Source organism: Nocardioides sp. QY071, from assembly GCF_029961765.1.
In the GTDB taxonomy this organism is placed as follows: domain Bacteria; phylum Actinomycetota; class Actinomycetes; order Propionibacteriales; family Nocardioidaceae; genus Nocardioides.
The window spans coordinates 1,809,507-1,866,576 of record NZ_CP124681.1; the positions used below are offsets into that span (position 1 = coordinate 1,809,507).

General features: G+C 71.9%; 51 protein-coding genes and 1 tRNA gene (2 of these 52 only partly in view). 36 read left to right on the top strand and 16 right to left on the bottom strand.

The features are described from left to right. The 10 genes from QI633_RS08725 to QI633_RS08770 form a co-directional block, all read left to right on the top strand. Positions 1-1,005: the 3' portion of an acyl-CoA dehydrogenase family protein gene (locus QI633_RS08725; protein WP_282428707.1), read on the top strand. It extends 126 nt beyond the left edge of the window; 1,005 of the gene's 1,131 nt are visible here — the last part of the coding sequence; its start codon lies off the left edge, out of view; the stop codon is at positions 1,003-1,005. 14 nt (positions 1,006-1,019) lie between these two features. Beyond that, positions 1,020-2,156, top strand: coding sequence for a steroid 3-ketoacyl-CoA thiolase (locus QI633_RS08730; RefSeq protein WP_282428708.1), 1,137 nt, complete (start codon positions 1,020-1,022; stop codon positions 2,154-2,156). Position 2,157: 1 nt separating this feature from the next. Then, positions 2,158-2,778 (top strand): PaaI family thioesterase, encoded by a 621-nt coding sequence (locus QI633_RS08735; RefSeq protein WP_141799524.1) that lies wholly within the window; start codon positions 2,158-2,160, stop codon positions 2,776-2,778. Next, a complete protein-coding gene (locus QI633_RS08740; protein WP_141799523.1) occupies positions 2,763-3,587 on the top strand; it encodes a glucose 1-dehydrogenase in 825 nt (274 codons plus the stop codon). Before QI633_RS08735 ends, QI633_RS08740 begins: the two co-directional genes overlap by 16 nt. 29 nt (positions 3,588-3,616) lie before the next feature. Then, positions 3,617-5,245 carry a class I adenylate-forming enzyme family protein gene (locus tag QI633_RS08745; RefSeq protein ID WP_141799522.1) on the top strand — a complete coding sequence of 543 codons (1,629 nt, stop codon included), beginning with the start codon at positions 3,617-3,619 and terminating at the stop codon, positions 5,243-5,245. 34 nt (positions 5,246-5,279) lie between these two features. Beyond that, a complete protein-coding gene (locus QI633_RS08750) occupies positions 5,280-6,878 on the top strand; it encodes an ABC transporter substrate-binding protein (RefSeq protein WP_141799521.1) in 1,599 nt (532 codons plus the stop codon). Further along, positions 6,866-8,266 carry an MFS transporter gene (locus QI633_RS08755; protein WP_282428709.1) on the top strand — a complete coding sequence of 467 codons (1,401 nt, stop codon included), beginning with the start codon at positions 6,866-6,868 and terminating at the stop codon, positions 8,264-8,266. Before QI633_RS08750 ends, QI633_RS08755 begins: the two co-directional genes overlap by 13 nt. Positions 8,267-8,369: 103 nt before the next feature. Next, positions 8,370-10,019 carry an AMP-binding protein gene (locus QI633_RS08760; RefSeq protein ID WP_282428710.1) on the top strand — a complete coding sequence of 550 codons (1,650 nt, stop codon included), beginning with the start codon at positions 8,370-8,372 and terminating at the stop codon, positions 10,017-10,019. Positions 10,020-10,380: 361 nt separating this feature from the next. Further along, positions 10,381-12,000, top strand: coding sequence for an ABC transporter substrate-binding protein (locus QI633_RS08765; protein WP_141799518.1), 1,620 nt, complete (start codon positions 10,381-10,383; stop codon positions 11,998-12,000). Between the two features lie 92 nt (positions 12,001-12,092). Beyond that, positions 12,093-12,500 carry a nuclear transport factor 2 family protein gene (locus tag QI633_RS08770; RefSeq protein ID WP_282428711.1) on the top strand — a complete coding sequence of 136 codons (408 nt, stop codon included), beginning with the start codon at positions 12,093-12,095 and terminating at the stop codon, positions 12,498-12,500. Positions 12,501-12,503: 3 nt separating this feature from the next. Here QI633_RS08770 and QI633_RS08775 read toward each other — a convergent pair whose 3' ends face one another. Then, the gene (locus QI633_RS08775) at positions 12,504-13,409 is read right to left on the bottom strand and encodes a LysR family transcriptional regulator (RefSeq protein WP_282428712.1); all 906 of its coding nucleotides are present in this window, start codon (positions 13,407-13,409) and stop codon (positions 12,504-12,506) included. Positions 13,410-13,473: 64 nt separating this feature from the next. Between QI633_RS08775 and QI633_RS08780 the strand changes: the two genes are divergently transcribed. Further along, positions 13,474-14,463, top strand: coding sequence for an EamA family transporter (locus tag QI633_RS08780; protein WP_282428713.1), 990 nt, complete (start codon positions 13,474-13,476; stop codon positions 14,461-14,463). Here QI633_RS08780 and QI633_RS08785 read toward each other — a convergent pair. Together QI633_RS08785 and glgB are read right to left on the bottom strand one after the other, a co-directional pair. Then, positions 14,387-15,169 carry an NUDIX hydrolase gene (locus tag QI633_RS08785; RefSeq protein WP_260806085.1) on the bottom strand — a complete coding sequence of 261 codons (783 nt, stop codon included), beginning with the start codon at positions 15,167-15,169 and terminating at the stop codon, positions 14,387-14,389. The genes QI633_RS08780 and QI633_RS08785 overlap by 77 nt on opposite strands. Positions 15,170-15,173: 4 nt before the next feature. Continuing rightward, entirely contained in the window at positions 15,174-17,099 is a 1,926-nt protein-coding gene (glgB, locus tag QI633_RS08790) for a 1,4-alpha-glucan branching protein GlgB (protein WP_141799514.1), read from the bottom strand. Between the two features lie 35 nt (positions 17,100-17,134). On the opposite strand from glgB, the gene QI633_RS08795 reads away from it, so the two are divergent. Then, positions 17,135-18,388 carry a multidrug effflux MFS transporter gene (locus tag QI633_RS08795; protein WP_282428714.1) on the top strand — a complete coding sequence of 418 codons (1,254 nt, stop codon included), beginning with the start codon at positions 17,135-17,137 and terminating at the stop codon, positions 18,386-18,388. 38 nt (positions 18,389-18,426) lie between these two features. Here the strand turns inward: QI633_RS08795 and QI633_RS08800 are convergent, their stop codons facing one another. From QI633_RS08800 to QI633_RS08815, 4 genes are all read right to left on the bottom strand, one after another. After that, a complete protein-coding gene (locus QI633_RS08800; protein ID WP_282426486.1) occupies positions 18,427-19,731 on the bottom strand; it encodes an ISL3 family transposase in 1,305 nt (434 codons plus the stop codon). A 220-nt stretch (positions 19,732-19,951) separates the two neighbouring features. Then, positions 19,952-20,230, bottom strand: a complete 279-nt coding sequence (locus tag QI633_RS08805; RefSeq protein ID WP_282428715.1) for a hypothetical protein — start codon at positions 20,228-20,230, stop codon at positions 19,952-19,954. After that, on the bottom strand, positions 20,230-20,742 hold the full coding sequence (locus tag QI633_RS08810) for a pyridoxamine 5'-phosphate oxidase family protein (RefSeq protein ID WP_282428716.1): 513 nt from the start codon (positions 20,740-20,742) through the stop codon (positions 20,230-20,232). The genes QI633_RS08805 and QI633_RS08810 overlap by 1 nt, the downstream gene beginning before the upstream one ends. Before the next feature lie 9 nt (positions 20,743-20,751). Then, the gene (locus QI633_RS08815) at positions 20,752-22,338 is read right to left on the bottom strand and encodes a SigE family RNA polymerase sigma factor (protein ID WP_282428717.1); all 1,587 of its coding nucleotides are present in this window, start codon (positions 22,336-22,338) and stop codon (positions 20,752-20,754) included. A gap of 110 nt (positions 22,339-22,448) precedes the next feature. Here QI633_RS08815 and QI633_RS08820 point away from each other — a divergent pair, with 110 nt between their 5' ends. After that, entirely contained in the window at positions 22,449-23,222 is a 774-nt protein-coding gene (locus QI633_RS08820) for an N-acetylmuramoyl-L-alanine amidase (RefSeq protein ID WP_282428718.1), read from the top strand. 46 nt (positions 23,223-23,268) lie between these two features. Here QI633_RS08820 and QI633_RS08825 read toward each other — a convergent pair whose 3' ends face one another. Genes QI633_RS08825 through glp form a run of 4 tightly spaced genes read right to left on the bottom strand, consistent with a single transcriptional unit; the run spans position 23,269 to position 29,597 of the window. Further along, positions 23,269-24,600 (bottom strand): hypothetical protein, encoded by a 1,332-nt coding sequence (locus tag QI633_RS08825; protein WP_282428719.1) that lies wholly within the window; start codon positions 24,598-24,600, stop codon positions 23,269-23,271. Continuing rightward, on the bottom strand, positions 24,597-26,294 hold the full coding sequence (treS, locus tag QI633_RS08830) for a maltose alpha-D-glucosyltransferase (protein WP_141799507.1): 1,698 nt from the start codon (positions 26,292-26,294) through the stop codon (positions 24,597-24,599). Before treS ends, QI633_RS08825 begins: the two co-directional genes overlap by 4 nt. Next, on the bottom strand, positions 26,291-28,309 hold the full coding sequence (locus tag QI633_RS08835; protein ID WP_141799506.1) for an alpha-1,4-glucan--maltose-1-phosphate maltosyltransferase: 2,019 nt from the start codon (positions 28,307-28,309) through the stop codon (positions 26,291-26,293). The genes treS and QI633_RS08835 overlap by 4 nt, the downstream gene beginning before the upstream one ends. A 46-nt stretch (positions 28,310-28,355) precedes the next feature. Then, positions 28,356-29,597, bottom strand: a complete 1,242-nt coding sequence (gene glp, locus QI633_RS08840; RefSeq protein ID WP_282428720.1) for a gephyrin-like molybdotransferase Glp — start codon at positions 29,595-29,597, stop codon at positions 28,356-28,358. Positions 29,598-29,892: 295 nt separating this feature from the next. Here glp and glgP point away from each other — a divergent pair, with 295 nt between their 5' ends. Next, positions 29,893-32,478 (top strand): alpha-glucan family phosphorylase, encoded by a 2,586-nt coding sequence (gene glgP / locus QI633_RS08845; RefSeq protein WP_282428721.1) that lies wholly within the window; start codon positions 29,893-29,895, stop codon positions 32,476-32,478. Positions 32,479-32,490: 12 nt separating this feature from the next. On the opposite strand, the gene QI633_RS08850 is transcribed toward glgP, so the two are convergent. Both QI633_RS08850 and glgX read right to left on the bottom strand, forming a co-directional pair. Next, positions 32,491-33,990 carry a S28 family serine protease gene (locus QI633_RS08850; protein ID WP_282428722.1) on the bottom strand — a complete coding sequence of 500 codons (1,500 nt, stop codon included), beginning with the start codon at positions 33,988-33,990 and terminating at the stop codon, positions 32,491-32,493. Between the two features lie 63 nt (positions 33,991-34,053). Further along, on the bottom strand, positions 34,054-36,141 hold the full coding sequence (glgX, locus tag QI633_RS08855; RefSeq protein WP_282428723.1) for a glycogen debranching protein GlgX: 2,088 nt from the start codon (positions 36,139-36,141) through the stop codon (positions 34,054-34,056). Positions 36,142-36,278: 137 nt separating this feature from the next. On the opposite strand from glgX, the gene QI633_RS08860 reads away from it, so the two are divergent. The 15 genes from QI633_RS08860 (at position 36,279) to QI633_RS08930 (ending at position 48,912) form a co-directional block, all read left to right on the top strand. After that, on the top strand, positions 36,279-37,064 hold the full coding sequence (locus QI633_RS08860; protein ID WP_141799501.1) for an enoyl-CoA hydratase-related protein: 786 nt from the start codon (positions 36,279-36,281) through the stop codon (positions 37,062-37,064). Positions 37,065-37,069: 5 nt separating this feature from the next. Then, positions 37,070-37,459: a hypothetical protein gene (locus QI633_RS08865; RefSeq protein ID WP_260806084.1), complete on the top strand. Its 390-nt coding sequence runs from the start codon at positions 37,070-37,072 to the stop codon at positions 37,457-37,459. Between the two features lie 164 nt (positions 37,460-37,623). Next, the gene (locus QI633_RS08870; protein WP_141799500.1) at positions 37,624-38,424 is read left to right on the top strand and encodes an electron transfer flavoprotein subunit beta/FixA family protein; all 801 of its coding nucleotides are present in this window, start codon (positions 37,624-37,626) and stop codon (positions 38,422-38,424) included. A 25-nt stretch (positions 38,425-38,449) separates the two neighbouring features. Beyond that, positions 38,450-39,412 (top strand): electron transfer flavoprotein subunit alpha/FixB family protein, encoded by a 963-nt coding sequence (locus tag QI633_RS08875; protein WP_282428724.1) that lies wholly within the window; start codon positions 38,450-38,452, stop codon positions 39,410-39,412. Between the two features lie 108 nt (positions 39,413-39,520). After that, positions 39,521-40,744 (top strand): phospholipase D-like domain-containing protein, encoded by a 1,224-nt coding sequence (locus tag QI633_RS08880; protein ID WP_141799498.1) that lies wholly within the window; start codon positions 39,521-39,523, stop codon positions 40,742-40,744. Positions 40,745-40,764: 20 nt separating this feature from the next. Continuing rightward, on the top strand, positions 40,765-42,015 hold the full coding sequence (locus QI633_RS08885; RefSeq protein ID WP_282428725.1) for a glutamate-5-semialdehyde dehydrogenase: 1,251 nt from the start codon (positions 40,765-40,767) through the stop codon (positions 42,013-42,015). Positions 42,016-42,916: 901 nt separating this feature from the next. Continuing rightward, positions 42,917-43,579, top strand: a complete 663-nt coding sequence (locus QI633_RS08890) for a CDP-alcohol phosphatidyltransferase family protein (RefSeq protein ID WP_282428726.1) — start codon at positions 42,917-42,919, stop codon at positions 43,577-43,579. Beyond that, on the top strand, positions 43,576-44,037 hold the full coding sequence (locus tag QI633_RS08895; RefSeq protein WP_141799495.1) for a VTT domain-containing protein: 462 nt from the start codon (positions 43,576-43,578) through the stop codon (positions 44,035-44,037). Before QI633_RS08890 ends, QI633_RS08895 begins: the two co-directional genes overlap by 4 nt. Before the next feature lie 86 nt (positions 44,038-44,123). Next, on the top strand, positions 44,124-44,288 hold the full coding sequence (locus tag QI633_RS08900) for a hypothetical protein (RefSeq protein ID WP_174245230.1): 165 nt from the start codon (positions 44,124-44,126) through the stop codon (positions 44,286-44,288). Between the two features lie 25 nt (positions 44,289-44,313). Next, positions 44,314-44,943 (top strand): nicotinate-nucleotide adenylyltransferase, encoded by a 630-nt coding sequence (gene nadD, locus QI633_RS08905; protein ID WP_260806083.1) that lies wholly within the window; start codon positions 44,314-44,316, stop codon positions 44,941-44,943. Beyond that, positions 44,940-45,317: a ribosome silencing factor gene (rsfS, locus tag QI633_RS08910; RefSeq protein ID WP_141799494.1), complete on the top strand. Its 378-nt coding sequence runs from the start codon at positions 44,940-44,942 to the stop codon at positions 45,315-45,317. Before nadD ends, rsfS begins: the two co-directional genes overlap by 4 nt. After that, a complete protein-coding gene (locus QI633_RS08915) occupies positions 45,314-45,922 on the top strand; it encodes a histidine phosphatase family protein (protein ID WP_160158288.1) in 609 nt (202 codons plus the stop codon). The genes rsfS and QI633_RS08915 overlap by 4 nt, the downstream gene beginning before the upstream one ends. 136 nt (positions 45,923-46,058) lie before the next feature. Next, positions 46,059-46,131: transfer RNA gene (locus tag QI633_RS08920), tRNA-Ala, on the top strand. Positions 46,132-46,245: 114 nt separating this feature from the next. After that, complete coding sequence (locus QI633_RS08925) at positions 46,246-47,463, top strand: exonuclease domain-containing protein (protein ID WP_282428727.1); 1,218 nt, start codon at positions 46,246-46,248, stop codon at positions 47,461-47,463. Positions 47,464-47,523: 60 nt separating this feature from the next. Continuing rightward, a complete protein-coding gene (locus tag QI633_RS08930) occupies positions 47,524-48,912 on the top strand; it encodes an FAD-dependent oxidoreductase (RefSeq protein ID WP_282428728.1) in 1,389 nt (462 codons plus the stop codon). Here QI633_RS08930 and QI633_RS08935 read toward each other — a convergent pair. After that, entirely contained in the window at positions 48,899-49,495 is a 597-nt protein-coding gene (locus tag QI633_RS08935; RefSeq protein ID WP_222117867.1) for a 1-acyl-sn-glycerol-3-phosphate acyltransferase, read from the bottom strand. The two genes, QI633_RS08930 and QI633_RS08935, sit on opposite strands and share 14 nt — an antisense overlap. 88 nt (positions 49,496-49,583) lie before the next feature. Between QI633_RS08935 and QI633_RS08940 the strand changes: the two genes are divergently transcribed. Next, complete coding sequence (locus tag QI633_RS08940; RefSeq protein WP_282428729.1) at positions 49,584-50,099, top strand: flavin reductase family protein; 516 nt, start codon at positions 49,584-49,586, stop codon at positions 50,097-50,099. A gap of 70 nt (positions 50,100-50,169) precedes the next feature. On the opposite strand, the gene QI633_RS08945 is transcribed toward QI633_RS08940, so the two are convergent. After that, positions 50,170-50,406, bottom strand: coding sequence for a hypothetical protein (locus QI633_RS08945; protein ID WP_141799482.1), 237 nt, complete (start codon positions 50,404-50,406; stop codon positions 50,170-50,172). 90 nt (positions 50,407-50,496) lie between these two features. Between QI633_RS08945 and QI633_RS08950 the strand changes: the two genes are divergently transcribed. The 6 genes from QI633_RS08950 (at position 50,497) to QI633_RS08975 (ending at position 56,505) form a co-directional block, all read left to right on the top strand. Beyond that, a complete protein-coding gene (locus tag QI633_RS08950) occupies positions 50,497-50,922 on the top strand; it encodes a Fur family transcriptional regulator (RefSeq protein ID WP_141799481.1) in 426 nt (141 codons plus the stop codon). 18 nt (positions 50,923-50,940) lie between these two features. After that, complete coding sequence (gene katG / locus QI633_RS08955; RefSeq protein ID WP_282428730.1) at positions 50,941-53,148, top strand: catalase/peroxidase HPI; 2,208 nt, start codon at positions 50,941-50,943, stop codon at positions 53,146-53,148. A 161-nt stretch (positions 53,149-53,309) separates the two neighbouring features. Continuing rightward, a complete protein-coding gene (locus QI633_RS08960; RefSeq protein WP_141799479.1) occupies positions 53,310-53,621 on the top strand; it encodes a GNAT family N-acetyltransferase in 312 nt (103 codons plus the stop codon). Next, entirely contained in the window at positions 53,618-54,082 is a 465-nt protein-coding gene (locus QI633_RS08965) for a carboxymuconolactone decarboxylase family protein (protein ID WP_282428731.1), read from the top strand. The genes QI633_RS08960 and QI633_RS08965 overlap by 4 nt, the downstream gene beginning before the upstream one ends. A gap of 150 nt (positions 54,083-54,232) precedes the next feature. Then, positions 54,233-55,972 carry an alkaline phosphatase gene (locus QI633_RS08970; protein WP_141799477.1) on the top strand — a complete coding sequence of 580 codons (1,740 nt, stop codon included), beginning with the start codon at positions 54,233-54,235 and terminating at the stop codon, positions 55,970-55,972. Between the two features lie 2 nt (positions 55,973-55,974). After that, complete coding sequence (locus tag QI633_RS08975; protein WP_282428732.1) at positions 55,975-56,505, top strand: hypothetical protein; 531 nt, start codon at positions 55,975-55,977, stop codon at positions 56,503-56,505. A 165-nt stretch (positions 56,506-56,670) separates the two neighbouring features. On the opposite strand, the gene QI633_RS08980 is transcribed toward QI633_RS08975, so the two are convergent. Further along, a protein-coding gene (locus tag QI633_RS08980) for a 3-oxoacyl-ACP reductase family protein (RefSeq protein WP_282428733.1) crosses the window boundary here: on the bottom strand, positions 56,671-57,070 show its 3' portion. The gene runs 362 nt beyond the window's last position; only the last 400 of its 762 coding nucleotides appear in the window; its start codon lies beyond the right edge, outside the window — the gene reads right to left on this strand; its stop codon occupies positions 56,671-56,673.

The following is a 57,070-nucleotide window of genomic DNA, read 5'->3' on the forward strand; positions in this document are numbered from 1 at the left end:
CTGTGGGAGACCCTCGCCTCCTCCGGCCTGATCGGCATCGCCGTCCCCGAGGACAAGGGCGGCGCCGGGCTCGGCGTGGGCGGCCTGGTCGCCCTCCTCGAGCAGCAGGGCCGCCACGTCGCACCCGTGCCGCTGTGGTCGGTCGTCGCCGGCGCGGCGCTGCCGCTCGCGGAGTTCGGCTCGGCCGCGCAGGTCGAGAGATGGCTCGGACCGGTCGTCGAGGGCACCCTGATCGTGACCGGCGCCTTCGACGCCGCACCCGGCCAGGTCGCCCGGCTCACCGGGCTCCGGGTCGACGGCGGGCTGCGGGTCACCGGCGAGCTGCCGCAGGTGCCGGCCGCGCCGGTGGCGGCGGCGGTCGTCGTACCGGTGGCCCTGGAGGACGGCGGCCTGCGGGTCGCGATCGTCCCCGTCGACCGGGACGGCGTCACCGTGGTCCCGGTCGCGGCCACCAGCAACGAGAGCGCGGGCGCGGTCGCCTTCGAGGACGTCGTCCTCACCGAGGACGACCTGCTGCCCGCCGACGGCGCGCGCGTCGTGGACTGGACCCGGCGCCGGCTGCGCATCGCGCTCGCCGCGGTCGCGCTCGGCGTGTGCGAGGAGGACCTGCGGATCACCGCCGCCTACACCTCCGAGCGCGTGCAGTTCGGCCGGCCGCTCTCGACCAACCAGGCCGTCGCCGTCCGGGCGACCGACGCCTACCTCGACACCGAGGCGATCCGGCTGACCACGCAGAAGGCCGCCTGGTTGCTGGACAACGGTGACGAGGAGGCCGCCGAGTCGGCCAGCCTGGTCGCCAAGTGGTGGGCCTCGGTCGGCGGGCTGCGCGTCGTCCACGCCGGGCAGCACCTGCACGGCGGCATCGGCGCCGACATCGACTACCCGGTCCACCGCTACTTCCTGTGGGGCCGCCAGGTCGCCTTCTCGCTCGGCAGCGGTGACGCCGTCGCCGCCGAGCTCGGCGACGCCCTGCCCACCGCCCCGCGCATCGGCGCGCCGGCCTGACGAGGAGAAGAACCATGTCCCGACCCGTCATCGTCGACGCGATCCGCACGCCCTACGGCCGCCGCGGCGGCGCGCTCTCCGGCCTGCACGCCGTCGACCTGCTCGGCCGCGCCCAGCGCGGGATCCTCGAGCGCACCGGCGTCGACCCCGCCAGCATCGGCGAGGTCGTCGGCGGCTGCGTCACCCAGGCCGGCGAGCAGTCCGGCAACGTCGTGCGCTTCGCCTGGCTGCACCAGGGCTTCCCCGACGACATCGGCTCGACCACCATCGACGCCCAGTGCGGCTCGGCCCAGCAGGCCGTCCACCTGGTCGCCGCCCAGGTTGCGGCCGGGTACGTCGACGCCGGCATCGCCTGCGGTGTCGAGGCCATGTCGCGGGTGCCCCTGCTGGCGAACCTCGGCGACGGCACCGTCGGCCGGCCGCGCCCGGACGACTGGAGCGTCGACCTGCCGGCACAGTACGAGGCCGCCGACCGCATCGCCGAGCGCCGCGGCCTGACCCGTGCCGACCTCGACGCCTTCGGCCTCCGGTCGCAGCAGCGGGCCCGCGCCGCGTGGGACGAAGGACGGTTCGACCGTCAGGTGATCGAGGTGAAGCTGCCCGACGGCACCGTCGTCGCCCGCGACGAGGGCCTGCGGGAGACCAGCCTGGAGGCGCTCGCCGGGCTCAAGCCGATCCGGGAGGGCGGGCTGCACACCGCGGGTACCGCCTCGCAGATCTCCGACGGCGCCACCGCGGCGCTGGTCATGTCGGAGGACCGGGCGCGCGCCGAGGGCCTGCGCCCACGCGGGCGGATCGTCGCCCAGACCCTGCTGGGCGCCGAGCCGCAGTACCTGCTCGACGGACCGGTCCGGGCGGGGGAGCGGCTCCTGGAGCGCACCGGCATGACGATCGGCGACATCGACCTGTTCGAGGTCAACGAGGCCTTCGCCTCGGTGCCGATGTCCTTCGCCCGGGTCCACGACGTCGACGAGGACCGGCTCAACGTCAACGGCGGCGCGATCGCGCTGGGCCACCCGGTCGGCTCGACCGGCGTCCGCCTGATCGCCTCCGTGCTCGACGAGCTCGAGCGCCGCGACCAGCAGCTCGCGATGGTCGCGATCTGCGCCGGCGGTGCCCAGGTCACCGGCGCGATCGTCGAGCGGGTCTGACGTGCTGGCGGACAAGGTCGCGGAGCCGGTCGCCGAGGAGGTCGCCGCGCTGGCGGCCGCCACTCGGCGGCTCATGCTGGCCGCGGCGACCACGGACGTCGACCTCGAGGAGCTGCGCGCCGCCCGCACCCGGATGGACGAGCTCGCCGAGACGCTCGGGCGGCGTACCCGCCCGCGGGCGCTGCGTGCCTCCTTCGCCGACCCCGCCCGGGCCCGCGAGGTCGGTCCGGACCTGGCCTGGCCGGTGTTCCGGTTCAACCCGCAGGCGCTGCCGCTCGCGATCCGGTTCGACGGCGACGCGGCGTACGCCACCACGGTGCCGAACGCGCTCTACGAGGGGCCGCCCGAGTCGGTGCACGGTGGCTACCTCGCGCACCTGATGGACTGCATGCTCGGCACGCTGGTCCAGGCGACCGGGCGCCGCTCGGTCACCGGCACCCTCGACCTGCGCTACCACGCACGCACCCCACTGGACGTCCCCCTCGAGCTGGGTGCCCGCATCGTGGCGACCACCGGTCGCAAGACCACCGCCGAGGCGTGGGTCGAGGTCGACGGTGCGCGCACGGTCGAGGCACGCGGACTGTTCATCGAGCTGCAGGAGGTCCCATGGGCTACGAGCTGACCGGCCTGGCCGGCAAGGTCGCCGTCGTCACCGGCGCCGGGCGGATGCGCTCCATCGGCCGGTCGCTGGCCGTCGAGCTCGCCCGGGCCGGCTGTGACGTCGTGGTCACCGGCTCCGGCCGGCGTCCCGAGGACCGGCCCGCCGACGAGATCGCCGCCGGCTGGAACGACATCGAGTCGGTGGCCGAGGAGGTGCGCGCGCTGGGCCGCCGGGCGCTCCCGGTCGTGTGCGACGTCGCCGACCCCGACGCCGTACGACGGCTGCTTGAGGTCACGCTCGCCGAGCTCGGACGCGTGGACGTCGTGGTCAACAACGCCGCCGCGTCGCGGGGCGAGGACCGGGTCCCGCTGACCGAGCTGTCCGTCGAGGCGTTCGACCGGGTGATCGCGGTCAACCTGCGCGGCACCTTCCTGATGACCCAGGTCTTCGGCCGGCAGCTGGTCGCGCAGGGCGAGGGCGGCAGCATCGTCAACATCTCCTCGATCGGCGGGAAGCTCAGCGGCGCGGGCACCGGCGCCTACTCCGCCTCCAAGGCGGGCGTGCAGTCGCTGACCTCGTCGGCCGCCAAGGAGCTCGGCAGGCACGCCATCCGGGTCAACGCGCTGTGTCCCGGGGTGACCGAGACCGGCCGGATCGGTGACCGGGACCCCGAGTCGTGGCAGGCCTACGTGCGCGCCAACCTCCCGCTCGGCAGGACCGGCGAGCCGGCCGAGGTCGCCGCGGCCGCGGTGTTCCTCGCCAGCGACCAGGCCGCCTGGGTCACGGGGCAGGCGTGGAACATCGACGGCGGGCAGCTGACCATCCGGTGAGCGCAGTAGTGGACGAGGAGAGCAAGAGGATGACCACGCGTGAGGAGGCCGTCGCGCGACTGACCGCGCCCGGCGCGCCGTACGAGATCCGGGTGGAGGACGTGCGCGGCGAGGACCTCGAGGTCTACGCCCACCGGCAGCACTCGCTGCGTGAGCTGCTCGAGGCCTCGCGGGACTTCGGGGACGCGGAGTACCTGGTGACCCGCGACCGGCGGATCAGCTTCGCCGACCACTACGACGAGGTGGCCGCGCTGGCCCACGTGCTGCGCACCGAGCACGGCGTCGGCAGGGGCGACCGGGTCGCGCTGTGCGCGGCCAACTGCCCCGAGTGGATCGTCGGCTTCTGGGCGGCGGTCTCGATCGGCGCCGTCGCCGTCGGCATGAACTCGATGTGGGCGCAGCCCGAGCTCGTCCACGGCCTGGAGCTGACCACCCCGAAGGTGCTCATCGCCGACGCGCCGCGGGCCCGGATGGCCGATGGGATGGGCGTCCGCGTGCTCACCGTCGAGGAGGACCTGCCGCGGATCACCGCCGCGCACCGCGGTGTCGCGCTCCCGCAGCCGGACGGTGAGATCGCAGAGGACGACCCGGCCGTCATCCTGTTCACGAGCGGTACCACCGGTCGCGCCAAGGGCGCCACCCACTCGCACCGCAACGTGATCGCCGCCGTGTGGTTCCACCTGCTCAACGACGCGATCGCCGCGGAGATGGGCTTCCCGCAGGTGGATCGCCGGTTCCTGCTCGTCACGCCGCTGTTCCACATCGCCGCGCTGCACAACCTCGCGGTGGTCCGGCTGGTCGTCGGCGACACCGCCGTGCTGCACCTCGGGAAGTTCGACATCGAGCAGGTGCTGCGGCTGATCGAGTCCGAGCGGGTCACCAACTGGGGCGCGATGCCGACCATGCTCAGCCGGATCGTCGAGCTCGGCGACCGGCTCGCCGAATTCGACCTGTCGTCGCTGCGCAGCATCTCGGTCGGCAGCGCGCCCTCCTCGCCCGAGCTCAAGGAGGCGCTGCGGCAGGCCCTGCCCGCCGCCGGGCGCTCCCTCGGCACGACGTACGGCCTCACCGAGTCGAGCACCGCCGCGACTCTCGCGCTGGCCGCCGAGCTCGCCGCCGACCCGACGACGGTGGGACGCCCCGTGCCGACCGTGCAGGTCGAGGTCCGCGACACCGCGGGCCTTCCCGTGCCCGACGGGGTCGAGGGGGAGATCCACCTGCGGGGCGCCCAGCTGATGCTCGGCTACTGGGACAACCCCGAAGCGACAGCGGCCTCCACCGCGCCCCACGGCTGGTTCCGCACCGGCGACCTCGGTCATCTCACCGACGGCCAGCTGCACATCTCGAGCCGGCGCTCCGACCTGATCCTGCGCGGGGGAGAGAACATCTACCCGGCCGAGGTGGAGGACCGGATCGTCGCCCACCCCGCCGTGCGCGAGTGCATCGTCATGGGCGTCCCCGACCCCGACTACGGCCAGGGCGTCGCCGCCGTCGTCGTGCTGCACCCGGGGGCGCAGGTCTCCCAGGAGGAGCTGTGCGCCCACACCGCGGCCGGCCTCGCGCGCTACAAGGTCCCCACCCGCTGGCAGATCACGCTCGAGGAGCTGCCCCGGAACGCGACGGGCAAGGTCAACCGCCGCGACGTCCGCCTCGTCTGACCTGGTCGCAAGCCCCCAACAGAAGGAGATCGCCATGTCCATCCCAGTCCCGGGACTGCGTCGTACCGCAGCCGTCGTGGTGGCCGCGTCGCTGCTCGTGAGCGGCTGCGCCTCGCAGGAGGAGAAGAAGCCACGCGGTCAGGGCAAGGCCCTCGCCGAGGGCTTCCGCAACGTCGACGATGCCGGTGAGCCGGTCGACGGCGGCACCCTGACGTACGGCGCCTACACCGAGCCGACCTCGCTCGACCCGACCGTGACCATCGCCGCCGCGACCACGGGCGGCATCGAGATGGCGAACATCTATGACACGCTCCTGAACTTCGACCCGGACGAGCAGGAGTTCGTGCCGCGCCTGGCGAAGTCGATCGAGCACGACGCCGACTACACGACCTGGACCCTCACCCTGCGCGACGGGGTCACCTTCTCCGACGGCACCCCGCTCGACGCCGCGGCCGTGGTCTGGAGCCAGCAGCGGTACGCCACCGCGAAGGCGCCCGAGACCGCGCTGTGGGCCGGCAACGTCACCTCGGCCACCGCCACCGACGCGCACACCGTCACCTACGAGCTGGCGCGCCCGTGGCCGCTGTTCCCGGGCATCCTCAGCACCGGGCCCGGCATGGTCGTGGCCAAGTCGTCGGTGGGGGCCGACGGCAGCTTCACGCCCGTCGGCGCCGGCCCGTTCACGCTCGGCGAGTGGAAGCACGGCGAGTCCCTCGAGCTCGAGGCCCGCGACGACTACTGGGACGGTGCCCCCCGCCTCGACAGCGTGAAGATGGCCTTCCTCGGCGACCAGCGCACCAGCCTGGACTCGCTGGAGGGTGGCGACATCGACGCGGCCCTGGTCCGCGACCCCGACCTCGTCGACGAGGTGCTGGACAAGAAGCTGCCCGCATACGTCAACATGCGTGCTGCCAGCAACGTCGCCATCATCAACGCCTCCGAGGGCGCCGCCGGCCACGACGTCCGGGTCCGCAGGGCGATCGCCCTGGCGATCGACCCCGAGCTGATGCGGGAGCGGATGTTCGGCGGCACCGGCATCGCGTCCTCCGACCTGTTCCCCGACTATTCCGTGTGGCACACCGACGCGGCCGGGCTCGCGCCCGACCGCGCGGAGGCGACGAAGCTCGTCGAGGAGGCCAAGGCGGACGGCTGGGACGGCGTGATCAGGTACGTCGACGGGACCGACCCCGCGTCGCGGGCCGCCACCCAGGCGGTCAAGGCGTCGCTCGAGGCGGTCGGGATGACCCTCGACCCGAAGCCGGCGCGCACCATCTCCGAGCAGATCACCCGGATCGCCGTGGAGCGTGACTACGACCTGGCCGGCTGGAGCATCAACTTCGTCGAGGCCGACCCGTTCGCCCGGATGTACGCGACCATGCACAGCGGTGGCACCCAGACCTACGGGATGTACACCAGCCCGGCCATGGACGAGCACATCGCCGCCTTCCAGGCCGCCACCACGAAGGACGACCAGCTGAAGGCGATCACCGCCCTCCAGGAGCAGGTCAACGAGGACGTCCCGTTCGTCACCTTCGGGCCGTTCTCCGAGCTGAGCGTGTGGACCACGAAGGTCCACGGCATCACCGGCGGCGCGAACTCGATGATCCTGCTCGACGACGCGTGGGTCGACTGACCGCCCCCAGCGATGCCCGGGAGAGCCGCTGGATGCTCCCGGGCATCCTGCTGGTCACGACCGTCACCGGCGTCGTGGGCAGCCTCGGCACCCCGCTGGTCACGGGCATCGCCCGCACCGAGGGCGTCTCGCTGGTCACCGCCCAGTGGGCGATCACCGCCACCCTGGTGACCGCAGCCGTGGTGTGCCCGGTCGTCGGGCGGCTCGGTGCCGGGCGTCGCCGGCGGCCGGCGCTGCTCGGCTGCCTCGTGCTCGTCGTGGTGGGCACCGCGCTCGGCGCGCTCCCGCTCGGGTTCGTCCCGCTGCTGGCCGGCCGGATCCTGCAGGGCCTCGCGTTCGCGATCGTGCCGCTGGCGTTCTCGATCGCCCGCAGCGAGCTGCCCGAGGAGAAGGTCCGCGGCGCGGTGGCGGCGATCTCGGTCGCCAACGTCACCGCTGCCGGGCTCGGCTTCCCGGTCACCGCGTTCGTCGCGACCCTCGCCGGCACGAAGGGCGCCTTCGGCTGGGCGAGCGCACTGGCCGCCGCCGCGCTGGTCGTCGCGCTGGTCGTCGTACCGGACAGCGACGAGGAGGCACCGCGCGGCGTCGACTGGCTCGGTGCGGTGCTCCTGAGCGCCGCCACCGCCGCGGTGCTGTTCGCCGTCACGCAGGCGAAGGCGTGGGGGACCACCTCGCCGTTGACGCTGGGGCTGCTCGGCGGCGGCCTGCTGGCGTACCTCGCCTGCGGCTGGTGGCTGCTGCGCGCCGAGCGGCCGCTGGTGGACCTGCGGGTGGCGGTGCGTCCCGGCGTGCTGGTCGCCAACGTGTGCGGGCTGCTCGCCGCACTCGGCATGTTCGTGCTGCTGTCGCTGTCGATGATCCTCGTGCAGACCACCGGCGAGCACGGCTACGGGCTCGGCCGTTCGGTCGCTGTGGCCGGCCTGATGCTGACGCCGTACGCCGTCACCAGCGTGCTCGGCTCCCGGATCGCCCTGTGGCTGGGGAGGTTCGTGGCGTCCGACGTGCTGCTCGCCTGCGGCTGCTTGCTGTTCGCCGCCGCCAACCTCGCGCTCGCCCTCGGGCACGACGCGCTGTGGAAAGTCACCCTCGCCGTCGTGATCGGCGGCTTCGGCAGCGGGATGACGTTCAACTCGATGCCGTGGCTGATGGTGCGCTTCGTGCCGCCGGCGGAGACCGGGAGCGCGCTGAGCTTCAACCTGGTCCTGCGCTTCCTCGGCATGTCCACCGGGAGCGCGCTGGCACTGGCCGTGCTCGCCGGGTTCGCCGACAGCGGGCGACAGACGAGCGAGTCCGGCTTCGTCGCCGGCGGCCTGGCGGGAGCAGGCCTCTCGCTGCGCCCGCTCGGCTACTGGCTGTCGGGCTCGCCCTGCAGCTGCTCGCCGCCCTGACCTGCCTGGTCCTGGGGCGGACCCGGCAGGTCGACCCCGAGCGATCCGAGAGACCCGAGACAATCGAGATGCCGACGCGACCGTCGGCCGAGGAGAGAGTGTGATGGAGACCTTCGCGCAGATCGTGGCGAGCCGGGCCGGCGACGACAAAACGGGCCTGATCTTCGAGGACCGGCAGTGGACCTGGGACGAGGTGGTCGGCGAGGGAGCCGTGCGTGCCGCGGCGCTCCGGGCCGCCGTACCGACCCCCGAGGGGCGTCAGGTCCACGTCGGGGTGCTGCTCGAGAACGTGCCCGACTACGTCTTCTGGATCGCCGCGGCCTCGCTCGCCGACGCCGTCGTGGTCGGCCTCAACGCCAGCCGCAGCGGCCCGGAGATCGCCCAGGACGCCCGGCACGCCGACGTCGACCTCGTGGTGACCGAAGGCCGGCTGCGGCACCTCGCGTCCGACCTCGAGGGCCTGCGGGTGCTCGACGTCGACGACAGTGCGTACGACGAGTGGCTGGCGCCGTACCGCGGCGCACCGGTGCCCGACACCGCGGAGGTGCCCGGACCGGACCACCTCGCGATGCTGCTGTTCAGCTCCGGCTCGACCGGCGCCCCCAAGGCGGTCGTGGTGGGCCAGGGCCGGCTCGGCCGGCTCACCGAGGCGATCGTCGGCCGGGTCCGGATGCGCCGCGACTCGGTCACCTACCTGTGCATGCCGCTGTTCCACGGCAACGCCGTCATGATGAACCTCGCTCCCGCGATGGCCACCGGCGCCACGGTGACGATGACCCGCAAGTTCTCCGCGAGCGCGTTCGCCGACGACATTCACCGCCACGGCGCGACCTACGTCAACTACGTCGGCCGGGCGCTGTCCTACGTCCTGACCCGCCCCGAGGACCCGCGCGACCGCACCAGCACCCTGGAGCTGGCGTTCGGCACCGAGGCCTCCGAAGCCGATGTCGCCCGGTTCACCGAGCGTTTCGGCTGCGAGGTGATGGAGGGCTACGGCCTCAGTGAGGGCGTCTTCCGGATCAACCGCACGCCCGACACCCCCGTCGGCTCGCTCGGCCTGCCCGCCGGCGACGTCGACGTCCGGGTCCTCGACGAGGACACCGGGCAGGAGTGCCCCCGCGCGCGGTTCGACGCGCAGGGCCGCCTGGTCGACGGCGGCGCCGTCGGGCAGATGGTCGCCGTCGGCATGGCCGGTTCTTTCGAGGGCTACTACAAGAACCCGGGCGCGATGGCCGACCGGGTGCGCGGCGACGACTTCTGGTCCGGCGACCTCGCCTACCGCGACGAGGCGGGGTTCTTCTACTTCGCCGGCCGCTCCTCGGACTGGCTGCGCGTCGACAGCGAGAACTTCTCCGCCGCGCCGGTCGAGCGGGTCGTCCAGCGGCTGCCGTGGATCGCGGCCGCACCGGTGTTCGCCGTACCGGACCCGCGCACCGGCGACAGCGTCATGGTCGCCGTCGACCTCGAGCCCGGCGCCACCTTCGACCCCGTCGCGTTCGGGGAGCACCTCGCCGCCCAGCCGGACTTCGGCGCCAAGTGGTGGCCGGCGTACGTGCGTGTCGTCGACCGGATGCCGCTCACCGGGAGCGGCAAGATCGACAAGGCCCCGCTGCGCCGCGCGGCGTGGAACACCACCGATCCGGTGTGGGTGCGGGTGGGCCGGACCGCGCAGTTCCGGCTCCTCGACGACGACGGACGCGACGCCATCGAGAAGGAGTTCGTCGAGCAGGGACGCCAGGCGCTGCTGCCCTGAGGTGGTCGAGGAGGTCGCGCAGCGACTCCGGTGGTCGAGGAGGTCGCGCAGCGACCGTCTCGAGACCCCCTGCTGTGCTCTCGCCGACTGTCGACGGTCAGTTCCGGTAGCACCTCGCGGGGTCTCGTGACGCGCCGCGATCTCGCTTGCTTCGCGGCGCGAGCTCGCCGGCGCTCCTCGACCTCCTCGCTGACCAGCGTCCGTCCTCGTACCTCGGACGGGCGCTGCGCTCGGATGCCCGCTGAGTGGGAATCGCGCCGACTCGTCGGGCGGGCGTCTTCCTAGTGTGACGCCACGCACAGGCCACCGGGGGCCTGCAGGCGCCCGACAGCCCCAGTACGAGACCCACCTGGAGTGAACAGTGAAGACACGCATTTCCGTGCGCACGCGGATGGCCGCGGCCCTGTGTGCGACCGCTCTCGCCGCCACGGCCTGCGCCAGCAGCGACGACGGGGACAAGGACTCCTCCGGCGCCAGGACGTCGCCTCAGGACCTGTACAAGGACGGCCTCGTCAACCCGGAGAAGGACCCGGGGGAGCCCGTCGACGGTGGGACCCTGCGGATGGCGGAGTACTCCGAGGCGGTCGTCCTCGACCCCACGAAGACCTACCCGACCGGCTCGACCGGCCTCAACGTGATGGCGTCGATCTACGACACCCTGATGCGCTACAACCCCGAGACCAAGGGCTACGACCCGCAGCTGGCCGAGTCGCTCGCCAGCGACGACAACATCACCTGGACGCTCACTCTGCGCGACGGCGTGAAGTTCACCGACGGCACCGCCCTCGACGCCGACGCCGTCGTGGCCAGCATCCAGCGCTTCATCACCAACCGGGGCCTGCATGGCCAGATCCTGGGCGCCAACCTGAAGTCGATGGTCGCGACCGACAAGTCGACGGTCACCTTCACCTTCAACGGGGCATGGGCGCGCTTCCCCAGCCTGCTCGCGGCCGGGCCCGGCCTGATCCTGGCCCCCGCGGCGTACGCCGACCCGGCGAGCTTCAAGCCGATCGGTGCCGGTCCGTTCGTGCTGGAGAGCCAGGCGCCGGGCGAGAAGACCGTGGTGAAGGCCAACGAGGACTACTTCGGCGGGCGCCCGCACCTCGACAAGATCGAGTTCCTGCAGCTCGGCCCCGACCAGACCAAGCTGGAGTCCCTCGAGGCCGGTGAGGTCGACGCGGTCTACGTGTCGAGCGAGAAGGTCGTCAAGGACCTGGTCGCCAAGGGCTACGCCGGCAACATGAGCGCCGTCAGCGGTGTGCCGACCATCAACTTCAACCACCGCGAGGGCACGGCCACCGCCGACGTCCGGGTGCGCCAGGCGGTCGAGCTGGCCTTCGACGCCAACACTTTCCTCGAGCGCACCACCGGCAGCGACGTGCTCGCCGACCGTGGCCTGATGGGCGCCACGTCGATCTGGAAGACCGGCGTCGAGCCGGTCGAGACGGACCCGGCCGCGGCGAAGAAGCTGGTCGAGGAGGCCAAGGCCGACGGCTTCGACGGCAAGCTCCACTACGTCGGCCTCAGTGACGCCACGTCCAAGTCCGGCGCCGTGGCCATCAAGGCGATGCTCGACGCGGTCGGCTTCGACGTCCAGCTCGACCTGGTCTCCGCCGTGGGCGACGTCGTCAAGAAGGTGTACGTCGACGGCGACTTCGATCTCGCCCGCGGGTCCAACAGCATCCCGGACTCCGACCCGTACGCCGCCCTCGACACCGCGATGGACAGCACCTCGGGCGCCAACCCGGGCCGCTACGCCAGCCCGGAGATGGACGGCCTGCTCGCCGAGCTGCGCGCCGCCGACGGCCCCGAGGAGGGTGGCGCCACGCTCGCGAAGATCGAGGAGCTGTGGAAGAAGGACGCGGTCTACCTCAACGTCGGCTTCGGCGGCTTCCTCGAGGCGTGGAACGACAACGTGCACGGCATCACGCCCACCACGCAGACCGCGGTGCTGTTCGACGACGCGTGGCTCAGCAAGTGAGCTGACCCAGCCTCACCCCCAGCCTGACCCAGCCGGTGCCCTGGCCGCTCGCGCGACCGGGGCACCGGCGTTCTCATCGAGAGGAACCCACCATGGACGACCGCGCAGCACTGATCGAGCGCCTCGCCGAGATCGCCGCCGCCATCGACGGGCGCGACTGGGAGACCGTGTCCGGCGCGTTCACCGCCGACGCCCACGGCTACGGCAAGGACGGCGGTCCCGTCGCCATCGTCGCGCAGATGCGCGCCCACCTCGACGGCGTCGGCCCGACCCAGCACCTGCTCGGCAACCACCGCGTCGAGGTCGACGGCGACCGGGCCCGCACCCTCACCTACGCACGCGTCCACCACGTCGGCGCCGGCCCGATGGAGGGCTCCTTCTACGAGTGCATGGGCGAGTACGACGACCGCTGGGTCCGCGACGGCGAGCGCTGGCTGCTCGCCCGGCGCACCTTCACGATCCGGATCGGCCTCGGCGACTTCGCCGTGCTGCGCGGCTGAGGCTCAGCCGCCCGATGGCCGCACTCCGTCGAACGCCGCGAGCACCGCGCGCACCGCGGGGGAGTCGGCCATCGTGCGCCGGTGCAGGGCGTCGACGAGGCGCACCGGCTCCGGATCGGCCACCGGTACGGCGACCAGGTCCTCGCCGAGCGCCGCCCGCCCCATCCGCGGCACCAGTGCGACGCCGAGCCCGGCCCGCACGAGGGCGAGGTGGGACTCGAACTCCGCGGACACGTGGGCGATGCGTGGCGGACGTCCGGTGCCGTCGTACATCCGCGAGAGCCACTGACGGCAGATCGTGCCCTCGGGCGTGGCGATCCAGCCGATGTCCACGAGATCGTGCGGCGTCACCGTGCGCCGGGTCGCGAGCGGGTCGTCGCGGTGCACGATCAGGTCGGCCACGTCGCCGTGGAGAGGCGTGGCGAGGACGTGGTCGGGTACGGCGAGCGCCACCCCGCCCCACCGGTGCACGATCCCGAGCTCGACCTGGCCGCTGGCGACCAGCTCGACGACGTCCCACGGCTCGGCCTCGCGAAGGGTGAGCGTCAGGCCGGGGTGGGCGTCGCGCAGGCTGCGGGCGATCGGCGCGACCAGGCCGCGCATCGCCGTGGAGAAGGCGGCCAGCCGGATCCGGCCGGCGACCACACCGGCCCGCTCCTGCAGCGAGGCCTCGAGCTGCTCGAGGTCGGCGAGGACCTGCTCGCCGGCGTCGACGAGGTGCTGGCCGTGGCTGGTGAGCATCACCCCGCGGCCGACCCGCTCGAGCAGCGGGACGCCGGTCTGCTTCTCCAGCCGCTTGACCTGCTGGGAGATGGCGCTGGGGGTGTACCCGGTCGCCGCGGCCGCCCCGACCACCGAGCCGTGGGTGGCCACGGCGCGGAGTCCGGCGAGCGCGTCCAGATCGATCATGCAGGAACGCTACATCGTCTGCGCCAGATCTGTTTGCTGGTGCTTCAAGGTCGCGGGCGGGACGATGGACGACGTGAGCCGCCGTGACCAGTCCCTCGCCGCCCTGGTGGCCGTGATCTGGGGCTTCAACTTCGTCGTCATCGACTGGGGGATGGGCGAGGTTCCGCCGCTGCTGTTCCTTGCGGCGCGCTTCCTCGCCGTGGTCGTCCCGGCGGTGTTCCTGCTCGACCCGCCGCCCGTGCCGTGGCGCACCGTCGCCGCGGTCGGGACGTTCATGTCGCTGGGCCAGTTCGCGTTCCTGTACGTCGCCATGGACGCCGGGATGCCGCCCGGGCTGGCCGGGCTGGTGCTTCAGGCGCAGGTGGTGCTCACCATCCTCATCGCCGCTGCCGTGCTGCGTGAGCGGCCGACCCGCCCGCAGGTGCTCGGCGTGGTGCTGGGCGTCGCCGGGCTGGTCGTGGTCGGCCTGGGCCGGGGCGGTCACGTCCCCGCGGTGGCGCTGCTGCTGTGCCTGTCGGCCGCCCTGATGTGGGCGATCGGCAACGTCGTCTCGCGCGCCTCGGGCGCCACGGGCGGGCTGTCGCTGACCGTGTGGTCGGCGCTCGTCGTACCCGTCCCGCTGGTGCTGCTCTCCCTGGTCGTCGACGGCCCGGCCGCGGTCGCGGACGGCCTCGGCGCCTTCGGCTGGCGGGCGGCGGTCTCCACGCTCTACACCGCCGGCCTCGCCTCGCTGGTCGGCTACGGGATCTTCAACACCCTGCTCTCACGCAACCCCTCGGCCGCGGTGGTGCCGTGGATCCTGCTCGTCCCGCCGGTCGCGATCGGATCGGCGTGGGCGCTGCTCGACGAGGTCCCGGCGCCGGCCGAGCTGGTCGGGGGAGCGGTGCTGGTGCTCGGGGTTGCCGTGTCAGCGCGCCCCATGCGAATTGGTCGCGATCGGGGCGATTCTGCGACCAATTCGGATGGGGCGCCGGCGGTCAGCGCCCCGACTCGGTGTACGCCGGACCCGTCCCGGCCAGGCTCGCCAGGGCAGCCCGCACCCGCCGGGCGGTGAAGTCGGCCGCCCGCTCGTCGATCTCGGCGAGGGTGAGGAAGTCGGCCGTCTTGATCTCGCGTGGCTGCGGGACGACCTGCTGCACGATCGAGGCGGGGTGCACGCCGCCGTCGAAGACCAGGCACAGGGCGTCGTCCCAGCCGCCCCACGGCGGGAGCCAGTCGGTGAGCAGCAGCGCTCCGGCATCGATCGTGAGGTCGAGCTCCTCCTCGACCTCACGGGCGACCGCGACCCGCGGCGACTCGCCGACCTCGACCACGCCGCCGGGCAGGTCCCAGTCGGTCTTGTAGGTCAGGTTGCACATGAGCACCCGCGGCTCGGAACCGTCGGACCCGTCGCAGTCGCGCACCAGCATCTGGCCGATCCCGCGCTTGCGCGGCAGGAACGAGTTGAGCAGTGCACGGAACCCGCCCGGCTCGTGGACCGGCACGTCGTCGACCAGCCGTGCGTAGACCACCACGTCGCCCGCGCGACCGCGCTGCACGCCCTCACGCCGCATCCCCGACCAGGTCGCGATCCGCTGCGCCTCGGCGTCGTCGATGGCGACCTTCACCTCGACCCGCTCGTGGTCGGTGAGGGCCTCGGCCACCTGGCGGCGTACGACGTCGACCGCGGCCTGCCAGCCGCGCTCGGTCAGGTCAGAGGTCCAGGTCAGCCGGGCGACGCCGTCGTCGACGGTGGCGTGGCTGATCTCGGACTCGGGCACGCGCTCACCCTACGGGTGAGCGCAACCAGAGAGTGGCGAGAGGGGGCACCACGAGGTCGGCGTACGCCGGGCTTCCGCCCGGCGCGCCCGACTCGAGCGGACCTGCCGCCCGTGCGTGGACCACGCCGAGGTTGCCGACCCCGCTGCCGCCGTAGGTCGTCGCGTCGGTGTTGAGCAGCTCGGCCCACTCGCCTTCGACCGGGAGGCCGAGCCGGTAGTCGTGGGGGACCGCGGCGAAGTTGGTGACGCAGACCAGGTCGGGCGTGCCGGCGTCTCCGGAGCGGCGCACGAACGAGAAGACGTTGTGGCCGGCGTCCTGGGCGTCGATCCAGCCGAAACCGGCGGGGTCGTTGTCGAGGCGCCACAGCGCGGGCTCCTCGCGGTAGCGGGCGTTGAGGTCGCGCACGAAGTCGCGGAACGCGGCGTGGTCGGGCTTCTGGAGCAGCCACCAGTCGAGCTCGCGGGCCTCTGCCCACTCGGTCTCCTGGGCGAGCTCGGTGCCCATCATCACGAGCTGCTTGCCGGGGTGGGCCCACATGTAGGCGAGATAGGCGCGCAGCGTGGCGAGCTGCTGCCAGCGATCGCCGGGCATCTTGCGCACCAGTGAGCCCTTGCCGTGGACCACCTCGTCGTGGCTGAGCGGGAGCACGTAGTTCTCGGAGAAAGCGTAGGCGAGCGAGAACGCCATCTCTCCGTGGTGGTAGGAGCGGTGGATCGGGTCGTGCGCGAGGTAGCGCAGGCTGTCGTGCATCCAGCCCATGTTCCACTTGAACCCGAAGCCGAGCCCGCCGCCCGACGTCGCGCCGGTCACGCCCGGCCACGCGGTCGACTCCTCGGCGATGGTGACGATGCCGGGCACGCGCTTGTACGCCGTCGCGTTCAGCTCCTGCAGCAGCTGGACCGCCTCGAGGTGCTCGTGGCCGCCGTACCTGTTGGGCGTCCACTCGCCGTCCTTGCGGCCGTAGTCGAGGTAGAGCATCGACGCGACACCGTCGACGCGCAGACCGTCGACGTGGAACTCCTCGAGCCAGTACAGCGCGTTGGCGACGAGGAAGTTGCGGACCTCGGGGCGGCCGAAGTCGAAGATGTGGGAGCCCCACTCCGGGTGCCAGCCGCGCCGCGGGTCCGGGTGCTCGTAGAGCGGGGTCCCGTCGAAGCGCACCAGCGCCCAGTCGTCGGTCGCGAAGTGCCCGGGCACCCAGTCGAGGATCACCGCGATGCCCGCGCCGTGCAGGGCGTCGACGAGGCGGCGGAAGCCGTCGGGGTCGCCGAAGCGGGCGTCGGGGGCGAAGTAGCCGGTGACGTGGTAGCCCCAGGAGCCGCCGAACGGGTGCTGCATGACCGGCATCAGCTCGACGTGGGTGAAGCCGAGGTCGGCGAGGTACGCCGGGAGGTCGGCGGCCAGCTCGTCGTACGACCAGAAGGAGCCGTCGGGGTGGCGCTTCCACGAGCCGAGGTGGAGCTCGTAGGTCGCCATCGGCTCGTTGACCGGCTGCCGGGCGGCACGCGCGGCGAGCCAGGCGTCGTCGGTCCAGGTGTGGGTACTGGAGAACACGCGCGAGGCGGTCGCGGGTGGCGCCTCCGCATGGAAGGCCATCGGGTCGGCCTTGTGCCGCCACAGACCGTCGGCACCCTCGACGACGTACTTGTAGGACGCGCCGGACCCGACGCCCGGGACGAACAGCTCCCACAGTCCGCTGCCGATCGTGTGCAGCCGGTGGGCGTTGCCGTCCCAGCCGTTGAAGTCCCCGACCACGCTGACGTTGCGGGCGTTGGGGGCCCAGACCACGAAGCTGGTGCCTGGCTCTGGCTCCTCGCGGACGTGGGCACCGAGGACGTGCCACAGGAGCTCGTGCCGGCCTTCACCGATCAGGTGGAGGTCGACCTCGCCGACGGAGGTTCCGGAGGTGCTGCGCGGGACGGGCGGCATCTCGTTGAGTCTAGCCCGTGCGCCATGATGCGCAGGTGAGTGAGCGCATCGGCTGGAGGTACACCGTCCTCGTCCCGGCGGTGCTGGCGGTGCTGTCGATGATCGGGCCCTTCAGCATCGACACGCCGTTCCCGGCGTTCCCCGAGATGGGGCGCGACCTCGACGTCGACACCGGCGCGCTGCAGCTGATCGTGACCGTCTACCTCGGCTCGTTCGCCCTGATGAGCGTCTTCCACGGCCCGCTGTCCGACGCGGTCGGCCGGCGGCCGGTGATGGTCGGCGGCGTCGCGGTCTACGTGCTCGCCTCGCTGGGCTGCGTCGTGTCCGGCAGCCTGCCGCTGCTCCTGGTGTGCCGCGCCCTGCAGGGCCTCAGTGCCGGCGGCGCCACCATCGTCAGCCGGACCGTGATCCGCGACCTCTTCGACGGCCCGCAGGCGCAGAAGCTGATGAGCCGGGTCGCGATCATCTTCGGCCTCGCGCCTGCCGTCGGACCGCTGCTCGGCGGGGTGCTCCTGCAGCTCGGCCCCTGGCAGCTGATCTTCGGCTTCCAGGCCGCCATGGGCGTGCTGCTGATCGCTTCCGTGCTCTTCCTGCTCCCCGAGACCCACCCGCGCGAACGCCGGGTCCCGCTGCAGGTCGGTGCCGTCCTCGGCGGCCTGGTCGAGGTCGCCCGGGTCGGCGCCTTCCACCGCCTCGGCTGGGCCACCGCGCTGATCTTCGGCGCCCAGTTCCTCTACATCGGCGGCGCCGCCATCTTCGTCGTCGACGTCCTCGGCGAGGGCGAGCTCGACTTCTGGAAGCTGTTCGTCCCCATGATCGGCTCGATGATGCTCGGCTCCTGGCTGTGCGGCCGCGCCGCCGGCCGGATCTCCGCCCGCCGCCTGGTCTCCTGGGGCTGCACGACGTCCTTCGCGGGCGGGGTGATCGGCGTCCTCGTCGCCTCCCTCGGAGCCGGCGACGAGCTGCCCTGGGCCGTCATCGGCGTGTCCCTCATCGCCCTCGGCAACGGCATCACGTACCCGACCATGCAGCTGATGCTCCTCGACCGCTTCCCGGCCCGCCGCGGCGCCGTGGTCTCGCTCGCCACGTTCATCGCCCTCGTCCTCAACGCCGTCACCGCGGTGGCCGTCGTACCCGTGATCGGCGGCTCGGCCCTCGGCTTCGCCGTCGCCGCCCTCGTCGGCGTCGGCGCCGGCCAGCTGTGCTGGAGCTGGCACGTCGCCGTCGAGGACCGGGACTGCGCGGTCTCCGGGGATGTGGGTGAGCGGGAGCCCGTGGAGCTGCTGTAGGCGGCTGCATGAATCCCCGGTCGGCCGGCTCTCCTGACTCATGTGTGGGTGGTGCGGCCGGGGAGTTGTGGGCGGTGTGTGCCTAGGCTGAGCATCGCGAGCGCGATGAGTGGTCGGGGCGTGTGGAACCCGAACGCGATGCGGGTCAGGAGTCGGATCTTGGTGTTCACCGACTCGACCAGAGCGTTGGTCAGACGGTGAGTGAGAGTCGCTTCGACGCGGGCAGCAATGGCTTCGATCCGTGTGGCGAGGTGGGCGAACTCCTCGATCCCGCTGGCGCGTGCCCAGGCCAGCCACTCTCGGAAGGCGTCGATGGCGTCGGGGCCGTGCATGCGGAACAGGGCGCGTAGGCCCTCCTTGAGCCGGTAGGCCTCCCACAGTCGGGGGTGGGTGGCCGCGATCCAGGCCAGCCGTTGCTGTTGGCGGTCGGTGAGGTCCTCTGGGTTTCTCCACAGGGCGTAGCGGGCCTCACGCAGCTGGCGGGCCGCGCCGGTGGAGTCGCGGCGCTGTCGGCCCTGTTCGCGACCGTTCTTGCGGGTCGCGCCGGCGGCGCGGGCTTCGCGCCACGCGGCGGCACGAACGGTGCCCAGGGCGTCGTTGGCCCATTTCACGACATGGAACGGGTCGGCACACTGCACGGCTTGGGGGCAGCGTTCGGTGACGACCTCGCCGATCCACGAGGCCGAGTCGGCCGAGACATGAGTGATCTGGACGCTGCGTTCGGGACCGAGGTCGTCGAAGAAGCGGCGCAGCGTGGCACGGTCACGGCCGGGTTCGGCCCACACCAGGTGTCCGGTGTCGTGGTCGACGACGACGGTCAGATAGAGCTGTCCGCGGCGGTAGGAGACCTCGTCGATCCCGATCCGCCGCAACCCATCGAGCCGGGCGCCTGTCGGCCCGCCGGTGGTGGTGTCGATCTGTTGCCAAACTCGGTCCAGGATCGATCCCACGCTGCGCCACGCGATGCGCATCAGTTCGCTGACCGCGGACTTCGAGGTCCGCACCGCCAGCCACGCTGCCTGGGCGTCGAAGGTGTGGGTGTGTCCCGCGCCATGGACCGCCCAGGGCACATGAGCCACATTCACGCCGTGCTCGCGGCACTGGACCCGGGGTGCGTCAGCTTCTAGGAAGGTCATCGTGGCGCCGTGGTCCAGGGTGCGCCAGCGGCGTCGTCCTGCCCCGGCGTCGTAGCCGGGGCAGGGCCGCCGACAGTGGCCACATCGGCCGCGTTGGCGGGCCATCGGCCGTACGTCGATGACCAGCACGCCACCGTCAAGGCGAGCGTTCTCGATCGCGGTGTGTTCCAGCCCCAACAGGCCACGGAATAGGCTGACGAGTGCCACGCCGTTCTCCTGACGCTCCGGTTTCGTTTCTCGACAACTCGAAACCTAGACAGGGAGCGGCGTGTGCTCGTTCAGGCCACGCAGCAACCACCCACGGATACGTCAGGAGAGCCGGTCGGCCGGGGATTCATGCACTTGTCGGGGGTTGCAACGGCCGACAAGTGCATGAATTGCCCGACCGGTGTGACTCCTGGGGCTGCTGCGACCAGAGGCCCGCGGTTCAGCGCCCGCGGTGCTCCCGCCGGAGCCGGCGGATGCGCTGGACGTTCTGCCACGTGCTGAGTAGCGCCCCCTCAGCGACCTGCCGTACGACGCACTCCGGGATGGGCGCCTGCACGCCCTGGCGGCGCTTCTCCATCCAGATGATGTCGACAGCGTCGTCGATGGTCATCCGCTTCCGGTCGCGCCGGATGCGGCGGACGGCGGGATCGAAGATGCGGCGCATCTCCTCGGGCGCCGCGATCCACGGCAGGTCCGTGAAGCCGTCGTCCCCGGGCATCAGCGCCGCCAGGTCTGCCGCGGGGCGTACCCGCCGCGCCGCAGCCAGTGCTCGGTGTACACGATCCGGTCCGGCGTGATCACCGTGAGCGGGTCGGTCGGCGGTTCCGAGAGCGAGCGTCCGCGCTCGACGTGGTCGGCCTGCCAGCGCACCGCCTCCCAGTAGGCGTCGGCGTCCGGGTCGTCGCGCTCGAGGGTGCGTGCGGTGCCGAACAGCTGTGCGCCGCGGCTGCTCGCCTGACCGACCAGCGGCGCGACGATCCCGGCTGAGACACGCGGATCGCGGGCCAGGTTGCGCGACTTCGGCGACGCGTTCCAGCTGGTGTAGAAGATCTCGAGGCCGAGACTGAAGTAGCGGACCGGGGTGGCGGCGGGGGAGCCGTCGGCGGCGACGGTCGCGATCACCGCGGTGTTCAGGCTGGAGAGCAGGTTGAGGATCCGCTCCTCGAGCTGCTCCCGCGGCAGCACGCCGTCGGGCGAGGGTCCGGCGAGCCACGGGTTGGTGACGGGCATGCCCGATCCTCACATGTCGACCCCGATGAACTCCGGGTCCCCGCCCTTCGGCTTCATCGTGCCGAGCTCGTCGCAGCGGGGCGCCCCGACCTCGCAGTCGTAGATCGTGAAGTCCGGGTAGTCGTGGCCGGTGGCCACGAGGATCGAGCCGTCGGTGTCGACGGCGTACCAACCGAAGAAGTCGCCCATCGCGGCCGGACCGACGGGCAGCACGACCGGGGCGTCGCCGGGCGTCGTGGGCTGCAGGGTGCTGCTCCAGTACAGGACGTAGCGGCCGTCGAGGGTCAGCTGGGCGTCGATCGCCCCGGCGACCACGCGCCAGTCGCCCTGGTCGGTGGGACGCGGGCCGTCGTAGAGGACGACGCCGGCGCGTACGTCGGCCACCCGGGTCGTCGGTCCGGCGAAGTCCTGCCACTGGTCGCCCTCCCAGGACCAGGTGCGAGTCCCGGCGTCGTCCCGGACGAACACCGCCCCCTGGTCGATCCCGTCGATCACCACGTCACCGCACTTCCCGCAGCCGACGGTCGTGGAGCCCAGGTCGTCGCCGCTGACGAGGTCGCGGACGGTGATCGTCGCTGTGCCGTCGCGCAGCGTCGCCCACGCCACCAGCCGGCCGGCGCGGTCGACCTTCGCCGTCGGGTGGAAGCCGTGCGGGGCGTCGAGCGGCCCGTCGACGAGGCGCGACACGTCACCCTTCGCGTCGAGCAGCATCGGGCGCCCGGCGTCGAAGAAGACGACGCCCTCCTGCGTTGCGACTGCATCGGTGTCGAGCCATGTCATGTCGCCGTAGGGGAACGCCCGCCCGCCCAGGTGCAGGGTGGCCCCCGGGTCGGCGTACGCGCGGGCGCCGTGGCTGAAGTCCAGTGCCCCCACGGAGGCGTACGCCGGGTCGCGGACCGCCTGCCCGTCGTGGCCGGTCCCCGGCAGGGTGACGGCCAGGCCGATCCCCGCGGCGAGCACGGTGGTCGCGGCGAGCGCGGCCGTCGTACGCCGTCGCCGGCGCAGCCGATGTCCGGCGGCCCGGGCGGTGGACAGGTCCGCGGGAGGCACCGCGAAGTCGTCGATCCGCTCGGCGAGCAGGTCGCTCAGCTCGATGGTCACTCGTCGTCTCCCGTCGTGAAGGCGCCACATCGGCGCAGGTCGCGCGAAGCGGGCCTGGGACTTGACCGTCCCGCGCGAGCAGCCGAGCGCGAGTGCGATCTGCTCCTCGCTGAGGTCCTCGTAGTAGCGCAGCACGATGACCGCGCGCTGCCGCGGCGGCAGCGCGCGGACCGCGGCCCACATCCGGTCGCGTTCGGCGACGGCTCCGTCATGGGCCTCGGCGACCAGGCCGGTCTCGACGGCCGGATGGGGCCGCTCGCGCCGCGACCACGCCTTGCGGCGCAGGCCGAGGATCTCGTTGAGGACCATCCGGCGCAGGTAGGCCTCCGGGCTGTCGGCTCGACGTACCCGTCCCCACGACGCGTACGCCCGCGCGAACGCCGCTTGGACGGCGTCCTCGGCGGTGGCCGCGTCGTCGGCGACGGCACGCGCCATCCGGTACAGCCGCGGCCATTGCGCGGCGAACAGGTCGGCGTACTCCCGCTCGTCGTCCACCAGCACCTCCTGGACGAAGGATGCCGGAGGTTGGGCGGTGCCGAGTCTCTCCACACCCCCAAGATGTCGACGGGGGCCGGTTCGGTTGGGTCGGTGTGATGATGCGGGGCATGGCCCGTCTCGTGGTGCTCGCCGTCCTCATCGTCCTCACCGGCCTGCTCACAACCGCCGCCCCGGCATCAGCGCAACCGCCGGCGACCGTCCGCGCGGACCTGCCGCTCGCCGGGCGGCTGGTCGTGATCGACCCCGGCCACCAGCTCGGCAACTCCCGCCACCGCGCCGAGATCGCCCAGCCGGTCCCCGCGGGCAACGGCCAGACCAAGCCCTGCAACACCACGGGTACGGCGGCCAACGGCGGCTTCCCCGAGGCGACCTTCACCTGGCGCGTGGCCCGCCGCCTCGCCGGGCGGCTGCGCGCGCTCGGCGCCGAGGTGGTCCTGACCCGTACCACCAACAGCCGCGCCGACTGGGGGCCGTGCGTCGACGTCCGCGGCCGGCTCGGCAACGCCGGGTACCGCGGCTGGGACCGCCCCGCCGACCTCAAGCTCAGCATCCACGGCGACGGCTCGCTCAGCGGTGGCCGCGGCTTCCACGTCATCGTCGCCGCCAAGCCCGACGGCCGGGCCGCGTCCACCGCCTTCGGCCGCGCCGTCCGCGGCGCCCTCCACGGCCGCGGCTTCCGCAACGCCACCTACACCGCCGGCGGCCGCGGCCTCACCCACCGCTCCGACCTCGCCACCCTCAACCTGTCCGAGGTACCGACCGCGATGGTCGAGCTCGGCAACATGCGCAGCGCTGCCGACGCCCGGGTGATGACCTCGCGGAAGGGGCAGAACCGGTACGCCGCAGCGCTGGCCACCGCGGTCAGTCGCTACCTGCTCTGAGTTGGGTGGGTGAGGGTGACCCATGGGTCACTCTCACCCACCCAACTCAGCTTGCGGTGAGCCGGGCGACCCCCGCCAGCGGGATCGGCAGCCAGGTGGGCCGGTTGCGCGCCTCGTAGGTGCACTCGTAGACCGCCTTGTCGACGACGTACGCCGTCAGCAGCGTCCGGGCGGCCGGCCACAGCGGCTGCCCGCCCAGGTAGGCGGCGAGGAACGCCTTGCGGTTGCGGCGAGCCCACTCGTCGGCCCGCACCCCGCGCTGGTGCAGCACGTCCGGATCCTCCTCGGGCATCGACTCGGCGACGGCGTGCGGCGCATAGTCGAAGGAGCGGAGCATGCCCGCGACGTCGCGCCACGGCGAGTCGGGGAGCACCCGCTCGGCCAGCGGCTTGGCGGGCTCGCCCTCGAAGTCGACCAGCTTCCAGCCGAGTACGGTGCGCAGCGTCTGGCCGAGGTGGAGGTCGCCGTGCACCCGCTGGACGGGTACGTCGCCGAGCCCGGCCACCGCCGCGAACACGGCTTGCGCGGACGCGGCGTACTCCTCCAGCTCCGGCACCACCTCGACGGCCGCCGTCAGCCGGTTGGCCATCGCGGTCGCCAGGTCGGCGCCGGCGACGGACGTCGTGGAGAACGACTCGGCCAGCTGGGCGTGCACCTCGGCGAGCGCGGTGCCGAGCCGGGCGGCCTCGCTGGCGAAGTCGCCACCGACCTCCTCGGCGTGCAGGTCGGCCTCGGCGAACAGGTCGCGCACACTGGCCAGCGCCAGGTCCCAGCCGTCGCTGGCGGTGCGCAGGAACTGCTGCAGCATCCCGAGCTGCAGGTCCTCGACCTCGATCCAGCCGTAGAGCTGCGCGACGTGGGGCGACCCGGCCTCGGTGAGCACCCGGTGCGTGGTGATGTCGGGGTTCTCGCCCGGCGTCACCTTGCGGAACATCTTGAGCACCGAGTCCTCGCCGAACAGCACCGACGAGTTCGACTGCTCGCCGCTGAACAGCGAGCCCGGCGCGTCCAGGTCGAGGTCGTGGCCGGGCAGCCGCACGAACCCCGGCCGCTCGCCGAAGGCCCGCAGCAGGTGGGCGGTCGCGGCGCGGTCGTGCAGGGCGTCGTACGCCGGCCGCCCGCTCCCGTCCTCCGCCGGCGGCCAGTGGCCGACCTTGGCGTGCTCGAGCCGGTCCTGCGGCTCGTCGTACAGCGCCAGGGGGACCTGGTAGAGCTCGCGCTCGGCGCCGTCGTACGTCACCTCGACGAGCAGCAGCACGACCTCAGGGTCGGTCCCGAGGCGCAGCAGCTCGCGGGTGCCGGTGACGGCGAACGCGCGTCCTTTCCCGCCGAACCAGCGGCTGTGCTCGAGGAACGGGGCGAGGAACGAAGCAGTCACAGCACCGGCCTCCCGGTCGTCTCCGGATCCGTCAACCGGAACCAGTAGAAGCCGTGCCCGCTCAGCGTCAGGAGATACGGGAGCTCACCGATCTTGGGGAACGGGACGCCGCCCAGCAGCTCCACCGGCACCCGGCCCTCGAACCGGCGCAGGTCGAGCTCGACCGGCTGCGGGAAGCGGGAGAGGTTGTTGACGCACAGGATGACGTCGTCCGCGTCGTGCTCGCGGACGTAGGACAGCACGGTCGGGTTGGAGCCGCCGAGGTCGCTGAAGGTGCCGAGCCCGAAGGCGTCGTGCTGGCGGCGGATGTGGATCATCCGGCGGGTCCAGTGCAGCAGCGAGGAAGGGTTCTCCAGCTGCGCCTCGACGTTGACGCTTTGGTAGCCGTAGACCGGGTCCTGGATGGTCGGCAGGTGCAGCTTGCCGGGTGTCGCCGAGGAGAATCCGGCGTTGCGGTCGGGGGTCCACTGCATCGGCGTACGCACGCCGTCGCGGTCACCGAGCCAGATGTTGTCGCCCATCCCGATCTCGTCGCCGTAGTAGAGGACGGGGGAGCCGGGCAGCGAGAGCAGCAGCGCGGTGAACAGCTCGATCTGGTTGGTGTCGTTGTCGAGCAGCGGCGCGAGCCGGCGGCGGATGCCGATGTTGGCCTTCATGCGGGGGTCCTTGGCGTACTCGCCCCACATGTAGTCGCGGTCCTCGTCGGTGACCATCTCGAGGGTCAGCTCGTCGTGGTTGCGCAGGAAGATGCCCCACTGGCAGCCCGACGGGATGTCCGGCGTCTGCTCCATGATCTCCGAGATCGGGAAGCGCGACTCGCGGCGCACGGCCATGAAGATGCGCGGCATCACCGGGAAGTGGAAGGCCATGTGGCACTCGTCGCCGCCGACCTCCGGGTCGCCGAAGTACTCCACGACGTCGGTCGGCCACTGGTTCGCCTCGCACAGCAGCACCCGGCCGGGGTAGTTGTCGTCGACGAAGCGACGCACCCGCTTGAGCATCTCGTGCGTCTCGGGGAGGTTCTCGCCGTTGGTGCCGGGCCGCTCGTAGAGGTAGGGCACCGCGTCGAGCCGGAACCCGTCGAGGCCCATGTCGAGCCAGAACGCCATCGCCTCCAGCATCGCCTCCTGCACCTTGGGGTTGTCGAAGTTCAGGTCGGGCTGGTGGTGGAAGAAGCGGTGCCAGTAGTACTGGCCGCGGGTCTGGTCCCAGGTCCAGTTCGACGGCTCGGTGTCGACGAAGATGATCCGCGCGTCCTGGTAGAGCTCGTCGGTGTCGGACCAGACGTAGAAGTCGCCGTACGGGCCGTCGGGGTCGCTGCGCGAGGCCTGGAACCACGGGTGCGCGTCGCTGGTGTGGTTCATGACGAAGTCGATGATCACCCGGATCCCGCGCTCATGGGCGGCGTCGAGGAAGGCGTGGAAGTCCTCGACGGTGCCGATCTCGGGCAGGATCCCGGTGTAGTCGGCGACGTCGTACCCGCCGTCGCGCAGCGGCGAGGTGAAGAACGGCGGCACCCACAAGCAGTCGACGCCCAGCCACTGCAGGTAGTCGAGCTTCTCGGTCAGGCCCTGGAAGTCACCGGTGCCGTCGGCATTGGAGTCGCGGAAGGAGCGGACCAGCACCTCGTAGAAGACCGCGGTGCGGAACCACTCCGGCTCCTCGTTCAGGACGATCGACTCGGCCGTGGTCATGCGTGCCCCTTCACGGTCAGGATGTGCGCCGGCTGCGCCGGGTCGAGCCGGACGTAGCTGTTCTCGGTCCAGGTCCACTCGCTGCCGCTCAGCTCGTCGTGGACGGTGAACGACGTGCCAGGCTCGAGGCCGAGCGCCGCGAGGTCGAGGTGGACCATCGACTCGCGGACCTGGTGCGGGTCGAGGCTGAGCACCACGATCACAGTGTCGTCCACGGTGTCGTCGCCCGCGCGCTTCGACCACGCCACGACATGGTCGTCCTCGGTGCGGTGCAGGCGCAGGTTGCGCAGCAGCTGCAGCGCCGGGTGGGCGCGCCGGATCTCGTTGAGCCGGGTGACGTACGCCGCCAGCGGGCTCGGCGCCGTCCAGTCCCGGACTCGGATCTGGTACTTCTCCGAGTCGAGGTACTCCTCGCTGCCCGGCTTCACGGCCACGTGCTCGCCGAGCTCGTAGCCGGCGTACATGCCCCAGGACGGCGAGGACATCGACGCCAGCACGGCACGGATCCGGAAGGCGCCCGGGCCGCCGTACTGCAGGAACTCGTGGAGGATGTCGGGGGTGTTGACGAAGAAGTTCGGCCGGATCCGGTGCGCGGACTCCTGGGACACCTCGCGCAGGTAGTCCTCGACGTCGACCTTCTCGGTGCGCCAGGTGAAGTACGTGTAGGACTGGTGGAACCCGATCGCGCCGAGGGTCTGCAGCATCGGCGGCTTGGTGAACGCCTCGGCCAGGAAGAGCACGTCGGGGTCGGTACGCCGGACCTCCGCGAGCAGCCACTGCCAGAACGCGACCGGCTTGGTGTGCGGGTTGTCGACCCGGAAGATCCGCACCCCGTGGGCCATCCAGTGGCGTACGACGCGCAGCACCTCGGCGGAGATCCCGGCCGGGTCGTTGTCGAAGTTGACCGGGTAGATGTCCTGGTACTTCTTCGGCGGGTTCTCGGCGTAGGCGATGGTGCCGTCGGCGCGGGTCGTGAACCACTCGGGGTGCGCGGCGACCCACGGGTGGTCGGGCGCGCACTGCAGCGCCAGGTCGAGCGCGACCTCGAGGTCGAGCTCCTTGGCGGCGGCGACGAACGCGTCGAAGTCGCGGATCGAGCCGAGGTCGGGGTGGACGGCGTCGTGGCCCCCGTCCTTGCTCCCGATCGCCCACGGCGAGCCCTTCCAGTCCGGGGGAGTTGCCTCGCCGTCGGGCAGCACCGTGTTGTTGGGGCCCTTGCGGTTGACCTCGCCGATCGGGTGGATCGGCGGCAGGTAGACGACGTCGAAGCCCATCGCGGCCACCGCGGGGAGCCGCTCGGCCGCCGTACGGAAGGTCCCGCTGGTGACCTCGCCCGTCGCCGGGTCGTAGGTCGCGCCCTCGGAGCGGGGGAACAGCTCGTACCAGCTGCCGAACAGCGCACGGGACCGGTCGACGTACACCGGGAACGGGCCCTCGACGGTGAGCAGGTCACGCAGCGGGTGGGCCTCGAGCGTGGTGACGACCTCGGGCGACTCGAGCTGTGCGAGCCGGGCCTCGACCGGCCTGGCGTCGTCCGTGGCAGCGGCGATCGCGGCCTCGACGGTGGCCTTCTCCGCCTTGGTGAGGCCGCCTGCGGCCAGGACCCGCTCGAACAGCAGCCGGCCCTCGGCGAACATCAGCTCCACGTCCACGCCGGCGCGGATCTTGATCCCGGCGTCGTGGAACCAGGTCCCGAGCGGGCTGGACCAGGCGTGGATCTCGAACGACCACGGGCCCTCGGCGTCGGCGCTCACCCATGCCTCGTAGCGGTCCACGGTGAACCGGTCGCGGGTCGGCAGCGCCTGCATCCGCACCGGTGGTCGTCGTACGCCGTCCGGCCCGACCAGCACCACCTCGGCACCGAGGCGGTCGTGTCCCTCGCGGAACACGGTCGCGCTGACCGGGAAGGGTTCGCCCAGGCTGGCCTTGACCGGCAGGCGAGCGCCCCCGGTGGGGTTGCTGGTTCCGGCCTCGAGGACCGGCTCGACGTCGATCACGGGGATGCGTCCGACCATGACTCGAACCTATCGAGTCACTGATGGGGTGCGTCCAGTCGTGTGGCTAGTCGGACGCCAGGTCCCAGACGTCCACCGGGTCGCCGGCCGCCAGGGGAGCGCCGTCGGCCGGGAGGTCGATGAGCGCGTCGGCGCCGGCGAACCAGCCGAGGAAGGCCGAGCCCGGGGGACCCCACGGCGCGACCGTCCCGGCGGTGCGGTCGAGGCGGGCGCGCCGCAGCTGGCGCTTGCCCCGCAGCGGCTGGAGGGGCTCGGTGAGCGTGGCGCGCACGACGGTGCGCTGCGGGCGGGGGTGCCCGAACGCCAGCCGCAGCGCGGGCCGCACGAAGACCTCCCACGAGGTCAGCGCGCTCACCGGGTTGCCGGGCAGGCAGATGATGGGCGTCTTCTGGTTCAGGAGGCCGGAGCCCTGCGGCATGCCGGGCTGCATCGCCACCTTCACGAACTCGACCCCGCGCGGTCCCAGCCCGTCCTTGACCACCTCGTAGGCCCCGGCGCTGACGCCGCCGCTGGTGATGACCAGGTCGACGTCGCCCGCCGCGAGCTCGCCGTCGAGCAGCGCCAGGAAGGTCGGTACGTCGTCCTCGACCCACAGCTTGCGCACCGCCACGCCGCCGGCCTCCTCGACCGCCGCCGCGAGCAGCGCCCCGTTGGCGTCGCGGATCTGGCCGGATCCGGGCGCGGGGTCCTCGGCCAGCTCGCTCCCGGTCGACACGACGATCACCCGCGGGCGCCGTCGTACGACGACCTCGCGGACCCCGAACGCGGCGAGGACGCCGAGCTGGGCCGGTCCCAGCGTGCAACCGGTCGACAGGACCTCGGCACCCTGCGCCACGTCGGACCCGGCGGTCCGGACGAAGCTGCCCACGTCGCGCGCCTCGCGGATCTCGACCGTCTCGGTCCCGCCGTCGGTCACCTCCACCTCGACCACCGCGTCGGCACCCGCGGGCACGGCCGCGCCGGTCATGATCCGCCGCACCGTCCCCGGTGCCAGCTCACCCACCGGCGCCCCGGCCGGGATGTCCTCGCCGACGCTGAGGCGGACCGGCGTGTCGGGCGTCGCGCCCGCGACGTCGGCCGCGCGCACGGCGTACCCGTCCATCCCGGAGTTGTCGAACGCCGGCAGCGGCTCCGGCGCGGTGACGCTCTCGCCCAGCACCCGACCGAGGGCCTGCTCGAGCGGGACCGTCTCGGTCGGCCACGGCCGGTCCGGGCCGTGCCCCGCGGCGAGGAGGGCGGCGACGTGGCGCTGGTGCTCGGGGACCGGGCGGAGGGGTGCGGTAGTCATCGGCGCCAGCCTAGGCCGATCGCCTCGGGCGGCTCGGGTGGTCGCTGCGGTTCAACTACCGAATTCGTCACCGACGGCGGCGCCGAGCGACGAATTCGGTAGTTGAGCCGGAAACACCCGCCCCGTACTGGAGAAGTACGACGGGCGAGGCGGCCCCCATGACTCCACCCCGCCCGTCTGTACCACCACAACGGAGGTGGGCCCGCCCGCGTTACGCGGAACCCCGCGTCACATCTATCTCGCCCGACACCACCGCCTATTGGATCGTTCAAGTCCGATTGGCTACCGTCGGTCCATGCGTGCGATCCGGAGGTTCACGGTCCGCCCCGTCCTGCCCGACGCGCTCGCCTCGCTGGGCGAGCTCGCGGCCAACCTGCGCTGGTCCTGGCACCCGCCGACCCAGGCGCTGTTCGAGGCCATCGACGACCGCCTCTGGCAGGAGTCGGGGCGCGACCCGCTGCGGATGCTGGGCGAGGTCAGCGCGGAGCGGTGGGCCGAGCTGGTGGCCGACGACGACTACGTACGACGGGTGGCCGAGACCCGGGCCGACCTGGCGTCGTACCTCACCGAGGACCGCTGGTACCAGCGCGCGCAGGCAGCCGACCCGGAGGCGACCTGGCCGAGCTCGATCGCCTACTTCTCCCCGGAGTACGGCATCACCGCCGTACTTCCGCAGTACTCCGGCGGCCTCGGCATCCTCGCGGGCGACCACCTCAAGGCCGCCAGCGACCTCGGCGTGCCGATCGTCGGCGTGGGGCTGCTCTACCGCCACGGCTACTTCAAGCAGGCGCTCTCGCGCGACGGATGGCAGCAGGAGAGCTACCCCGTCCTCGACCCCGACGAGCTGCCGCTCTCGCTGCTCCACGAGCCCGACGGCAGCCGTACGACGATCGCGATCCGGATGCCCGACGGCCCGGACCTGCTCGCCCGGGTCTTCGTGGCGAGTGTGGGCCGGGTGCCGCTGCTGCTGCTCGACACCGACGTCGAGGAGAACCCGCAGGCCTACCGGCTCGTCACCGACCGGCTCTACGGCGGCAACACCGAGCACCGCCTGCGCCAGGAGCTGCTGCTCGGCGTCGGCGGCGTGCGGGCGCTGCGCGCCTACTCCCGGATCACCGGCGCCCCCGCGCCCGAGGTGTTCCACACCAACGAGGGGCACGCCGGATTCCTCGGCGTGGAGCGGATCCGCGAGCTCACGGCCGACAGCGACCTCGACTTCGCCGCCGCGCTCGAGGCGGGCCGCGCCTCGACCGTCTTCACCACCCACACCCCGGTGCCGGCAGGCATCGACCGGTTCCCGCGCACGCTGGTCGAGCAGTACCTCGGCGAGCACGGCGCCACCCCCGGAGTCCCGGTCGACCAGGTGCTGGCGCTGGGTGCCGAGGACTACGACGGCGGCGACCCCGGCGTGTTCAACATGGCGGTGATGGGCTTCCGGCTCGCGCAGCGCGCCAACGGCGTCTCGCAGCTGCACGGCCACGTCAGCCGCGGCATGTTCAACGGCCTGTGGCCGGCGTTCGACGAGGCGGAGGTGCCGATCGCCTCGATCACCAACGGCGTGCACGCCCCGACCTGGGTCGCACCCGAGGTGGCCGCGCTCGCGGAGGCGCAGGGCGCCGACTACAACGGCGACGACGCCGCCGCGTTCTGGGCGGCCTTCGACAAGGTGCCCGGCACCGAGGTGTGGAGCACCAAGCGCGCGCTGCGCCAGCGGCTGGTCGACGACGCCCGCCGCCGGCTGCGCAAGTCGTGGGAGAAGCGCGGTGCCTCGCCGGCCGAGCTCGGCTGGATCGACGACGCCCTCGACCCCGACGTGCTGACCATCGGCTTCGCACGCCGGGTGCCGTCGTACAAGCGACTGACCCTGATGCTGCGCGACCCCGCCCGCCTCAAGGCACTGCTGCTCCACCCCGAGCGTCCGGTCCAGCTGGTCGTCGCCGGCAAGGCGCACCCCGCCGACGACGGCGGGAAGCGGCTGATCCAGGAGCTGGTGCGCTTCGCCGACACCGAGGACGTGCGCCACCGGATCGTGTTCCTGCCCAACTACGACATCGCCCTCGCCCAGCCGCTCTACCCGGGCTGCGACGTGTGGCTCAACAACCCGCTGCGCCCCTACGAGGCCTGCGGTACGTCGGGCATGAAGGCCGCGCTCAACGGCGGCCTCAACCTGTCGATCCTCGACGGCTGGTGGGACGAGTGGTACGAGCCGGAGTTCGGCTGGCCGATCCCGTCCGCCGACGGGCTGGAGGACTACTCCGACCAGCGCGACGACCTGGAGGCCGCCGCCCTCTACGACCTCATCGAGAACGAGGTCGCACCCCGCTTCTACGACCACGACCACGAGGGCGTGCCTGCCGGCTGGATCGCGATGCTGCGCGCCACCTGGGCCAACCTCGGCCCCAAGGTGCTTGCCACCCGGATGGTCCGCGACTACGTCGAGAAGCTCTACGCACCTGCCGCCCACAACGCCCGCGCGCTCGCGGCCGTCGAGAACGGCGCCCGCGACCTGGCCGCCTGGAAGGCCCACGTCCGCGGTGCCTGGGGCGGCGTCCGGGTCGAGCACGTCGAGACCGAGGGCATCGGCGACGTCGCCGAGGTCGGCGCCGTCCTCCACGTCCGCTCCTACGTCGCGCTCGGCGAGCTCTCGCCGCAGGACGTCGAGGTGCAGCTGGTCCACGGCCGGGTCGACGCCGAGGACGACATCGTCGCCGCGGCCGCCGTCCCGCTCACCCTGGTCGAGTCGGACGACGGCGGCCGCCACCGCTTCGACGGCGACGTCGAGCTCGGCCGGTCCGGTCCGTTCGGCTACACGGTCCGCGTGCTGCCGCGCAACCCGCTCCTGGTCGCACCGGCCGAGCTCGGGGTCGTGGCGCTGGCCTGACCCCGCGAGGCGTCAGCGCCCGGGCGGGCGCAGGTAGTCCGGGCGCCGGTCGAGGCCGGTGACGTGGGCGGGGCGCCCGTCCGCGGCGACCTCCTTCGCCGCGCGGTCGTCCGGGCCGAGCCCGGCCCACGCGAGGATCTGCGCCGTCGCCGCGAGCCGCTCCGCCTCGGGCAGCTGGGCGATCCGGGCGCCGTGGGTGCCACCCGCGACGACGTGCACCGAGCACTCCCGCTGGACCGCGCGCCGCCCGCACTCGAACGCCTCTGCGCCCCAAGGGTCGTTGCCGCCGTACACGTAGAGCATCTCGGTCGACCGGGTCCGCACCCAGCGGTCGATGTCGGCCATCGCCCGGCGGTCGAACGCGATCGGCTTGAGCTCCTCGGGCACGAAGTTCGCCCCGCCCCAGCCGCCCGGGTGCTGGAGGACGTCGGCCAGCGGCGCCTCGTAGGCCTCGTACCAGCCGAGCTGGTAGGCCGCCTGGTAGTAGTACGCGAGCGTCCCGAGCAGGCCCTGGTCGAGATAGCCGGTCAGCGGCACCACGCCCTGGGTCCAGGCCCAGACCTCCTCGTTGGTGGCCTCGGGACCGGGTACGTCGGCGCACGCGGACTGCGGGGAGTACTGCCAGAAGGTGAAGTACAGGTCGACGACCGCGGTCTCCATGCCGCGGTCGAGGCTGCCCAGCACCTCCCAGGTGTCACCGCTCGCCTCGGCGTCGGCCCGGGTGCGCTCGAGGAACCAGGCCCGGTCGGGCCCGAGGATCCGCCGCTGGACGGCGGTGAGGGCGGCCCGGCACTGCGGGTCGGTGCCGACGTTCGCCAGGAACTCGTTGTAGGCGTCGTGGTCGTTGTCGACGTCGTTCGGCGCGACGTACGGCACCGTCCCGTCGACGTCGTCGGGGAAGAAGCGGCGGTGGTACGTCGCCGTCATGCCGCCCTTGGAGCCGCCGGTGGTGATCCAGCTCTCCCGGTAGATCCGCTGGAACGCGCGGATGATCCGGTGCTGGTCGGAGGCGGCCTGCCAGATCGTCAGCTGCCGTGGCCAGTCCGGGGAGTCGGGGATCGACGGCTCGAAGAAGCGGTACTCCATGCTCAGCTGGTTGCCGTCGACGATCTGCGTCGGCTCGCTGCGGCTGGGGTTCTGCGAGACGTTGTAGCCGCTGGTGTACATCACCATCGGACGGCTGGTGTCCTTGTGCAGCAGGGTCAGCCGCTGCTCGAACGTGCCGGCTTCCGGGTGGCGGTGGTCGACCGGCTGCCGGAAGGTGATCTTGAAGAACCGGTAGCCGGCCGGTGCGGCCGCCTCGGTGACCGAGGTGACGCCGCGCAGGCTCCGGACCCGGTCGAGGATGTCGCCCTCGGTGTCCGGTGCGCGGCCCGCGACGGACAGTGCCGCCGCGGACGAGCCCGGTGAGGGCGGGGTGGACGTGGCCGGTACGACGCCGGCGGTGACGGTGAGCCCGATGGCGACCAGCGACGCCAGTGTGGCGCCGAGGACGGTCCTGGATCGAGGCATGGGTGACCTCCCGAGATAGGTGTGACGGTGACCACAACCTAGGCCATCGCGGCTCAGCCAGGCTCAGGAGTCCTCCTGCATCACCACCACCGATCGCGCGCCGATGCGCACGACCCCGCCGACCGCCACCTCGGTGCCGGCGGGCAGTTCCGGGTCGGTCGAGAGCACGACCGCGCCGGCGTGCACCCAGTCGTTGTCGGGCAGGTGCACCTCGACCGGGTCGGCTCCGGCGTGGAACCAGATCAGGAACGAGGTGTCGATCTGCTGCTCGCCGTGCGGCCCCGGCTCGCGCAGCGGGCGCCCGGACACGAACATCCCGATGGTCCGCAACGTCGAGTCGTACCAGTCCTCGTCGGTCATCTCGCGCCCCGACGGGTGCAACCAGGCCAGGTCCTTGGGGCCGCCGACGATGGCTGGACGGCCCTCGAACCAGTGCCGCTGCCGCAGCGCGTGGTGCTCGCGGCGCAGCCGCAGCGCCGCCCGGGTCACCTCGTAGACGTCGAGCCACGCGTCGTCGGCGCGCCAGTCGACCCAGGAGATCTCGTTGTCCTGGCAGTAGGCGTTGTTGTTGCCGCCCTGGGTGCGACCGCGCTCGTCGCCCGCGGTCAGCATCGGCACGCCGTTCGACAGGCACAGCGTCGCCATCAGGTTCGCCGCCTGGCGTCGCCGCAGCGCGACCACCTCGGGGTCCGAGGTCTCGCCCTCGACGCCGTGGTTCCACGAGCGGTTGTTGTCGGTGCCGTCGCGGTTGTCCTCGCCGTTCGCCTCGTTGTGCTTGGTGTCGTACGACACCAGGTCGCGCACCGTGAACCCGTCGTGCGCGGTGACGAAGTTGACCGAGTTGTACGCCGAGCGGCCGTCGTCGGCGTACAGGTCCGAGGAGCCCGCCAGCCGGGTGGCGACGGCGTGGGTGCCGTCGGAGTGGCCGCGCCAGAAGTCGCGGATCGTGTCGCGGTACTGGTCGTTCCACTCCACCCACGGCGGCGGCATCCCCCCGACGAGGTAGCCGTCCATCGAGGTGTCCCACGGCTCGGCGATGAGCTTCACGTGGCGCAGCACGGGATCCTGGCCGATCGCGATCAGCAGCTTGCAGGCCATGTCGACGGGGATCGCGTCGGGCCCGGCGGTGCGGGTCAGTGCCGACATCAGGTCGAACCGGAAGCCGTCGACGTGCATCTCGGTGACCCAGTAGCGCAGCGAGTCGAGGATCAGCCGCAGCGCCAGCGGGTCCTCGGAGTCGACCGTGTTGCCGCAGCCGGTGACGTCCCAGTAGGTGTCGTCGTACCCCTCGGACGTCGGGACCCGGCGGTAGAAGCCGCGGTCGTCGAGCCCACGGAATGAGTACGTCGGCCCCTCGGCCCCCGCCTCGGCGGTGTGGTTGTAGACGACGTCGAGGATCACCTCGATGCCCGCGGCGTGCAGCGAGCGCACCATCTGCTTGAACTCGGCGACCTGTCCGCCCCGGTCGCCGGACGAGGAGTACGACGCTTCGGGCGCGAAGTAGCCGATCGGGTTGTAGCCCCAGTAGTTCACGCTCCCGCGCTCCAGCAGCGCCGGCTCGGAGAAGAACTGCTGCACCGGCAGCAGCTCGACCGCGGTTACGCCGAGGTCCTGGAGGTACTGCGTCACGACCGGGTGTCCGAGCCCGGCGTACGTCCCCCTCAGCTCGGAAGGGATCCGGTCGTGCAGCTTCGTGTAGCCCTTGACGTGCAGCTCGTAGATCACGGTGTCACGCCAGCGCCGCCGCATCGGGGTGTCGTCGCCCCAGTCGAACGCCGGGTCCACGACCACGCTCTGCGCGTCGCCCTCGGTGCCGGCCACGGCCAGGCCGTAGGGGTCGAGCAGCAGCGTGTCCGGGTCGAAGCGCAGGCCCTCCTCGGGCTTCCACGGCCCCTCGACCCGGAATCCGTAGCGGGTGCCCGGAGCGATGTCGGGGACGGCGCCGTGCCAGATGCCGAGGGACTGCTCGGTCAGCGGCAGCCGGCGCTCGCCGGCCTCGTCGTCGTACAGGCACAGCCACACGGCGCTCGCCGCGGGGGAGTGCACGGCGAAGTTGGTGGCCTCGGGCGACCAGGTCGCGCCGAGGGGCCAGTTGCGTCCGGGCCACACCGGGGCCCGCTCTCCGAGGGTGCGCCAGAGGCCGGGGGTCACCCGCCCCATTGTGCCTGCGGCGCGCCGAGGTGCCGGGTTCAGGTGACCCGGCCGGTCCGGACGCGGCAGAATGCGGGGCGGGGACGGGGTCCCGACCCAAGAACGGGGCCCCGGTACGCCGTGACGAGAGGGAGCAGATGACTGCGGAGTTCGTGCGCTTGGAGGTCGCCGACGGCGTCGGGACCATTCGGCTCGACCGGGCCAAGGCGATGAACGCGATCAGCATCCAGGTCCAGGACGAGCTGGCGCTCGCTGCCGCCGAGGCGACCGACCGCAGCGACGTCCGTGCGGTCGTCGTGTGGGGTGGCGAGAAGGTGTTCGCCGCCGGCAACGATGTCAAGGAGATGGCCGACATGTCCTACACGGACATGGTCGACCGCGTGCAGAGGCTGCAGGACGCCGTCAACGCGGTGGCCCGGATCCCCAAGCCGGTCGTGGCGGCCGTCAACGGCTACGCCCTCGGCGGTGGCTGCGAGCTCGCGCTCGCCGCCGACGTGCGCTTCGCCGCGGAGAACGCGGTCCTCGGCCAGCCCGAGGTCCTGCTCGGCATCATCCCGGGTGCCGGCGGCACCCAGCGGCTGCCCCGGCTGGTCGGGCCCAGCAAGGCCAAGGACCTGCTCTACACCGGGCGGTTCGTGAAGGCCGAGGAGGCGCTGGCGATCGGTCTGGTCGACCGTGTCGTCCCCGCTGCCGACGTGTACGCCGAGGCCGTGGCCTGGGCGTCGACGTTCGCCACCGCGGCGCCGTACGCGCTGCGGGCGATCAAGGAGAGCGTGGACCGCGGTCTCGAGGTCGACCTCGAGACCGGCCTGCAGGTCGAGCGGCACAGCTTCGCGGCGATCTTCGCCACCGAGGACAGCCGCACCGGCATGCGGTCCTTCATCGAGAACGGCCCGGGCAAGGCCACCTTCGAGGGGCGGTGAGCCCGGTGAGCAAGAGTGACGACAACAACACGACGGCCGACGGCGCCACCGACCAGCACGGCCGGACGACGCCCGCGGCGACCCGCTCGCTGACCGCCGCCCGCGTCCGCGACAACATCGCCCGCGTCGTGTGGATGGTGTGCATGGCGCTCGCCCTGGTCCTGGCGATCGCGGCGTTCACCTATGCGCTCGAGGCCAACGACAAGAACAGCCTGGTCAAGGTGGTCCGCGACCTCGCCGACGTCTTCGACCTGGGCTTCTTCGACCTCGACAACCCGGTGAAGGCGTTCGCCGGCAAGAACGCCGTGGTCAAGACCGCGCTGTTCAACTACGGCCTCGCCTCGGTCGTCTACCTCGTCGTCGGGCGCGTGCTCGAGCGGATCATCCGGCCCTGACCCCGGCGGGTTCCCTGTGGCGGACGCCACGTGGACGAGGTTCCCGTCGTTGGTGACCGGGCGGTAGCCTGCGAGACGCTGTCCTCAGCGGACCAGAGCTGTTCCCTGCCCGATCACGCGGCAGGGCTCACGTTGCACAGGAAGGGGCCGGTCCGGCCACAACCATGACTCTCTCCAACATTGTCGTCCTTGTGAAGTACGTCCCCGACGCCACGGGTGACCGGAAGTTCGAGGCGGACAACACTGTCGACCGCGTCGGCGTCGACGGTCTCCTCTCCGAGCTCGACGAGTACGCCGTCGAGCAGGCTCTCCAGATCAAGGAGAAGCGCGCCGACGAGGAGATCACCGTCACCGCGCTGACCGTCGGTCCGGCCGAGGCCGAGGCCGCTGTCCGCAAGGCGCTGCAGATGGGTGCCGACAAGGCCGTCCACGTGCAGGACGACGCGATCGCCGGCTCCGACGCCGTGGCGACCTCGCTGGTGCTCGCCAAGGCGATCGAGAAGATCGGCGTCCCGGAGCTCGTCGTCGGTGGCCTCGCGTCGACCGACGGTGGCCTGAGCGTCGTCCCGGCGATGCTCGCCGAGCGCCTCGGCCTGCCGCAGGTCACCCTCGCGGCCGTCGTCGAGACCCAGGGCGACCAGGTCCGCATCAAGCGTGACGGCGACACCGCCACCGAGGTCGTCGGCGGCACCCTGCCGCTGGTCCTCTCGGTCACCGACCAGTCGGGCGAGGCTCGCTACCCGTCCTTCAAGGGCATCATGGCCGCGAAGAAGAAGCCGCTCGAGTCGCTGACCCTCGCCGACATCGGCGTGGACGCCTCCGAGGTCGGCCTCGACGCCGCGTGGACGAAGGTCGACAACGTGACCGCCCGCCCCGCGCGCACCGCCGGTGAGATCGTCAAGGACGAGGACGGATCGGGCGCCACTGCGCTGGTCGAGTTCCTCGCGTCGAAGAAGTTCATCTGAGAGCCCCAGAGGAGATCGGTTAGTCATGTCTGAAGTTCTCGTTCTGGTCGACCACGTCGACGGCGCGGTCCGCAAGCCCACCTACGAGCTGCTCGCGATCGCCAAGCGCATCGGTTCCCCCTCGGCCGTCTTCATCGGCGGCGCCGACAAGGCCGCTGCCGCCGCCGACGCCGTCAAGGCGTATGGCGCCGACAAGGTCTACGTCGTCGACGACGCCGAGATCAAGGGCTACCTCGTGGCCCCCAAGGCCGAGGTGCTCCAGCAGCTCGCCGAGAAGACCTCGCCCGCCGCGATCCTGATCCCGGCCTCGGCCGAGGGCAAGGAGATCGCCGGCCGCCTCGCGATCAAGCTCTCCTCGGGCCTGATCACCGACGCCGTCGACGTCCAGGTGAACGGTGACGACATCGTCACCACCCAGTCGGTCTTCGCCGGCAACTTCACCGTCGACGCCAAGGTCGTCAAGGGCACGCCGATCATCGCGGTCAAGCCCAATGCCGCCGCCCCGGAGGAGGGCGCGGGCGCCGGTGCCGTCGAGCAGTTCGCCGCCGCGATCTCCGACGGCGCCAAGACCGCCCAGATCGTCGCCGCGCAGCCGCGCCAGGCCACCGGTCGCCCCGAGCTCACCGAGGCCGCGATCGTGGTCTCCGGTGGTCGTGGCACCGGCGGTGACTTCACCGCGGTCGAGGGCCTCGCCGACGCGCTCGGTGCCGCCGTCGGCGCCTCGCGTGCCGCCGTCGACTCCGGCTGGAAGCCGCACACCTTCCAGGTCGGCCAGACCGGCAAGGTCGTCTCGCCGCAGCTCTACGTCGCCAACGGCATCTCCGGTGCGATCCAGCACCGCGCCGGCATGCAGACCTCGAAGACCATCGTGGCGGTCAACAAGGACGAGGAGGCGCCGATCTTCGAGCTCGTCGACTTCGGCGTCGTGGGTGACCTCCACACCGTCCTCCCGGCCGTGACCGCGGAGATCGAGAAGCGCAAGGGCTGAGCCAGCCGCTCACCCGGCCGCGGGACGTCGTACTCCGGTACGGCGTCCCGCGCTGCTTTTCACCCCCACACTTTGGTCGATTAAGTCAAGTGGCTTAGTGTTCTTCGCGTGAAGACCGTCGCCGCGCTGCTCCTGGTGCTCGCCACCCTGCTCGTCGCACCCGTGCCCGCGGCCACCGCGGACGACACCTGGCAGCCCACGACCGGGCCGACGTTCAACAACCCGATGGGCGGCTTCAAGGCGCGCACCAAGGTGGTCCGGCAGGTGCATGCGGCCATCCGGCACGCCCCGCCGGGCTCGACGATCCGGATCGCGACGTACAACATCGACCGCAACGACACCGCTCGGCTGCTGCTCAAGGCGCACAAGCGCGGCGTCCACGTGCAGATCGTCGTCAACGACAACATCGTCGGCCGGACCATCCGCGGGCTCCGGGCGCGGCTCGGCGCCAACCGCAAGGCCGAGAGCTTCCTCCACATCTGCACCAGTGCCTGCCGCAACGGCTCGCGCACCGGCAACCTGCACATGAAGGTCTACTCGTTCAGCCAGTCCGGCGCGGCCCGTTCCGTGGTGATCAGCAGCTCGAGCAACCTCGGGTACGGCGCCGCGGCGGGCCAGTGGAACGACGCGCTCACCTTCAGCAACGACGACGCGCTGTTCGCTGCGTGGACCCAGGTGTTCGAGCAGCTCAAGCGCGACCGGACGGCCGAGCCCCGGCACCTGGAGTACGACAGCGAGACCGTCGGCGCCGACTTCCAGCGGGTCCGGGTCGCACGGGCGGCGACCGGTGACCCCCAGCTGCGGCGGCTGCGCCGGGTGGACTGCGCCGCGCCCGGCGGCTTCGGCGACGGGCAGGGACACAGCGTGGTGCGGGTCAACATGTACGCCTGGTACGCCGGGCGCGGCGAGGCGCTGGCCCGCGAGCTCGCCTCGATGCGGGCCGAGGGCTGCGACATCGCCGTCGTGGGCTCGGTCGTGAGCGGGCCGGTCGTGAAGATCCTGCAGAAGGCCGGCATCCCGGTCCGGATCGCCGACTGGGACTGGGGCGAGAAGCTGTCGACCGCCGGCGACGAGATGGTCTTCGGGGCCCGCTGCTACTCCCACCTCAAGTACGTCACCGTCGACGGCACCTTCCGTGGCGCCGGCACCCAGGTGGTCTGGACCGGCTCGGAGAACTGGTCGCCGCCGGGCCTGAGCAGCGACGAGGTGACCTTCGAGGTGCACGACCCGGCCGCGGTCGCGGCGTACGACACCCAGTGGCAGAAGATGTTCGCCAGCACCCGGATCACCCACCGGCCCGGCATCCGGCCGACGTCGCGGCCCTGTCGCTGACCCTCTCTAGACTTGGTGCCATGACAGCCGAGGTCGAGGTCCGCGAGGTCGCCCAGCGCGCCCGGGTCGCCAGCCGCTCGCTGGCGCTCGCGACGCGTTCCCAGAAGGACGCCACGCTCCACGCCATGGCCGACGCCCTGCTGGCCCGTGCCGACGAGATCCTCGCCGGCAACGCCGAGGACGTCGCCCGCGCCGAGGCCGACGGCACGCCGCCCAACATCATCGACCGGCTCCGTCTCACCACCGAGCGCCTCGAGGGCATGGCCCAGGGGCTGCGCGAGGTCGCCGGGCTGGCCGACCCGGTCGGCGAGGTGGTGCGCGGCAGCGTGCTGGCCAACGGCCTCGAGCTGCGGCAGGTGCGAGTCCCGTTCGGCGTGGTCGGCATGATCTACGAGGCCCGGCCCAATGTGACCGCCGACGCCGCGGGCATCTGCCTCAAGTCCGGCAACGCCGTCCTGCTGCGCGGCTCGTCCTCGGCCCGCTCGAGCAACGCTGCCATCGTGGCCGTGCTGCGGGACGCGGTCTCCGCGTCCGGCCTCGAGGCCGACGTCGTCCAACTGGTCCCCGGCGACACCCACGACAGCGTCAAGGCGCTGATGCGCGCGCGTGGCCAGGTCGACGTGCTCATCCCGCGCGGGGGAGCGGGCCTGATCCAGTCGGTCGTCAACGAGTCCACGGTCCCCGTGATCGAGACCGGCGTCGGCAACTGCCACGTCTACGTCGACCGGGCGGCCGACCTCGACAAGGCGCTCGCCATCGTGCTCAACGCCAAGACGCACCGCACCAGCGTCTGCAACGCCGCCGAGTCGCTGCTCGTGCACGCCGACGTCGCGGGGGAGTTCCTGCCGCGCGTCGTCGCCGCGCTGCAGGAGGCCGACGTGACGATCCACGGCGACGCCGCCTTCGGCGCCCTCGACGGCGTCGTCGCGGCCACCGACGAGGACTGGGCGACCGAGTACCTCTCACTCGACATCGCCGCGCGCGTCGTACCCGACCTCGACAGGGCGCTGGAGCACATCCGCACCTGGTCGAGCGGTCACTCCGACGCGATCGTCACCGAGGACCTCGCCGCTTCGCGCCGCTTCGTGGCCGAGGTCGACTCAGCCGCGGTGCTGGTCAACGCGTCGACCCGGTTCACCGACGGCGGCGAGTTCGGCTTCGGCGCCGAGATCGGGATCAGCACCCAGAAGCTGCACGCCCGCGGCCCGATGGGCCTGCCGGAGATGACCTCGACCAAGTACGTCGTCATCGGCGACGGCCACGTCCGCTGACGCCAGCCTCCACAACCCCCACGCCATCGCGGCGATCGCGAGGACCGACACCGCGGTCGAGACCGGCGTCCGGTGGGGCACCTCGCCGAGCACGAGGTGCGCGAAACCCAGCGTGAGCAGGCAATTGACGACGTTGAGCACCGGCATCGACGCCGAGAGGCGCGCGGCCCGGTAGGCGAGCTGGTTGACGACCACCCCGCCGACGCCGCAGACCGCGAGCACGACGTACAGCCGGTCCGCCTCGACGAGGACGGACATCAGCGCGAACAGCACCCCCGACGCGCTGCCCAGCAGGAACGCCCGGCCCGTCGGGTGCCGTACGCCGCCCGCCACCGCGATGAGCAGCACCGCCACCACCGCGCAGGCGCCGACCGCGACGACCAGCTGCCCGGCATCGAGGGGCGCGGCGCTCTCGCGTGCGTCGGTGGCCAGCAGCAGCGCGGCGATCGCGAGCGCCGTCACCGCCACCGCGACCACTTCGCCGCGACCGGGCCGGGTCCGGGCCAGCGCCGCGCGGAGCGGCACCGCGAGGACGATCCCCAGGATCGCGATCGGCTGGACCAGCCCGATCGGGCCGTGGTCGAGCGCGAGCACGTGGAAGGTGAAGCCGACGGGACCGAGCACCGCCGCCAGCAGCAGTGCCACCAACGGGGCGCGCGGCGCGGCGAGGTGCTGGGTCGAGGTCGACACGGCCGTCGTCAGCGCGCTCGCGAGCGCGAACACCACCGCCAGCCAGATCACGATGTCGAGGCCGCCTGGATGCGTGGATGGGCGGTGTCGCGTAGTAGGTGGCCAGCCACGGATCCAGGCTAGGAGCGCCAGGTGGACGGTCGGTGAATCCCTGCGAGTCACAGGGGGTCTGGCGTCAGGACACTTCCGGCAACGGGGTAGGTTTCGCGGCATGGCAGGCTCCCCGGACCGGATCTACGCCGACCCGTCGGTCGAGCGTCTCTTCACCGGGGCGACCGTGATCACGTTCATCCGCACCGTCATCACGCTCGCGATCGCGGTGTGGGCGGCGTACGACCACAGCCTGACCCTGATCGTGGTCGGCCTGGTCACCTACTGGGTCGGCGACAGCATCGACGGCGAGTGGGCGCGCTGGCGCGACTGCGAGACCCGGATGGGCGCGGTCGTCGACATGATGTGCGACCGCCTCAGCTGCGGTGCGCTGTACGTCGGGCTGGTGTGGCTGCAGCCGGGCGGCTGGATCAGCGACGAGCCGATGAAGTGGATCGGGATCCCGATCGCGATCTACCTGTTCGAGTTCATGGTCATCGACATGTACCTGTCGCTGGCCTTCCTCGCCTGGCCGATCCGAAGCCCCAACTACTTCCACGTGATCGACCGCCGGATCTACCTGTGGAACTGGTCGCGCATCGGCAAGGCCGCCAACTCCGGCGCCTTCGCCGTCATCCTGCTGGTCAGCGGGTGGGTCTGGCTCGGCACGGTCATCGCGATCGGGCTGCTCGTGCTCAAGTGCGTCTCGCTGCGCTGGCTGCTCCAGCTCGGGCTGCCGGTGCCGACGCGCGAAGCCCGCCCCGAAGGGGCCCCGGCAGCATGATCCTGTGGCTGACGACGTTCGCCTTCAGCATCGCGTCCGCCCTTCTCCCGTTCCTGCCCATCGAGGTCTACATCCTCGGGGCCGGCGCCGCCGAGGCCGGTACGGCGACCGCCATCTCGCTCGGCATCGCCGCCGGTGCCGGCGCCACCGTCGGCAAGGTGATCGTCTACGAGGCCGCCCGTCGCGGCTCGGAGTCGAAGTGGGCCCAGAAGAAGCTCTCCGGCCCCAAGATCAAGGCGTCCTACGACAAGTGGATGCAGCGGATGCAGGGCCGTCCCTGGTACGCCGCCGCGATCATGTTCCTCGCCGCCTCCGCCGGCATCCCGCCGCTGCTCGCAATGGCGGCCATCGGCGGGATCCTGAAGATGCCGATGTGGGTGTTCGTGCCCACCGTCTTCCTCGGCCGCACGGTGCGCTTCACCCTGCTGTTCCTGGGCGTCGACTTCGCGGTTCACTGAGTCATCCGGCTCGGCGCGCTCGCGCAGCGAGCGTCACGAGACCCCGCGATGGATCCCGGGCGCCGGTCTTTCGATAGCATGCCGTCATGCTCAGCCAGATCAGCCAGGTCGCCCTCCTTGTCGCCCGCGCCGCGGAGGAGCACGGCGAGCCCGCCGTGAACCCGTGGTTCATCGGTGGCGGCGTGCTGGCGTTCCTCCTCTTCCTGCTCCTCGGCCTCGTCTGGTTCGGCGGCGGCCGCGACCACAGCTGAGCCCGAGGCAGACAGTGGTGGATCGGTGACGGACGCGCCGCGCCGCACCCGGATCGGCGTGATGGGCGGCACCTTCGACCCCATCCACCACGGCCACCTCGTCGCCGCCTCGGAGGTCCAGGGCTGGTTCGACCTCGACGAGGTCGTCTTCGTGCCCACCGGCCAGCCGTGGCAGAAGGCGGACCGGCAGGTCGCGCCCGCCGAGCACCGCTACCTGATGACGGTCATCGCGACCGCCGCCAACCCGCGGTTCACGGTCAGCCGGGTCGACATCGACCGCGGCGGGCCGACGTACACCGGCGACACCCTGCGCGACCTGCGCTCACTGCGGCCCGACGCGGAGCTGTACTTCATCACCGGTGCGGACGCGTTGACCGACATCTTCAGCTGGCGCGACGCCGACGAGCTCTTCGAGCTGGCGCACTTCGTCGGCTGCACCCGGCCCGGGTCGGAGATGGACCCGGCCACCCTGGCCCGGATCCCGCACGACCGGGTCACCATGGTCGAGATCCCCGCGTTGGCGATCTCGTCAACAGACTGCCGCGAGCGACAGCGGGCCGGCCAGCCGGTCTGGTACCTCGTCCCCGACGGCGTCGTCCAGTACATCACCAAGCACGGCCTCTACTCGGCCGCACCCGGAACGGAAACCGCATGACCGCCACCGACCACGCCGTCCGGCTCGTCCACGCCGCCGCCCTCGCCGCGGCCGACAAGCTCGCGACGGACCAGCTCGCCTTCGACGTCAGCGAGCAGCTCGCCATCACCGACGCCTTCCTGCTCGCCACCGGCGCCAATGACCGTCAGGTCCGCGCCATCGTCGACGAGATCGAGGACAAGCTCCGCGAGCTCGAGGCCAAGCCGATCCGCCGCGAGGGCCACCGCGACGGCCGCTGGGTGCTGCTCGACTACGGCGACGTCGTCATCCACGTCCAGCACTCCGAGGAGCGCGAGTTCTACGCCCTCGAGCGGCTGTGGCGCGACTGCCCGACCATCGACCTCCCCGCCGAGGTCCACGGTCCCGTGGCGTGACCGCCCGCCGCATCGTCCTGGTCCGCCACGGACGGACCGCCTGGAACGCCGAGCGCCGGATCCAGGGACAGCTCGACGTCGAGCTCGACGCCACCGGCCTCGAGCAGGCCCGAGCCGTCGCGCCCGTGATCGCCGCCCTCGACCCGGTCCTGGTCTGGTCCAGCGACCTGGCCCGAGCCCGGCAGACCGCGGAGACCATCGCCAAGGAGGCCGGGCTGGTGCCGACGTACGACGAGCGCCTGCGCGAGTTCCGCCTGGGGGAGTACCAAGGCCTCACCCACGCCGAGCTCGACGCCCGCGACCCCGCGGCCTTCGCGCTGTTCCAGCGCGGCGAGTGGGACGCCATCCCCGGCGCCGAGACCACCCGTGAGGTCGCCGATCGCTTCACCGCCGCGGTCACCGACCTCGCCGCCGCCCTCGGTCCCGGCGAGACGGGAGTCGCGGTCTCCCACGGAGCCGCCACCCGCTCCGGCCTGGTCGGCTTCCTCGGCTGGCCCCGCGAGCTCGCCCACGACCTGCGCGCCCTCGGCAACTGCGCCCGCGTGGTGCTCGAGGAGCGCTCGACGGGGCAGTGGGCGCTGGCGTCGTACAACCTCGGTGGTTGAGGACCGAGCGGAGCGGTCCTCGGTGGTTGAGGTGCGAGCGCAGCGAGCCTCGAAACCGCCCCCCGATTTCACCTTGGGTTGGGGGTGTGGCTAGTATTTCCGTCGTTGCCCCGCCTTCGGGCGGAGCGATGACCCCGGGGGTGTGGCGCAGCTGGTAGCGCACCTGCATGGCATGCAGGGGGTCAGGGGTTCGAGTCCCCTCACCTCCACCGAAAGCACAAGTGAGAGAAGGCCGGATCCGACAGGATCCGGCCTTCTGCGTTTTCCGGTTGCCGTCGCAGCGAGGAGGCTACGCTCGCGCCCACGCCGACCGAGGAGGGCGAGTGGCGGGCTACACGTGCATCGACTTCGAGACGACGGGGTTGTTCCCCGCCCGTCACGACCGGGTCGTCGAGGTCGGTGTCGTGTTCCTGACCGAGGACGGGGAGGTCGAGGGCGAGTGGTCGACCCTCGTCAACCCCAACCGCGACGTCGGGCCGACCGGCATCCACGGCATCGCGGCGCGTGACGTGCTGGGCGCGCCGACCTTCGCCGAGCTCACACCGGCACTTCTGCAGTCGGTCGCCGGCCGGACGGTCGTGGCACACAACGCACGCTTCGACGTGCGCTTCCTGCGAGCGGAGCTGTCCCGGGCCGGGTACGCGTGGGCCGGTCCCGACATCCCGGCGCTGTGCACGATGGAGTTGGCCGGTCGGTACGTGCGCAGCACGTCGCGGAAGCTCGGCGATTGCTGCCGTGCCGCCCACCTCCAGCAGTCCGGCGCGCATGAGGCGCTGGCGGACGCCCGGGCGGTGGCTGCGCTGCTCGGGCACATCATCACGACCACCTGGACACCGCCGCCGTGGACCTCGACGGCGGCCGAGGCCGCGGCGTACGCATGGCCGGTCTGCGATCTGCCCGTCGACGTGCGGCTGGTCGACCGGGTCACCCGGGCGCCCGAGCGGGAGGAGTTCTGGCTCGATCGGATCGTGGCCGGCATGCCTCGGCATGCCGAAGTGGCGGTCGACGCGTACCTGGCCGTCCTCGAGTCCGCGCTCCTCGACCGGTACCTGTCGGCGCACGAGGAGGACGCCCTCGTCGAGACCGCGGCCGTGCTGGGTCTTGACCGCGATCGGCTCGATACCGTCCACCGCGACTACCTGCTGTCGATGGCGCATGTCGCGTGGGATGACGGTGTCCTCACGAAGGCAGAACTGAATGACCTCGAGGAGGTTGCGGGGCTCTTGGGACTCGGCAGGGACGACGTCGCCCTCTCTCTCGATGCCGCGAAGGCGGCGGTCTCTCGCCCGGTGGCCGCCGGCTTCCGGCTCGACAGGGGAGACGAGGTCTGCCTGACCGGCCAGATGAGCCAGCCTCGGGAAGTGCTCGAGGCGCTTCTGGACGAGCGTGGTCTGCGGCCCGGCGGGCTCACGAAGCGGACCCGGCTGCTGGTCGCCGCAGACCCGGACTCGCTGAGCGGCAAGGCGAAGAAGGCGCGTGAGTACGGCATCCCGATCGTCAACGAGGCCGCGCTGCTCGGCTTGCTCCTGTCGATGACCTGATCACCTCGGCACCGGGCGATCGTCTCGTCGTCAGCATCCGCTGGCCCTAGGCTCGCCCGCGTGACGGGAGCGACGGGCGCACGGACGACGGGTGGCGTCTCCTACTGGTGGGCCGACCTCGGCATCCCAGAGCCGCAGGACCCCTTGGCCGGCGACGTCGAGGCCGACGTCGTGATCGTCGGTGCGGGCTACACCGGGCTGTGGACGGCGTACTACCTCGCCGGGCTGCGGCCCGACCTCGACGTGCGGGTCGTCGAGCAGCGGTTCGCCGGGTACGGCGCGTCGGGGCGCAACGGCGGGTGGCTCTCGGCGTCGGTGACCGGCGGGCTCGACGGCTATGCGCGCACCCACCCGCGCGCCGACGTCGCCCGCTTCCAGCTCGCCATGAACGACGCGGTCGAGGAGGTGATCGCGGTCGCGGAGCGGCACGGCATCGACGCTGAGGTACGGCGGGGCGGGACCCTCCTGGTCGCCCGCAACGCCGCGCAGGCGGGCCGTGCCCGCGAAGCGGCCCGGACCGCGGAGCGGTGGCCGGAGACCGGGGCCCGGCTGTTGGGCGCGGACGAGGCGGACCGGCGGATCCGGGTCGCCGGGACGCGAGCCGCGATCTGGGAGCCGCACTGCGCGCGGATCAACCCGGCCCGGCTGGTGCAGGGCCTGGCCCGGGTCGTGCGCGAACGGGGGGTGCGGATCCACGAGGGCACGACGGTCCGCGCGATCGCCACGGGGCGGGTGGAGACCGACCGCGGGACGGTCCGGGCGCGTCACGTCATCCGTGCCACCGAGGGCTTCACCGCCGGCCTGGCGGGGGAGCGGCGTACCTGGGTGCCGATGAACTCCTCGATGATCGTCACCGACCCGCTGCCTCCGCAGGCCTGGGCGGAGATCGGGTGGGCGCACCACGACACCCTCGAGGACTTCGCCCACGTCTACTCCTACGCGCAGCGCACCCCGGACGGGCGGATCGCGATCGGCGGGCGCGGCAACCCCTACCGCTTCGGCTCGCGCACCGACCTCGACGGCGACATCCCCGACCGCACCGTGCAGCACCTGCGAGCGGTGCTCTGCTCCTGGTTCCCCCAGGTCGGGGAGGTCGGGATCACCCACGCGTGGAGCGGTGTCCTGGGCGTGCCGCGCAACTGGCGCGCCACGGTCGGGTACGACGCCGCGAGCGGCCGGGGCTGGGCCGGCGGGTACGTCGGCACCGGGGTGACCGCGACCAACCTGGCCGGACGCACACTGGCCGACCTGGTCGCGGGCGAGCGGACCGAGCGAACCACCCTGCCGTGGGCCGACCAGCGGGCCCGGTCCTGGGAGCCGGAGCCGTTGCGCTGGCTCGGGATCCACGGCCTCTACCGCGCGTACGGGCTGGCCGACCGGCTGGAGGCGCGCGGCGGGCGTCGTACGTCGTGGGTCGCGACACTCGCCGATCGGGTCAGCGGTCGGTAGGAGGCTCCGCGGTCTCCTCGCGCAGCCGCGGCTCGGTGCGCAGCTCGGGCTTGATGCCCTGCTTGTCGGCGTAGAACGCGCGGACCAGGTCCATGTCGGCGGCGACGTCGCCGGAGGGGTGGAAGCTCGGTCCCATCCCGAGTGTACGGGTCGGGCCGTCGACGAAGCCGAGGGTGACCGGCAGCCCGGTCTGCTCGGAGATCCGGTAGAAGCCCGGCTTCCAGAACTCGCCCTTGCTGCGGGTGCCCTCCGGTGCGATCACGAGCTGGAAGGCGTCGTCCTCCTCGGCGGCCTTCAGCAGCGCCCGGACGGTGGCGCCCGGGCTGGAGCGGTCCAGCGGGATCCCACCGGTGCGCCGCAGCACCCAGCCGACCGGCCCGTCGAAGTAGTGCGCGGCGACGAGCACCCGCGGCCGGGCGCCGTTGGCCCACGCGATCATCAGCATGGCGACCCAGTCCCACTGGGAGGTGTGCGGTGCGCCGACCAGGATCCCCGCCTCGGGGACGTCGCCGACCAGTCGCCACCGCGTCACCTTGAGCGCGCCACGGGCGATCGAGCGGCGGACCCGCATCCTGTGTGCCATGGCGCGACGGTAGCGCGTGGTGCGCGCGGTGTGACGTCCGCCATGATCGGTGGACCTCAAGCGCTGTTGAGGTTCTAGCGTTTCATCCGTGAACGGATCCCTCGCAGACCAGCTCAAGGCCGGCTTCCGCCGTCATGCCGCCGGTGTGGCGCTCGTCGTGGGGGAGACCCCGGTCGGGCCGGTCGGCGCCACCGTGTCGAGTCTCGCCTCGGTCAGTGTCGAGCCGCCGCTGCTGTCCTTCTCGCTGGCGCGGGCGAGCAGCGTGGGGCCGCAGCTCGTCGGCTGCGACGCGCTCTCGGTGTTCGTGCTGGCGGCGACGCAAGCCGACCTCGCCGCGACGTACGCCGATCGGGAGGCCGAGCGCTTCACCGCCGCCCAGGGCTGGGTCCGCGACGACGGGCGGCTGGTGCTGCCCGACGCGGTCGCGACCTTCCGCGGGCGCCCCGCTCACGTCATCCCCGCGGGTGGGTCCGGGTTGGTACTGCTCGAGGTCGAGCGTGTCGAGCTCGGGCCGGCGACCGCCCCGCTGGTGCACCACGACCGTGCCTACTGGGCGCCCGGCGCAGTCCCGCGCCCGCGCGCGCTGCGGGTCGCGGAGGGCTGAGGCCGACGACGCCAGCGCACGACCGACTCCCTCGGACGGGAGTCGGTCGTGCTCCTTTGTCGGGAGGTGGTCAGCGCTCGCTGGGGTCGCGGTACTCGGGGTCGACGTGCAGTCGCTCGCGGCCTGGTCCGGTCCTACCCGACGGCGGCGTGGGGTCGGCCGGGTTCGCGGGCTGGTCGAAGCGGTCCGTGTCGTGGGCGACCCGCTCGTTGCGCCGGCGGTCGGCGACGAAGGCCCAGATCATGCCTCCGACGATGAACGCGGCGACGACGACGCCCAGGATGAGCCAGGCAGGTGAGATGTCCATGGCGGGGCGGTACCCCGGCGGTCCGGCTGCAGTCCGGACACACCCACGCGAAATCTTGACTCGTTCAAGAAAAGTGGCATGCTGGGTCCCATGACGGCGCCCGACTTCCAGCAACAGCTGCGGGACGTCGAGCTCCGGGTCACCCGACCGCGGCTCGCGGTCCTCGAGGCGGTGCACCAGCACCCCCACGCGGACACCGAGTCCATCATCTCCGCGGCGCGCGCGCTGCTGCCGGAGGTGTCCCACCAGGCGGTGTACGACTCGTTGCACACGCTGACCCACGCCGGACTGGTGCGCAGCATCAAGCCCGCCGGGTCGGTCGCGCGCTACGAGACCCGCACCGGCGACAACCATCACCACGTCGTGTGCCGGACCTGCGGGTCCATCGCCGACGTGGACTGCGCGGTCGGCCACGTGCCGTGCCTGACCGCGTCCGACTCCCACGGGTTCGTCATCGACGAGGCCGAGGTCATCTATTGGGGCCTCTGCCCCGACTGCACATCCCGCCCCCAGTAGGTCCCGGAAGGAACCCCGATGCCCGACAACACCCAGCACACCGAGCCTCTCGTCAGCGAGGAGCCGCAGGATGCCGAGCAGCCGCAGGCCAAGTGCCCGGTCATGCACGGTCTGACCCACCCGACCCAGGGCTCGGCCAACCAGCAGTGGTGGCCCAACAAGCTGAACCTCAAGATCCTCGCCAAGAACCCGGCCGTGGCCGACCCCTTCGGTGGCGACTTCGACTACAAGGCCGCCTTCCTCGGCCTCGACCTGGCCGCCGTCAAGGCCGACATCGCCGCGACGTTGACCGACTCGAAGGACTTCTGGCCGGCGGACTTCGGCAACTACGGCCCGCTCTACGTCCGCATGGCCTGGCACTCTGCCGGCACCTACCGCGCCCAGGATGGTCGCGGCGGCGGTGGCCACGGTCAGCAGCGCTTCGCGCCGATCAACTCCTGGCCCGACAACGGCAACCTCGACAAGGCCCGCCGCCTGCTGTGGCCGGTGAAGAAGAAGTACGGCCGAGCGCTGTCGTGGGGCGACCTGATGATCCTGGCCGGCAACGTCGCGCTCGAGGAGATGGGCTTCTCGACCTTCGGGTTCGCCGGAGGCCGTCCCGACGTGTGGGAGGCCGACGACGACGTCTACTGGGGTCCCGAGTCTGAGTGGCTCGACGACAAGCGCTACACCGGTGAGCGCGATCTCGAGGACCCGCTCGCCGCGGTCCAGATGGGCCTCATCTACGTCAACCCCGAGGGCCCCAACGGCAACCCGGACCCGCTGGCGTCGGCGGTCGACATCAAGGACACGTTCGGCCGGATGGGAATGACCGTTGAGGAGACCGTCGCGCTCATCGCCGGTGGCCACACCTTCGGAAAGACTCACGGTGCCGGCGACGCCGGGCTCGTCGGTCCCGAGCCGGAGGCCGCCCCGATCGAGGAGCAGGGCCTGGGTTGGCGCTCGTCGTACAAGTCCGGCAAGGGCATCGACGCCATCACTTCGGGCCTCGAGGTCACCTGGACCTACCACCCGACCCGCTGGGACAACGAGTTCTTCCACATCCTCTTCGCCTACGAGTGGGAGCTCTTCCAGTCGCCAGCCGGTGCCAACCAGTGGCGCCCGAAGAACAACGGCGGCGCCGACCTGGTGCCCGAGTCGTTCGGCGACGCCAAGCGTGAGCCGCGCATGCTCACCTCCGACCTCGCGCTGCGCGAGGACCCGGAGATGCGTCAGATCTCCCTGCGGTTCAAGGAGGACCAGGCAGCGTTCGCGGACGCGTTCGGTCGCGCCTGGTTCAAGCTGACCCACCGCGACATGGGCCCGAAGGCGCGCTACCTCGGCGCCGAGGTTCCGGCCGAGGACTTCATCTGGCAGGACCCGATCCCGGCCGGCACCGCGCTCACCGACGCACAGGTCGCCGAGCTCAAGCAGGCCGTCGCCGGCGCCGGGCTGTCGGTGTCCCAGTTGGTCTCGACCGCCTGGGCCTCTGCATCGACGTACCGCAGCTCTGACAAGCGCGGCGGCGCCAACGGGGCCCGCATCGCGCTGGAACCGCAGAAGTCGTGGGCGATCAACCGTCCGGCCGAGCTGGCCGTGGTGCTCGCGAAGCTCCAGGAGATCGCCACCGCACAGGGCGCTTCGCTGGCCGACACCATCGTGGTCGCCGGCTCGGTGGGCGTCGAGCAGGCTGCCAAGGCGGCCGGCTTCGACGTCACGGTCACCACCACGACCGGTCGCGGCGACGCCACCCAGGAGCAGACCGACATCGAGCTGACCAACTATCTCGAGCCCAAGGCCGACGGGTTCCGCAACTACCTTGCGAAGTCGAGCCGGTTCCCGGCCGAGTTCACGCTGGTCGACCGCGCCAACCTCCTCGGCGTCAGCGCGCCGGAGCTCACCGCCCTCATCGGCGGCCTCCGCGTGCTCGGCACCAACTGGGACGGCTCGGACCTCGGTGTCCTCACCGACAACCCGGGTGTGCTGACGAACGACTACTTCGTCAACCTGCTCGACCTCGGTACGACGTGGACCCCCACGGACTCCTCGCAGGAGGTGTTCGCGGCCACCACCGAGTCCGGCGCGACCTGGACCGGCAGCCGCAACGACCTGGTGTTCGCCTCGAACTCCGAGCTGCGCGCGCTCGCCGAGGTATACGCCAGCGACGACGCGAAGGAGAAGTTCGTCAACGACTTCGTCGCCGCGTGGACCAAGGTCATGGACGCTGACCGCTGGGACCTGCGCTGAGCGCATGACTCCTCCGGTGTCGTGAGCGGAGGCCGCCCCGTCCGGGGCGGCCTCCGTGCCTTTTCAGGGACCTACCGGCAGGATGTCCGCATGAGCACCCCACCAAGTTCTTCGCTTCCCCCGCTCCGCTCCTCCAGCGAACAACTTGTCGGGGACCCCGCATGACCGACGGCCCGGACAACAGCGGCATCGCCTACGTCCACGCCCCCGCCAAGCACCGCTACGAGATCCGCGACGGCGAGACGCTCGCCGGGTTCACGCAGTACCGCCTGCCGGACGACGAGCACGTCGACTTCGTCCACACCGAGGTCGACGACGCGTACGGCGGCCGCGGCCTCGCCGGCGAGCTGGTCGCCGCGGCGCTGGCCGACGTCCGCGAGCAGGGCAAGCGGATCATCGCGCACTGCCCCTACGTCGCCCGGTGGCTGACCAAGCACCCCGAGTACGACGACATCACCGACCCCGCGCTGTGAGCACCGCCGAGCGGCGTCGCAACGTCTACCTCGACAAGTCGCACCCGACGTCCTACCAGGCGGCGGCCGACCTGGCCCTCGAGGTGGGCGCGGCCGCAGAGGCTGCCGGCCTGGACCGGAGGCTCCTCGAGCTGGTCAACATCCGGGTCTCGCAGATCAACGGCTGCGCCTACTGCCTCGACCTCCACCGCCGCCGCGCCGTCGAGGCGGGGGAGTCGGAGCGACGGCTGATCGTCCTCGACGCCTGGGCCGAGACCGCCCTGTTCTCCGATCAGGAGCGGGCCGCGCTGCAGCTCGCGGAGTCGATCACCCGGCTGCCGGAGCCCGACGAGCGTCGTTACGCCGAGGACGAGGCGCGTGCGGTGCTGGGCGACGACGCCTACAGCGCTGTCGCCTGGGTCGCGATCACGATGAACGCGTTCAACCGGATCTCGATCACCAGCCACCACCCGGTCCGGTAGCCGGCCACCTCCGCCTCGGAACGGCGGAACGAGCCGTTCACCTCGTGCACGCCTGGCGGCCAACCGCTGCTGGCGACCGGTTGACGAGGGATCCCTAGCCTCCCGACGATCGTGCCGAACAGCGGCGCGGAGGAAAGGGACATCCCGAGCATGCGATCTCGCATCAAGACGACCGCACTGGCGGCCGTGCTGCTGGCCGGTACCACCGGCATCGGTGCGGGCCTGACCAACCAGGCTGCTGCCGAGCCCGCCGCGGGCAAGGCCAAGAACGTCATCTACCTGCTGGGCGACGGCATGGGCCGCACTCACGTGACGGCGGGCCGGGAGCGGTACTACGGCGCCGACGGCAAGCTGAACATGGAGACGATGCCGGTGGTGGGCCAGGTGTCGACGTACGCCGTCGAGAAGAACTCCGGCCAGCCCGGCGCGGCCGACTTCCACCCCAACCTGGTCACCGACTCGGCCTCGGCCGCCACCGCGTGGTCCTCGGGCGTCAAGACCTACAACGCGGCGCTCGGCATCGACGCGAAGGGCAACCTGGCGCCGACCGTCATGGAGCAGGCGCACGCCGCCGGCCTCGCGACGGGCAACGTGTCGACCGCGGAGATCACCGACGCCACGCCGGCCGGCCAGATGTCGCACGCGCTCGCGCGCGGTTGCCAGGGCCCGAGCTACTCCGCCAGCTGCCAGGACAACGCCATCACCGGCGCCGACCTGCCGACGAGCGACCTCCGGGTCACCCCGATCGCCGACCAGATCGCGCGGAACCAGACCGCCGACGTCATCCTCGGTGGTGGACTCGCCCGGTTCGACGCCGCGGACGAGACCGCGCTCAAGGCGAACGGCTACACCGTGCTCGGCTCGCCGGGCACCCAGACCGTCGCGACCGAGAGCGACCTCGACGGTGCGAGCGGGCAGAAGGTCTTCGGCCTCTTCAACAAGGGCAACCTGACCGTCGAGAAGTCCAAGCAGGACAACCCCGCCTCCCCGCAGGCGCTGGAGCCGACCGTCGCCGAGATGACCAGCAAGGCGATCAGCCTGCTCAAGTCCAAGAGCGACGCGAACGGCGGCAAGGGCTTCTATCTGCAGGTCGAGGGCGCGCTCATCGACAAGCGCTCGCACGCCAACGACGCCGCACAGACGCTGGAGGAGATCAAGGCGTTCGACGACGCCGTCAAGGTCGCACTCGACTTCGCCAAGTCCGACGGCAACACCCTGGTGATCGTGACCGCCGACCACGAGTGCGCGGGCTTCAACATCATCGAGAAGGGCACCTTCACCAACGCCGAGGCCGACCACCTCCCGGTCAACGTCGACGGTGGCAACGCCGCCAACAACTCGACCCCGTCGCGACCGGGCAACCAGGCCAAGGACGCCGGCCGCACGGAGTTCGCCCCGGCCACCTTCCGCACGAAGGACGACCCTGCCTCGGTCCACGACGGCGACGCCGCAGCCAGCCTGTGGCTCACCTACCTGTCGGGCAACCACACCGGCGCCGACGTCCCCGTCTTCGCCTACGGTCCAGGCTCGTCCGCGATCAGCGCCGAGATCGACAACACCGACCTGTTCGGCATCGTCCGCACCGCGCTGAACCTCGACGGCTCGGCATCTCCGGCCAAGGCTGCGTCGACGACCGCGATCAAGGCACCGAAGACGGTCAAGGTGGGCAAGAAGGCGACCGTCAAGGTCACCGTGGCCCCGGCCGCCGCCACGGGGTCGGTGAGGATCCTCGACAAGGGCAAGGTCATCAGGACCGTCGCCGTGTCGGGCTCCACCGTCAAGGTGAAGGTCAGGCTGAAGAAGGGCAAGCACAAGCTCAGGGCGGAGTACGCCGGCAGCACGTCGTACGACCCGTCGACGTCTCCGGCCGTCAAGGTGCACGTGCGCTGACCATGAGACTCCGCACCACTGCCGTCTCGGTCGCCGCCGCCCTCGCTCTCGCGGGTTGCGGCGGCGCCGGGAACGGTGGCGGCTCCGCCGCCTCCGACCCCTCGACGAGCACCCCGAGCCCGGTGGTCGTCACCAGCTTCCCCGACCTGCCGGCCCCGACCGGCGAGCCCGACCTGCCCGGCATCGCCACCGCGGCACCAGCCTCGGCAGGCGCCGTCGGCCACATTCCCGGGCCCTTCGACGACCGCTTCCGGTTCGGGGAGCTCGCCTTCGACGGCGAGCGTGTCGTCGGCTCACTCGATGTCACCACCGATGTCTCCGACCTGCTCGAGCTGCAGGTGCTGGCAGGCTTCTACGACGCCTCGGGCGCGCTGCTCGGCCGCGGCCGGTACACCCACCACCTCGACGAGGGCACCCATCACGACGAGGGTCCGCCCTCGGAGCACGAGGAGTTCACGATCGTCGTACCGAAGCGGCTGCGCGGCCAGGCCGTCTCCGCGGCCATCGGCGTCCCGGTCCTCGTCAACGAGTAGCCTCCCGCCGACCCGGCGCGTACTGGCACGCAGAACACGCCGACCCGGCAGAAACGAGCGGACAAATCCCATCGACCCGGCAGAAACTTGCCCGACGAGAGCCACTTTCTGCCGGGTCGACGCACGCCCCGGGCAACTTCGCGCCGGGTCGGCGGGGGCCGGGGGTCAGGTGATGGTCATCCCGCCGTCGACGGCGAGGGTCTGGCCGGTGACGTAGCCGGCGGCGTCGGAGGCGAGGAAGACCACGGTGGCGGCCAGCTCGCGGGGGTCGCCCTTGCGGCCGGCGGGGATCCGCGCCTGCTGGGAGTCGAGGTAGCCCGGCGGGTAGCTGTCGGTCATCTCCGAGGCGAAGAAGCCCGGCGCGATCGCGTTGACCCGGATGCCCTTGCGGCCGGTCCACTGCTGGGCCAGGTCGCGGGTCAGGCCGATCACACCGGCCTTCGAGGCGGCGTACGCGGCCTGGGGGAGGCCGGCGGTGGTGATGCCGAGCACCGAGGAGATGTTGATGATGCTGGAGCCGGGTTGCATCACGCGGCCGCACGCCTGGGCCATCCAGTAGCTGCCG

What these genes read in the sequence shown, in the direction of transcription:
- QI633_RS08835 (WP_141799506.1), bottom strand. Translation starts at nt 28,309, where the DNA reads ATGGTCGGACGCATCCCCGTGATCGACGTCGAGCCGGTCCTCGAGGCC.
- QI633_RS08850 (WP_282428722.1), bottom strand. Translation starts at nt 33,990, where the DNA reads ATGCCTCGATCCAGGACCGTCCTCGGCGCCACACTGGCGTCGCTGGTC.
- treS (WP_141799507.1), bottom strand. Translation starts at nt 26,294, where the DNA reads ATGACCACGGCCGAGTCGATCGTCCTGAACGAGGAGCCGGAGTGGTTC.
- glgB (WP_141799514.1), bottom strand. Translation starts at nt 17,099, where the DNA reads ATGCCGCCCGTCCCGCGCAGCACCTCCGGAACCTCCGTCGGCGAGGTC.
- rsfS (WP_141799494.1), top strand. Translation starts at nt 44,940, where the DNA reads ATGACCGCCACCGACCACGCCGTCCGGCTCGTCCACGCCGCCGCCCTC.
- QI633_RS08770 (WP_282428711.1), top strand. Translation starts at nt 12,093, where the DNA reads ATGGACGACCGCGCAGCACTGATCGAGCGCCTCGCCGAGATCGCCGCC.
- QI633_RS08900 (WP_174245230.1), top strand. Translation starts at nt 44,124, where the DNA reads ATGCTCAGCCAGATCAGCCAGGTCGCCCTCCTTGTCGCCCGCGCCGCG.
- katG (WP_282428730.1), top strand. Translation starts at nt 50,941, where the DNA reads ATGCCCGACAACACCCAGCACACCGAGCCTCTCGTCAGCGAGGAGCCG.
- QI633_RS08960 (WP_141799479.1), top strand. Translation starts at nt 53,310, where the DNA reads ATGACCGACGGCCCGGACAACAGCGGCATCGCCTACGTCCACGCCCCC.
- QI633_RS08745 (WP_141799522.1), top strand. Translation starts at nt 3,617, where the DNA reads ATGACCACGCGTGAGGAGGCCGTCGCGCGACTGACCGCGCCCGGCGCG.
- QI633_RS08860 (WP_141799501.1), top strand. Translation starts at nt 36,279, where the DNA reads ATGACTGCGGAGTTCGTGCGCTTGGAGGTCGCCGACGGCGTCGGGACC.
- QI633_RS08895 (WP_141799495.1), top strand. Translation starts at nt 43,576, where the DNA reads ATGATCCTGTGGCTGACGACGTTCGCCTTCAGCATCGCGTCCGCCCTT.
- QI633_RS08810 (WP_282428716.1), bottom strand. Translation starts at nt 20,742, where the DNA reads ATGCCCGTCACCAACCCGTGGCTCGCCGGACCCTCGCCCGACGGCGTG.
- QI633_RS08885 (WP_282428725.1), top strand. Translation starts at nt 40,765, where the DNA reads ATGACAGCCGAGGTCGAGGTCCGCGAGGTCGCCCAGCGCGCCCGGGTC.
- QI633_RS08970 (WP_141799477.1), top strand. Translation starts at nt 54,233, where the DNA reads ATGCGATCTCGCATCAAGACGACCGCACTGGCGGCCGTGCTGCTGGCC.
- glgP (WP_282428721.1), top strand. Translation starts at nt 29,893, where the DNA reads ATGCGTGCGATCCGGAGGTTCACGGTCCGCCCCGTCCTGCCCGACGCG.
- QI633_RS08875 (WP_282428724.1), top strand. Translation starts at nt 38,450, where the DNA reads ATGTCTGAAGTTCTCGTTCTGGTCGACCACGTCGACGGCGCGGTCCGC.
- QI633_RS08760 (WP_282428710.1), top strand. Translation starts at nt 8,370, where the DNA reads ATGGAGACCTTCGCGCAGATCGTGGCGAGCCGGGCCGGCGACGACAAA.
- QI633_RS08820 (WP_282428718.1), top strand. Translation starts at nt 22,449, where the DNA reads ATGGCCCGTCTCGTGGTGCTCGCCGTCCTCATCGTCCTCACCGGCCTG.
- QI633_RS08805 (WP_282428715.1), bottom strand. Translation starts at nt 20,230, where the DNA reads ATGCCCGGGGACGACGGCTTCACGGACCTGCCGTGGATCGCGGCGCCC.
- QI633_RS08975 (WP_282428732.1), top strand. Translation starts at nt 55,975, where the DNA reads ATGAGACTCCGCACCACTGCCGTCTCGGTCGCCGCCGCCCTCGCTCTC.
- QI633_RS08935 (WP_222117867.1), bottom strand. Translation starts at nt 49,495, where the DNA reads ATGGCACACAGGATGCGGGTCCGCCGCTCGATCGCCCGTGGCGCGCTC.
- QI633_RS08775 (WP_282428712.1), bottom strand. Translation starts at nt 13,409, where the DNA reads ATGATCGATCTGGACGCGCTCGCCGGACTCCGCGCCGTGGCCACCCAC.
- QI633_RS08780 (WP_282428713.1), top strand. Translation starts at nt 13,474, where the DNA reads ATGGACGACGTGAGCCGCCGTGACCAGTCCCTCGCCGCCCTGGTGGCC.
- QI633_RS08870 (WP_141799500.1), top strand. Translation starts at nt 37,624, where the DNA reads ATGACTCTCTCCAACATTGTCGTCCTTGTGAAGTACGTCCCCGACGCC.
- QI633_RS08950 (WP_141799481.1), top strand. Translation starts at nt 50,497, where the DNA reads ATGACGGCGCCCGACTTCCAGCAACAGCTGCGGGACGTCGAGCTCCGG.
- QI633_RS08890 (WP_282428726.1), top strand. Translation starts at nt 42,917, where the DNA reads ATGGCAGGCTCCCCGGACCGGATCTACGCCGACCCGTCGGTCGAGCGT.
- QI633_RS08945 (WP_141799482.1), bottom strand. Translation starts at nt 50,406, where the DNA reads ATGGACATCTCACCTGCCTGGCTCATCCTGGGCGTCGTCGTCGCCGCG.
- QI633_RS08730 (WP_282428708.1), top strand. Translation starts at nt 1,020, where the DNA reads ATGTCCCGACCCGTCATCGTCGACGCGATCCGCACGCCCTACGGCCGC.
- glp (WP_282428720.1), bottom strand. Translation starts at nt 29,597, where the DNA reads ATGACTACCGCACCCCTCCGCCCGGTCCCCGAGCACCAGCGCCACGTC.
- QI633_RS08750 (WP_141799521.1), top strand. Translation starts at nt 5,280, where the DNA reads ATGTCCATCCCAGTCCCGGGACTGCGTCGTACCGCAGCCGTCGTGGTG.
- QI633_RS08740 (WP_141799523.1), top strand. Translation starts at nt 2,763, where the DNA reads ATGGGCTACGAGCTGACCGGCCTGGCCGGCAAGGTCGCCGTCGTCACC.